This is a genomic window from Terriglobales bacterium, from assembly GCA_035561515.1.
GTDB lineage: Bacteria > Acidobacteriota > Terriglobia > Terriglobales > Acidobacteriaceae > DATMXP01.
Genome location: DATMXP010000060.1, coordinates 1 through 43,421 on the forward strand (window position 1 = coordinate 1; position 43,421 = coordinate 43,421).

33 protein-coding genes and 1 tRNA gene are annotated in these 43,421 nt (G+C 56.9%); 20 read left to right on the forward strand and 14 right to left on the reverse strand.

Annotation, left to right across the window (positions count from 1 at the left end; all coding sequences use genetic code 11):
* From VN577_24155 to VN577_24205, 11 genes are all read left to right on the forward strand, one after another.
* On the forward strand, positions 1-846 hold an 846-nt coding region (locus tag VN577_24155; GenBank protein HWR17944.1), incomplete at its 5' end, for a histone deacetylase.
* Between the two features lie 182 nt (positions 847-1,028).
* A complete protein-coding gene (locus VN577_24160) occupies positions 1,029-3,455 on the forward strand; it encodes an HD domain-containing phosphohydrolase (GenBank protein HWR17945.1) in 2,427 nt (808 codons plus the stop codon).
* A 9-nt stretch (positions 3,456-3,464) separates the two neighbouring features.
* On the forward strand, positions 3,465-4,328 hold the full coding sequence (locus VN577_24165; protein ID HWR17946.1) for an ABC transporter permease: 864 nt from the start codon (positions 3,465-3,467) through the stop codon (positions 4,326-4,328).
* Entirely contained in the window at positions 4,325-5,137 is an 813-nt protein-coding gene (locus VN577_24170; protein ID HWR17947.1) for an ABC transporter permease, read from the forward strand. The genes VN577_24165 and VN577_24170 overlap by 4 nt, the downstream gene beginning before the upstream one ends.
* Positions 5,134-6,765 (forward strand): ABC transporter substrate-binding protein, encoded by a 1,632-nt coding sequence (locus tag VN577_24175; GenBank protein ID HWR17948.1) that lies wholly within the window; start codon positions 5,134-5,136, stop codon positions 6,763-6,765. Before VN577_24170 ends, VN577_24175 begins: the two co-directional genes overlap by 4 nt.
* Positions 6,762-7,613, forward strand: a complete 852-nt coding sequence (locus VN577_24180; protein HWR17949.1) for an ABC transporter ATP-binding protein — start codon at positions 6,762-6,764, stop codon at positions 7,611-7,613. Before VN577_24175 ends, VN577_24180 begins: the two co-directional genes overlap by 4 nt.
* A 353-nt stretch (positions 7,614-7,966) precedes the next feature.
* Positions 7,967-8,926, forward strand: coding sequence for an alpha/beta fold hydrolase (locus VN577_24185; protein HWR17950.1), 960 nt, complete (start codon positions 7,967-7,969; stop codon positions 8,924-8,926).
* A gap of 23 nt (positions 8,927-8,949) precedes the next feature.
* Entirely contained in the window at positions 8,950-9,516 is a 567-nt protein-coding gene (locus tag VN577_24190) for a hypothetical protein (GenBank protein HWR17951.1), read from the forward strand.
* Positions 9,517-9,578: 62 nt separating this feature from the next.
* Positions 9,579-10,514 (forward strand): EamA family transporter, encoded by a 936-nt coding sequence (locus VN577_24195; protein HWR17952.1) that lies wholly within the window; start codon positions 9,579-9,581, stop codon positions 10,512-10,514.
* 53 nt (positions 10,515-10,567) lie between these two features.
* A tRNA-Arg gene (locus tag VN577_24200) sits at positions 10,568-10,644 on the forward strand.
* A gap of 148 nt (positions 10,645-10,792) precedes the next feature.
* A complete protein-coding gene (locus tag VN577_24205; GenBank protein ID HWR17953.1) occupies positions 10,793-11,527 on the forward strand; it encodes a PilZ domain-containing protein in 735 nt (244 codons plus the stop codon).
* 1 nt (position 11,528) lies between these two features.
* Here the strand turns inward: VN577_24205 and VN577_24210 are convergent, their stop codons facing one another.
* From VN577_24210 to VN577_24225, 4 genes are all read right to left on the reverse strand, one after another.
* Positions 11,529-13,001, reverse strand: a complete 1,473-nt coding sequence (locus VN577_24210; GenBank protein ID HWR17954.1) for a hypothetical protein — start codon at positions 12,999-13,001, stop codon at positions 11,529-11,531.
* A 136-nt stretch (positions 13,002-13,137) separates the two neighbouring features.
* A complete protein-coding gene (locus VN577_24215; protein ID HWR17955.1) occupies positions 13,138-13,422 on the reverse strand; it encodes a PilZ domain-containing protein in 285 nt (94 codons plus the stop codon).
* Between the two features lies 1 nt (position 13,423).
* A complete protein-coding gene (locus VN577_24220; GenBank protein ID HWR17956.1) occupies positions 13,424-14,605 on the reverse strand; it encodes an acyl-CoA dehydrogenase in 1,182 nt (393 codons plus the stop codon).
* Positions 14,606-14,672: 67 nt separating this feature from the next.
* Positions 14,673-19,106, reverse strand: a complete 4,434-nt coding sequence (locus VN577_24225; GenBank protein ID HWR17957.1) for a DEAD/DEAH box helicase — start codon at positions 19,104-19,106, stop codon at positions 14,673-14,675.
* 125 nt (positions 19,107-19,231) lie between these two features.
* Here VN577_24225 and VN577_24230 point away from each other — a divergent pair, with 125 nt between their 5' ends.
* The 3 genes from VN577_24230 (at position 19,232) to VN577_24240 (ending at position 21,820) form a co-directional block, all read left to right on the forward strand.
* A complete protein-coding gene (locus VN577_24230; GenBank protein HWR17958.1) occupies positions 19,232-19,567 on the forward strand; it encodes a hypothetical protein in 336 nt (111 codons plus the stop codon).
* A gap of 64 nt (positions 19,568-19,631) precedes the next feature.
* A complete protein-coding gene (locus VN577_24235; GenBank protein HWR17959.1) occupies positions 19,632-20,273 on the forward strand; it encodes an HAD hydrolase family protein in 642 nt (213 codons plus the stop codon).
* Positions 20,274-20,521: 248 nt separating this feature from the next.
* A complete protein-coding gene (locus VN577_24240; GenBank protein HWR17960.1) occupies positions 20,522-21,820 on the forward strand; it encodes a porin in 1,299 nt (432 codons plus the stop codon).
* Between the two features lie 82 nt (positions 21,821-21,902).
* On the opposite strand, the gene bglX is transcribed toward VN577_24240, so the two are convergent.
* Complete coding sequence (gene bglX / locus VN577_24245) at positions 21,903-24,188, reverse strand: beta-glucosidase BglX (protein ID HWR17961.1); 2,286 nt, start codon at positions 24,186-24,188, stop codon at positions 21,903-21,905.
* A 142-nt stretch (positions 24,189-24,330) separates the two neighbouring features.
* Between bglX and VN577_24250 the strand changes: the two genes are divergently transcribed.
* The gene (locus VN577_24250; protein ID HWR17962.1) at positions 24,331-25,509 is read left to right on the forward strand and encodes an MFS transporter; all 1,179 of its coding nucleotides are present in this window, start codon (positions 24,331-24,333) and stop codon (positions 25,507-25,509) included.
* Here the strand turns inward: VN577_24250 and VN577_24255 are convergent.
* Positions 25,486-26,565, reverse strand: coding sequence for a LacI family DNA-binding transcriptional regulator (locus VN577_24255; protein HWR17963.1), 1,080 nt, complete (start codon positions 26,563-26,565; stop codon positions 25,486-25,488). The two genes, VN577_24250 and VN577_24255, sit on opposite strands and share 24 nt — an antisense overlap.
* A gap of 249 nt (positions 26,566-26,814) precedes the next feature.
* Between VN577_24255 and VN577_24260 the strand changes: the two genes are divergently transcribed.
* Together VN577_24260 and VN577_24265 are read left to right on the forward strand one after the other, a co-directional pair.
* Positions 26,815-27,660, forward strand: a complete 846-nt coding sequence (locus tag VN577_24260; protein HWR17964.1) for a glycoside hydrolase family 16 protein — start codon at positions 26,815-26,817, stop codon at positions 27,658-27,660.
* 185 nt (positions 27,661-27,845) lie between these two features.
* Positions 27,846-31,352: a TonB-dependent receptor gene (locus VN577_24265; GenBank protein HWR17965.1), complete on the forward strand. Its 3,507-nt coding sequence runs from the start codon at positions 27,846-27,848 to the stop codon at positions 31,350-31,352.
* Between the two features lie 49 nt (positions 31,353-31,401).
* Here the strand turns inward: VN577_24265 and VN577_24270 are convergent, their stop codons facing one another.
* The 7 genes from VN577_24270 to cobA are packed head-to-tail and all read right to left on the reverse strand — an operon-like array spanning position 31,402 to position 38,628.
* The gene (locus tag VN577_24270; GenBank protein ID HWR17966.1) at positions 31,402-32,163 is read right to left on the reverse strand and encodes a sulfite exporter TauE/SafE family protein; all 762 of its coding nucleotides are present in this window, start codon (positions 32,161-32,163) and stop codon (positions 31,402-31,404) included.
* Positions 32,163-32,849, reverse strand: coding sequence for a phosphoadenylyl-sulfate reductase (locus VN577_24275; GenBank protein HWR17967.1), 687 nt, complete (start codon positions 32,847-32,849; stop codon positions 32,163-32,165). The genes VN577_24270 and VN577_24275 overlap by 1 nt, the downstream gene beginning before the upstream one ends.
* 2 nt (positions 32,850-32,851) lie before the next feature.
* Positions 32,852-33,487, reverse strand: a complete 636-nt coding sequence (locus VN577_24280; protein ID HWR17968.1) for a bifunctional precorrin-2 dehydrogenase/sirohydrochlorin ferrochelatase — start codon at positions 33,485-33,487, stop codon at positions 32,852-32,854.
* Positions 33,484-35,169, reverse strand: a complete 1,686-nt coding sequence (locus tag VN577_24285; protein HWR17969.1) for an NADPH-dependent assimilatory sulfite reductase hemoprotein subunit — start codon at positions 35,167-35,169, stop codon at positions 33,484-33,486. Before VN577_24285 ends, VN577_24280 begins: the two co-directional genes overlap by 4 nt.
* On the reverse strand, positions 35,169-36,917 hold the full coding sequence (gene cysN, locus VN577_24290) for a sulfate adenylyltransferase subunit CysN (GenBank protein ID HWR17970.1): 1,749 nt from the start codon (positions 36,915-36,917) through the stop codon (positions 35,169-35,171). The genes VN577_24285 and cysN overlap by 1 nt, the downstream gene beginning before the upstream one ends.
* Positions 36,917-37,852, reverse strand: a complete 936-nt coding sequence (gene cysD / locus VN577_24295) for a sulfate adenylyltransferase subunit CysD (protein ID HWR17971.1) — start codon at positions 37,850-37,852, stop codon at positions 36,917-36,919. The genes cysN and cysD overlap by 1 nt, the downstream gene beginning before the upstream one ends.
* Positions 37,849-38,628: a uroporphyrinogen-III C-methyltransferase gene (cobA, locus tag VN577_24300; GenBank protein HWR17972.1), complete on the reverse strand. Its 780-nt coding sequence runs from the start codon at positions 38,626-38,628 to the stop codon at positions 37,849-37,851. Before cobA ends, cysD begins: the two co-directional genes overlap by 4 nt.
* Positions 38,629-39,016: 388 nt before the next feature.
* On the opposite strand from cobA, the gene VN577_24305 reads away from it, so the two are divergent.
* Positions 39,017-39,697 carry an SDR family NAD(P)-dependent oxidoreductase gene (locus VN577_24305; protein HWR17973.1) on the forward strand — a complete coding sequence of 227 codons (681 nt, stop codon included), beginning with the start codon at positions 39,017-39,019 and terminating at the stop codon, positions 39,695-39,697.
* A gap of 132 nt (positions 39,698-39,829) precedes the next feature.
* Positions 39,830-40,687 carry a hypothetical protein gene (locus VN577_24310; GenBank protein HWR17974.1) on the forward strand — a complete coding sequence of 286 codons (858 nt, stop codon included), beginning with the start codon at positions 39,830-39,832 and terminating at the stop codon, positions 40,685-40,687.
* Positions 40,688-40,697: 10 nt separating this feature from the next.
* On the opposite strand, the gene VN577_24315 is transcribed toward VN577_24310, so the two are convergent.
* Entirely contained in the window at positions 40,698-41,444 is a 747-nt protein-coding gene (locus VN577_24315) for a hypothetical protein (protein HWR17975.1), read from the reverse strand.
* Between the two features lie 1,096 nt (positions 41,445-42,540).
* On the opposite strand from VN577_24315, the gene VN577_24320 reads away from it, so the two are divergent.
* On the forward strand, positions 42,541-42,936 hold the full coding sequence (locus tag VN577_24320) for a hypothetical protein (protein HWR17976.1): 396 nt from the start codon (positions 42,541-42,543) through the stop codon (positions 42,934-42,936).
* The last annotated feature ends 485 nt before the right edge of the window (positions 42,937-43,421 follow it).

Consider the following 43,421-nt stretch of genomic DNA (forward strand, 5'->3'; position numbering starts at 1 on the left):
CTTCTGGTGCATACGAGCGAATACGTTTATCGGCTTCAGTACGGAATGTTGTCGGCCGCCGAGGAACTCCAGATGGAGATTCCGTATTCGGAAGAGCTGGTAGACGCGTTCTGGCTATCCGCCGGGGGATCGATCTTGGCGGCGCAACGGGCGCTCGAAGATGGAGTGTGCGTGAACGTGGGCGGCGGGTTCCACCACGCTTTTCCGAATCATGGCGAAGGCTTCTGCATGATTCATGATGTTGCCGTCGCGATCCGGCGGATGCAGAAGGACGGCCGCATCAAACGCGCTATGGTGGTGGACTGCGATGTACATCAGGGAAATGGTACGGCGGCGATCTTCGGCAACAAGCAACAGGTTCACCGCCAGTTGCCTTCGTGGGGAGCACCAGTCGAGCCCACACAGAGCAAGGTGAACGAGGGAGAAACAGATGTCTTTACCATCTCGCTTCACCAGGCGAATAACTATCCGCCGATCAAGCCGCCTTCATCGATCGACGTGAATCTTCCCGACCATACGACAGACGATCAGTATCTCGGCTGGCTGGATAACGCACTTTCAAGCGCATTGAGGCAGTTCACCCCGGACCTGCTCTGTTATGTAGCGGGCGCCGATCCTTATAAAGAGGACCAACTCGGTGGACTGGACCTGACCATTGACGGGCTCAAGCGGCGGGACGACCTCGTGTTTCAGATGGCTATGGCACGAGAAATTCCCGTCATGGTCACGTTTGCCGGCGGTTACGCTTACAACGTAGAGGACACCATCACCATCCACTGCAACACCATCAAGGCTGCCTGCGACGCCGTTCGTGCTGAGAATGCGGGCAAATTTCAGTCCAAGTAGAATGCGACATTTTGTCTCACTCTGAAATGGCTGACTGCGCCAGACTGTCTTATTCCGAGCTAATCGCAAATTTCAACTAGCATGCAAATTTGTAACCCTTTTAAGGTCAACAACTTACATTTTCTCCTTTAGCTCTCGTCTGGCAGTGGGCGTGCCTATAGAGAGTGTCAGGAGCTCAGTGTATGTCTGCGAAGGCCAAGATTTACTTGGCTGCCGTGTATCTGGCAGGCGTCATTACAGCCGCCATGGCGGTATCGCAGTGGTCTGTTTCGGATCCGATCCGATTCGTCTCCTACCTTCTTATTGCTTTGCTTGCCTCGAGCCTGAAAGTCAGTCTCCCCGGGATCAACGGATCGATGTCCGTGAACTTCTTCTTCATTATCCTGGGTGTAATGGAACTGAGCCTTCCGGAGACCCTGATCATCGGCTGCGGAGCCACGCTGGTGCAGAGCCACTGGAAGGTGCATACCCGTCCGAAACTGGTACAGATCACTTTCAACCTGGCGAATATGTCGACCGCCATCGTGCTGGCGAGCACGGTGTTTAACGTGGTAGGCCAGTTCACGGGTCGCAACATGCCGTTGATGCTCGTGGCTGCTGCTTGCACTTACTTCGTTACCAATACCCTGCCAGTGGCCATCATCATCGCCTTCACCGAACAGAAAGCGTTCCGGAAGATTTGGGCCGAATGCTACTTCTGGTCTTTCCCGTATTACCTGGTTGGCGCTGCAATCGCCGGTTGTGTGAGCTACATCAACCGCTACGTTGGCTGGCAGACGTCGTTGCTGGCGTTACCGGTGATCTACTGGATCTACCGTTCTTATCGCCTTTATCTTGGGCGTCTCGAAGATGAGAAGCGCCATGTGGAGAACATGGCAGCGCTTCACCTGCGCACGATCGAAGCTCTGGCGCTCGCGATCGAAGCAAAAGACCACACCACGCACGACCACCTGCAGCGCGTACGTGTTTATGCGCTGGAAGTAGCGAAAGAACTGAACCTGAATCAGAAGGAAGTGGAAGCGCTCAGGGCTGCTTCGCTGCTGCATGATATCGGCAAGCTTGCGATCCCGGAACACATCATCAATAAGCCGGGCAAGCTGACACCGGAAGAATTCGAAAAGATGAAGATCCACCCGTTGGTCGGGGCGGAGATCCTGGAGCGGGTCAACTTCCCATATCCGGTCGTTCCCATCGTGCGAGCCCATCACGAGAAATATGACGGTTCGGGTTATCCATTTGGGCTAAAAGGGGAAGAGATTCCGATTGGCGCTCGCATTCTGGCTGCCGTGGATTGCCTCGACGCGCTTGCTTCCGACCGCCAATACCGGCGCGCCGTGCCGCTGCAGGAAGCCATGCAACAGGTAGCAAGGCAGGCGGGGAAGGCTTTTGATCCGCGCGTTGTCGATGTCCTGCAACGACGTTATGTCGAGCTTGAACATCTGGCGCAACAAAAAGTCGAGGTGGTTGAGAAGAAGATCCTCTCGACGGACGTGAAGATCGACAAGGGTGCCGCACCGGATGCTGGATTCGAGCAGACCAGGCAGGAAAACGCAGCGCCGGATGGAAGCTTCCTTACATCCATTGCCGCCGCGCGGCAGGAAGCGCAGACGCTCTTCGAACTCAGTCACGAACTCGGCAACTCGCTGAGCCTCGACGAGACGCTGTCGGTGCTATCCATACGTTTGCGCAAGTTGGTTCCGTTTGACTCGTTCGCGATCTACGTTTTGCGCGACGGGAAGCTGATCCCCGAACACGTGAGCGGCGACAATTTCCGCCTGTTCTCGTCGTTGGAGATTCCACTGGGACAAGGCTTATCCGGTTGGGTTGCGGCGAACCGCAAGCCGATCGTGAACGGTGATCCTTCGGTAGAGCCCGGATACCTGAACGATTCAACAAAGTTCAGTACGCTGCGCTCGGCGATTTCGGTTCCACTCGAAGGCGTCATTGGCGTGCTGGGCGTGCTTTCGCTCTACAAGGCCGAACCGGATGCATTCACGCAAGACCACCTCCGCATATTGCTGGCGATCAGCTCGAAGGTTGCGTTGTCGATTGAGAATGCGTTGAAGTACCAGCAGGCCGAAAGCTCAGCGACCACCGATTACCTCACCGGTCTTCCGAACGCACGTTCGTTGTTCCTGCATCTGGACCAGGAACTCGCACGCTGCCGCCGCACGAATGCGTCCGTGGCCGTGATGGTTTGCGACCTGGACGGCTTCAAGCAGATTAACGACAGGTTCGGTCACATTGAGGGCAACAAGGTCCTGAGAATCTTCGCAAACAAACTCCGGTCGGTTTGCCGTGAGTACGACTACGTGGCACGTATGGGCGGCGACGAGTTCATCATTATCGCTCCGGGTTTGACCCGCGAAGCCGCTGACGAAAAGGCGCTCATCCTCAACGAACTCGCCGTGGATTCAGGTCGCGAAGTATGCAAGCTCGACATCCTCTCGGTCAGCGTGGGAACCGCTTTCTTCAGCGAAGACGGCATGGATGCCGAACAGTTGCTCGCCGAAGCCGATCGCCGCATGTACATCGTGAAGCAAATTCATCACGAGAAGATGGAAACCGCACCTGAAGCCGGCACACGCTTCAGTTCGCTGATCAACTAGGGGCTCGGATTGGCACGGATCGCATTGCGTCATTTCGTCCGCATTCTCGTCACGGTTGTGATCGGGGGGATTTTTGCGGCGACACTGGTCCGCTATGCACCGGGATTCGAGTCGGATGAGCAAGCGCTCGATTCGCGCCTGTCAAACGAAAGCGTTCAGGCCCTGCGCAATGCACGAGCAGGCGAGCGGGACGTGTTCGCTTTCTACAAATCGTTTCTTGTCTCGGCGGCACATGGGGATTTCGGAACCTCACGCACGCTGAACCGACCAGTACGAGAACTGGTCTCCGAACGGCTTCCGGTGACAATGAGGTTGATTGGAACCGGACTCCTGCTGGGGTGGGCTCTGGCGCTGCTGTTCGCCGTCTCCGCCGTGATGGTTCGTTTTGCGCCATATGATGTGCTGACGACCGCGGTCTCCGGACTGATTCTCTGCGTGCCATCGGCCGTGCTGGGATTGATCTTCGTATTTGCGAATGCGCCGGCTTCGCTGGCCATCGGTCTGATCGTCTTCTCCCACGTGTTCCGCTACTGGCGCAACCTGCTCGACAAGAGCTACATGATGCCGCACATCGTGATGGCCCGGGCGAAGGGATTGTCTCCCGCTCGCATCCTGGTTTTTCACGTACTGCCGGTGAGTGCGGGACAGTTGTTGGCGGTCTGCGGTATTTCGGTGAGCATCGCGCTCGGTGCTGCCATTCCGGTGGAAGCTCTATGCGGAGTACCCGGAATCGGCCAATTAGCATGGCAGGCCGCTTTGGGAAGGGATCTGTCACTCCTGGTGACGCTGACATTTATCGTCACGATCGTGACTCTGCTGGCGAACACGGCGTCGGAGATTTTCGGCCAGGCGTTCAGGGTGCAGGAAGCATGAAACGCGTCCGGCAAATTTCGTGCGTGCTGTTGCTGCTGATCGTGGGAGCGAGCTTTGCAGCCGAGCTGCTGGCCTCAGCGAATTACGCTACTCAGTTCCGCGATGAGCTTCCGAACGCGGCGCCATCGCGACAGCACCTGCTCGGCACCGATGACCTCGGCCGTGACAGGTTCTCACGCGTCCTCTTTGGAACACGCGTGTCGCTGCTACTAGCTCCGGCGGCAGCGCTTCTTTCCACCTTGCTGGCGGCAGTCGTAGGGGCCCTTGCCGGGTATATCGGCGGACGCTGGGAAAAGCTCGCGATGGCGTCGGCTGACCTATTCCTCTCGCTACCGTGGCTGTTCCTTCTCCTCATGGTCAGGGCGATGCTGCCGCTGAACGTGTCGCCGTTCACGTCGGTGATGGTGACGTTTCTGTTGCTTGGACTCCTGGGATGGGCGGCATCTGCGCGGGTGCTTTGTGCGGGTGCGCGGTCGATCCGCAATTCCGATTTCGTATTGTTAGCGCGGGCCTCTGGTATCGGACGCCTTCGCGTGTTGTTCCGTCACGTGTTGCCGAACCTGAAGCCTGTGCTGCTGGCGCAGTTCTGGATCTCGATTCCGGTGTTCATCCTGAGCGAGGCGAATCTTGGCATCCTTGGACTTGGCGTGGCTGAGCCGCTGCCCTCCTGGGGAAGCCTGCTTCGTGAACTCGAGAATTTTGCGAATTTCGGCGGAGAGTACTGGCGGCTCGTTCCCCTGGTACTCCTGGTTATTACGGTTACGAGTTTTCAATTGGTGCTTTCCCGTACCGATGAGGTGTCAGCATGAAGCGCGCCCTTCGTCTGCTGAGCTGTGCGGCACTTGTGTTCGTCCTGGTGCTCTCGGCATTCGCCCAGGGCGGCGAACTTCGCTTTTGTATCAAGTCCGATCCGAAGACCTTCAATCCCGTCGCTGTGGCGGATGATGCTTCCGAAACAGTTCGCTACCTCACCGGGGGCGTACTGGTGCGGGTGAACCGGCAGACGCAGCAACTGGAGCCGGAACTGGCTACCTCGTGGAAGATCACCAACGCAGGGAAAACCATCACCTTCACACTGCGCCCGAATCAATATTTCTCCGATGGCACTCCGTTCACCGCGGAAGACGTTGCATTCACGGTGAAACAGCTAACCAATCCCAATCTGCACTCGCCTACCGGAGACGCGTTTCGATCGGGAACGGGAGACGTAACGAGCAAGATTCTGTCCGGCAACAAGATCAGCATTACCTTCCCGGGGGCGATTGCGGGTCTGGATAGGCTGTTTGACCAGGTTGCGATCATGTCTGCGAGGTCGCCGAAGAAAGAGAGAGCGGTGCTCGGCCCGTTTTTCCTCGCCGATCACAAGCCCGGCTCGTATCTCTATTTCCGCAAGAACAACAATTACTGGAAGAAAGATGCGCAAGGGCGCAAGTTGCCGCTGCTTGATGCCGTCAGGCTCGACATCCAACCGAACCGCGAGATCGAGGTCATGCGCTTCCGTCGCGGTGAAATTGATCTGATCAACAGCCTCGATTCCGATTTCTATGCAAAGCTTCAACAAGGTTCCGAGGCGCAGGTCCGCGACGCCGGTGCATCGCTCGATTCCGAGCAACTTTGGTTCAACCAGGTGCCGGGAGCTCCCATCGCCGATTACAAGAAAGCATGGTTCAAGTCGCAAAACTTCCGGCGGGCTGTAGCGCTTTCCATCAACCGTGCAGACCTGGTGCGAATCGTCTTTGGTGGACACGCGCAAGCTGCAATCGGTCCGACTTCGCCCGCAAACAAATTCTGGTTCAACACCAAACTCAAGGCGCTTCCTTACGACACGCAACTTGCGCTCAACCTGTTGAAGCAGGATGGATTCCAGTTACAGGGCGGCACGCTGAAAGATGCGCAAGGACGGACCGTGGAGTTCTCCATCGTTACGAACTCCAGCAGCAAGCCGCGCGAGCGCATGGCGACGATGATTCAACAGGACCTGTCCAGGATCGGCATCAAGGTGAACGTCGTGACGCTGGATTTTCCCTCAATGATCGAACGCATCACCGCGAAGTTCAATTATGAGGCGGCGATCCTCGGATTCATCAACACCGAGATGGATCCAAATTCGCAGATGACGGTGTGGCTGAGCAGCGGCGAGAATCACGCGTGGAATCCGAATCAAAAGTCGCCTGCGACCGCGTGGGAAGCCGAGATGGACAAGTTGATGCAGGCGCAGACGCAATCACCGGATCCGAAGAAGCGCAAAGCTGCTTGGGACCGGGTACAGGAGATCGTTTACGAGCAGCAACCGATGATCTACCTGGTGAACAAGAATGCGCTTTCGGCCGTGTCGTCGAATCTCGTGAATGCCGCGCCGGTGGTACTTCGTCCGCAGACGTATTGGAATATCGATCGGCTCTACCTGAAATCCGACGCTGACAGGAGCGGCAAATGAGCACTCCTCGCGATGTTCCTTTACTGTCGGTCTCGCTTAGCGTCGGCTATCGGAACAAACCGGCTGTGTTGAAATCCGCCTTCCTTGAAATGCGTCAGGGCGAAGTGCTCGGATTAATCGGCCAGAGCGGATCAGGGAAGAGCACGCTGGCGCTCTCCATTCTGCGGCTGCTGGAAATGAAGGGCGGACATGTGAGCGGGAGTGTCTTCTTCCAGGGGAGTGATCTACTCAAGCTGAAAGAATCGCAAATGCGCAAGCTGCGCGGCAGCGATATCGGCTTAGTGCTGCAAAGCCCGTTGTCATCGCTGAACCCGGCGCTTCGGATTGGCAGCCAATTGATGGAAGCTTGGAAGGCGCATGCCTCCGGCCCGCGCGAAGAAGGTCTAAACCGGATCAAGGATGTGTTCGCGAGCGTGAGCCTGCCGTCCGAAGAGGAGTTCCTGAGACGCTATCCCTCGCAGTTGAGCGTAGGGCAGGCGCAGCGAGTGCTAATCGCGATGGCGGTGCTTCATCGTCCGGCGCTGTTGATCGCCGATGAGCCAACGAGTGCCCTTGATGTCATTACCCAAGCTGAGATTCTCCAGCTGTTTCGCCAGCTCAACCGTGAACTCGGCACCGGCATTCTTTATATCTCACATGATTTGCTTTCAGTCGCATCTGTCTGCGACCGCATCGCCATTCTGAATTCGGGAGAGATCGTGGAATGCGGTGCCACTGGGCAGATCTTCAATCGTCCGGCGCATCCTTACACGCGCAAGCTGATTGACGCATTGCCCGAAAAACCGGCAATTCCGGACGAGCGCCGGTACCGCGCCATGCTCAGGCCGCAGGCAATTACGATTCAATAGTCTGGATTATTTCTTTTCGCAGGCACCCGGCCCGCCGCGAAGCCCTCAAGTTGAGCCTGCGGAGCCGCAGTTGTTGCGCGAAGACCACTGCTCGCCACGCCATCCGCGTCCAACACTCGCGCCCACGGAATAGGTGGAGAACATCTCTTCCAGGTCGCCGCTACCGCAGTTGGGGCAACTCGCCCTCTGGCTCCCCATTACGAGTGCCTCAAACGGGCGTTTACACTTCTTACAGGTGTATTCGAAAATTGGCATAGAAGCGTTGTACGTAGACATTTTAGATGGAACCCGAGGCCCCAATCAAAACCGCGCACACAGCCATGAGTGACGGCCAACCTTGTCCTGATACTTTTGTGCCGCGGCGTTTCCTTTCCGGGGGACACCTCCAGACCCTCGTCAGCCATATTCTGCCCCGGAAGAACGGCTTAAGTGCGCCAGAGGAGCGACTTTTCCAAGTCGACACCGATGTCCAGGTGCTCTGCCATTGCCATTGGCAGCCTGATCGGGCACAGCGGACCACGATCATCATCGTCCACGGTCTCGAGGGATCAAGCGAGTCTCAATACGTCGTCGGCACCAGCAACAAGGCCTGGGACCTCGGCATGAACGTGGTGCGCATGAACATGCGCAATTGCGGCGGCAGCGAGAAACTTACGCCCACTCTCTACAACTGCAGCATGTCGGGCGACGTCGGCGCCATCGTACGAACTCTCATCGAAGGTGACGGACTGCAGTCAATCGCGCTCGCCGGATTTTCCATGGGCGGCAACCTTGTCTTGAAGTTGGCGGGCGAGTGGCACACTGACGCTCCTCGTCAACTTGCGGCTGTGACTGCGGTGTCGCCGATCATCGACCTGAGCCCCTCTTCAGCGGCTCTACACGACTGGCAGAACCGTCTTTACGAGTACCGGTTCCTCCGCGATCTGCACGATAGCGTCAGCCGGAAAGCGAAACTGTACCCGGACCGCTACAAGACGTATCCGGTGTTCTCGATCCGTTCGCTGCGTGAGTTTGACGACAAGATCACCGCTCCGCACGGCGGTTTCAAGGATGCCGAAGATTACTACCACCGCGCGGGTTCAGCGCAAGTGGTACATCGCATAGCGGTTCCTACGTTGATCATCCATTCTCTCGATGACCCGTTTATCCGGCTGACTCATGAGACGCGCAGCAAGATACTTGCGAACCCACACATTCGGTACTTGGAGACGCGACACGGTGGTCATTGCGCTTTCCTTGCCCAAGCCGACGGATACGATGGACGTTGGGCGGAGAGAACACTGCTTGAATTCGTTCGTGAATTTGCGGCGTAGAACCGATACCATGACTTCATCGCATGCAAGCAGAAATCTCCGTTGAACTTGGCGCTGACGATCCCACATTGGCTGTTCCGTGGTCCCATCCCGAATCGCAGTACAGCTACATCGATCTCCGACGATTTCCCGAACAGCTCGAATCTGTCGCGGAAGCTCGAGAGTTTTCGGAGCTGAAGGAGTTTTTGCAGGCGTTGAACGCGAGTAATTCCGCGCTACAAACCGCAAAATGTGACGCGTGGTTCAGTGAGGAAATCACCGAGGAGGAAGCGATCTTCGGTGCCTCATGCAAATTCGGCTCTTACGTCGACGCATTCTTCCAGGTTCTCACGCCACGGTATTCGTTTCCGCTGCATGAAGCATTCGGAAGCCGGCTCGTGGAGCTGCTGAAACGAGCTCCAGAGATTCAAGCGTCCTTCGAAGGAATCATCCGCCGGGGACATTTCGAGAACGGCGGCGACGTCAAGGAGGGTTTCTATTACACCCTCTACGTATTTGGATACGGCGACGAGCAGGTGGAAGCACGGCAATCCTGGGGCATCGCGTTACGGCTGCTATCGAATGCGTTACTGCAGATTTCCTCGATCTAAAGAAATTCTATCGTGATGCGAATGTGTAACATCGAATGGAGCTCAGGGAGAGGATCACAAGAGTGACAGCTACCCAAAGCCAAACACCTTCGCGCGTTATGGTATTGCTGGCGTTCATCGCCATCTACGTAATCTGGGGTTCCACTTATCTTGCGATCCGTTACGCTGTGGAAACCATTCCGCCGCTAATGACTGCCGCGGCACGTCATCTCACTGCCGGAAGCATTCTGTTCGTTTGGGCGTGGAGTCGCGGCTTTCGCCCGACACGTACCCATTGGATTGCTGCCGTGAAGATCGGGGCTCTCTACTTCCTGGTTGGCCACGGGCTACTGCACTGGGCAGAGCAACACGTGGCTTCCGGACTCGCGGCGCTGCTGATTGCGACTGAGCCGATGATCATCGCGGCGCTGGCTGTTATGGCCGGGCAGGAGCGCCTGACGTTTCCGACGGTGATGGGCATGCTTCTGGGCCTGCTTGGTGTGGGAGTATTGATGGGCGGTGGCGCTTTACATGGATCGGCGGAACTCGCCGGCATCGTCGCCGTGCTGCTCAGTGCCGTGGCGTGGTCGGTTGGCGTTCATTTCTCACGCCGGGTTGCTTTGCCGGAAGACTCGCTGGCTGCATCGGCCATGACGTTGCTCTGCGGATCCGCTCTGCTATGGGTAGTTGCGTCCCTTACCGGCGAGTTCACAGACGTTCACACAAGCCAGGTCAGCATGCGATCAGTTCTTGGTCTTCTATACCTGATCTTCTTCGGAACTATCATCGCGTTTACCTCTTACACATGGTTGCTGTCGCACACGTCGGCGACTGTCGTTTCCACACACACCTATGTCAACCCGGTGGTGGCGGTTCTGCTCGGATGGGCGCTGGCAGGCGAGCCGTTAAATGCGCGAGTGATCATCGCAGGGACCGTGATTCTCGGCTCTGTCGTATTGATCCGAAGAGGCACCCGGGCGCGACAAGTGTCAGAGGAACTGGCGGCTTGTGAACAGTGATTCCTGGCTGCCGGCGAGCCAGTCGTCTGGTGTATTCTTGATGGAGACCGCAAGGGCCCGTAGCTCAATTGGATAGAGCATCAGCCTTCTAAGCTGAGGGTTGCTGGTTCGATCCCAGCCGGGCCTACCATCTCTTAAGTTTGACCTTTCGTGACTGCTTCCTGGTTACCTTCAACTCATCATCATCCCGCTGCGATAAGTAACTCGCTTGACACTACAAAGACTCTGGAAGATAGTCTGCATAGGGCAGTATCCCCCGCTGCCATTCGCGTACTCCTATGGCGAAACGTACTGAACCTCGTCTTTCGAAAAAAGCTGAAATTCGCGTATTCGGAATGGATTCGAAAGGTCACCCGATCAACTTGCCGGCAAAGACCGTGGACATCAGCATGCACGGAGCTCGGATCTCCGGGGTGAACTGCTGGGACTATCCCGGCGAAACCGTGGGCATTCGCTGTGGGACGGAAAAAGCTCGTTACCGCATCGTGTGGGTTGGTTTACCCGGAACGCCGCTGGAGGGACAGATCGGAGTAACGTGCGTCGATACGGGCAAGTACATCTGGGATGTGACGCCTCCGACAGCGGAACCACAGCCGTCCGAAACGCCGCTACCAGTCCCGCTGAGAAGCGTGGGCAACAAGATAGGGCTGGCGCCAGCTGCCACGCACTACGATGATCATCGCCGGAAGGCCGAGAGGTTCGTGGTAAATGGCGGCGCAAACGTCCGGGAAGTAGGTAAGAACATACCGCAGTGGACCACCATTCACGACCTGAGCTCCGGTGGATGCTATGTAGAAACCACGGCGCCGCTTCCGGAGCAAACGCGTGTGGATGTCACCATCCAGGTAGGCGACATAAAGATCGATTTGCGAGGCATCGTCACGGTGAAGCATCCGCTGGTTGGGATGGGGATCCGATTTACCGAAATGTCGCCGTTGAACCGCGACCGCTTGCGCCATCTGATCGGTAGCTTGGAGCACGCCGAGGGACACGCAGCGGGAACCGGCTTCTAACTTATTTCGTCGCGGCGATTTCTTCCAACGCCTTCGCAATCACCAGGCACTGAGCGCGCAACCTCTGCAACGTGCTATTCATGCCATTCACTTTTTCGACCAGGCCTCGTGCTTCCGCCACATGCAGTATGGCGGCGCACTCTTCCTGCATGCGGTTCGCATATTGCAGCAGGTACGCAAGCGCGTCGGCGTGTGGCTTCCAGAGATACGCTGAATGCTGCCGTTGCCTGAACTCCTCCAGCTCCAGTAGCATGCGCGCGTAAACGGCCACGGAGTTGGCGATAGCCTGCGCGTAATCTCCGCGAAAACTTTTTTCTCCACGAAACTCGGCGCGGAACGCTTCCACCTCAGTCGTCGAAAGCGGCAGGTTCCCATTGCGCATCGGATAAACGTTAGCGGCTTTGGCATCGGCGGCCAGCACGAAATTGCGAATGGACTCGACCATGCTGCGTAGCTTGCCTTCCTCCACTGTTCGGTCCAGGCTGCGGCCGATATCGGCGGCTGAGCCTCCGCCGACTGTTTGACGCGGAGCGGTTGCGGCCTGCGTGGCGGGATGCGGACGCTGCGCCAGTGGGCTTGCGGCGGCAGCACCGGCGCTTCCAGCAGTGCCGATCCGGCGGCTATCCACGGCTTTCTTGAACTTCGAAACTTTTCGCAATTGTTCCTGGGCGCGACCGTATTCTTTTTCGAGGATTTCCTCTTCCTGAACTTCCGACAACTGTTTCACCGTAACGTCGCCTTCCACCCGTGCCATGATGCTTCCGCCGGCCTGCTGCACGGAACTGGCGAACTGCTTGATACTTCGCGTGGCTTCCCGGAACAATTCATCAAAATGATTGCCGATAAACACGTTGTATTCGGCCATGGTCGCCAGAACTCGAGGATGGTAAAAAGACGCGCCAAAGCGAAGCTTGATATCCCGTACCCGCTGCATAACGCCGGAGTCCATCAACTTGTCGAAATGACGAATGTCTTCCACTTCCTGCCGGATAAACGGAAACTCGCGGACTAGTTGCCGATGTTGGTCGGGTAACGGCGGCACCCCTTGAAGTCCCAGGATGGTGTAGATCTCCTGTTCAAACGGCGAGGGCGATTCTTCCGACCACTCATCGGCCGAGCGCAGCGGGAGCTTGAGATTCCGAAAGAGGAACGTGATCGTGAAGTCGGCCTTATCGCGGTCGCTCTCGTCGCTGGAGTGCTTCTGGTAGAAATAGCGGAGGAGGGCTTCGGCGCTTTCCTTGCGGGTACCGTCTTTCAAACCGTCGCGGATCATGACCGGTGCAATCGCCATATCCAGCAAAGCTAGCCATCGGCTGAGCTGGTCCACGGATTGGATGATCTTGTCCTTGCCGCCGACGGCGCCCTGAATGTCGTAAGGCACCGGAACGTCAAAGCCTAGTTTTTCCTGCAAAAGCGAAACATAGAAGCCATGCACGGCCGCCATATCAAGCAATTGCTGCAATGGATTGTCCATTACGGGGTCTCCTGGACGTTAAAGCGAGCAAATCGGAGGGATATCGACTTGCGAAGTTTATTCCAGCGTAAACACAGGTCGCAAGCGCAAATGGCAAAGGGCAGGCGGATGCCTGCCCTTTAGTGGATCAAACGCACTAATTAAGGAACTGAACACCCAACAGATCGCCGTCGCAGACACGTACTTCGACATTCAACACTTGCTGCACGTGGCCGGACTCCACAACTTTAATCTCGATTCGGGTGCCCGGCTGAAACCGCGCACGCAAAGTTGTCTCCGCCAACCGGATCTGCATCCCGCCGGCGGCTACTTTCTCAACGCGCCCGATGTCCACGCCGCTCTCATCAACGGCTCTGACGTTCTCATTCGTATCGAATCTTTCGAACCTGCGACGTCCCCGATCTGGATTCGTCTCGCTCATGTTATTTGCCGCCCATCACCAGCTTGGCGATAGTGGAAAGCTGCATGTTTGACGTCCCTTCGTAAATCTTGCCGATTTTCGAGTCGCGGAAGTACTTCTCGACAGGGTAATCCTTAGTGAAGCCGTATCCGCCATAGATCTCGAGCGACAGCGACGTGACCCGCTCCGCTACCTGCGACGCGAACAGCTTGGTCATGGCAGCTTCTTTCACGAAATTCATCCCCGCGTCTTTCATGCGGGCCGCGTTGTAAACCATCATGCGCGCGGCTTCGATCTCGGTCGCCATCTGGGCGATCTGGAACTGAATTCCCTGGAAGTTCGAGATTGCCTGTCCGAACTGCTTGCGTTCCTGCGCGTACTTCACAGCATATTCCCATGCGCCGCGCGCAACGCCGAGCATCTGCGCACCGATGCCGATGCGACCTTCGTTCAAGGTTTCGATTGCGATCTTGTATCCTTTACCAACTTCGCCTAGGACGTTCTCCTTCGGAACTTTGCAGTCTTCCAGGATCAGTTCGCAGGTGCTGGAAGCGCGAATGCCAAGCTTGTCTTCTTTTTTGCCGACCGTGAAGCCAGGGAAGTCCTTCTCGACGATGAACGCCGTGATTCCCTTGTAGCCGGCACCCGCGTCAATCGTGGCGAATAGCACGAAGACACCGGCTTCCTTGCCGTTGGTGATCCAGAGCTTGCGTCCGTTCAGAATGTACTCGTTGCCCTTCAGTTCGGCCTTCGTGGTGAGCGCGAATGCGTCCGACCCCGATCCCGCTTCGCTCAGGGCATAAGCTCCGACGGTGTCCGCCGCCAACTTGGCGAGGTATTTCTTCTTCTGGGCTTCCGTACCCCAGCGAATGAACGCGTTGTTTACCAGCGTGTTCTGAACATCGACAACGACGCCTGCCGATGCATCGACGCGCGAAAGTTCCTCTACGGCGAGAATCGCTTCGAAGAAGGTTCCACCGCCTCCGCCGTACTGCTCCGGTGTCTCAATCGCCATGATTCCGAGTTGGAAGAACTGGTCGATCAGGCTGTGCTCGAACACGCCCTTCTCGTCCATTTCTTTCACGTGCGGACGGATTGTTTCCTCCGCGAATTGGCGGATGTTGTCACGAAATAGTTGTTCGTCTTCGGTAAGCGAAACGAGTGGTTTGGGCGCGTCGATTTTTGCTGTCATGGATTCGGGCATCTGCGTACCTCTTAGATAAAAGCTGGGGGCAAACCGGAAATTGTAGCAGAGGTAACCGAACGAGCGTTCAGTCGCCCGTCGCAGCCATCGGCGTAACAGCTTCTTCGCCGGAGACGAAAACACCGTCCTTGAAACGGACAAAACGGCCGGAAATCGCGGGCACTCTCTCACCAGGTACCACGATCCCGACCAGGTTCAGTGGGTCGGCCGCCGAAATCGTCACGACCTCTCCCGTGGGCTGCGACTTGCGCATCGCCCGTAGCGACTCCACAGCGATCGGAAGCGCGAATTGTTCTCCCAGGAATCCGGCAACAAAGCGGCCGCCGCGAATTTCGCCCCGATCTTCGAGCCTTCGGAATGCGATGCATAACTCGCGCCACTTCGGCACCATCGTTTCCCGGGCGAGCAACTCGCGGAAGACCACCCCGTAGCGGCGCAGCAACATCCAGCAGGTTGTTTCAATGGCCTTGGCGCGGTCAGCGAGTTCCACCGGATACATCACGGTCCAGCGGCCGGCGGGGCGCGAGCGTTTGCCATTACGACGGGCTGGATCAATCAACGACCGTAGGTTGTCGAACCCGTCGGCGGTCACCAGTCCGGCGGCAACCAACTCCCACAGTCCAGTTTCGACGTCGTGCTTGGGCAGGCCAGTAGCTCGAACCACATCGGCGAAGAACGATGCTCCTCGCTGACGCAGGAAGTCGAATACCTCGCGGGCGGCTTCGCCCAATCCGGTGAAAACATCTTCCGACGCATCGTTGAGCGAGCCGATCCCGAGATGCGGATTCATCGCCATCCAGTCGCAACTATCCCGCAGGAAGAAAGTAATCGGTGCCACGCTGGTCGGCACCACTCTTCTGGCCCGCTGACCGTTTCCGTTCGCTTCCACCGTCGCAGGATGCGGAGATAAGCGCCCCCAGCCCACCGTGCCGGTGAGGCAGAGTTCATCCAGTTGATCGGAATCGTAGCCACGAAGCCTGGCGGGCAGGATGTAGCGCTCCCAGGCATTCGAGGGCATCTCAAATCCTTGCAGCTGCTGGACGATGTCTTGTAGGCCCCGATCGCCTGCAGTCTGCGAACCCGGCTCCACGTGCTGCCATCGCAGCAGCCAGCGCATGAATTGTGCGGGAGTGACCGGCTCGATTTCTTTCCTAAGACGCCCGATCGTCAGGCGATGAACTCGTGCCAGCAATCGGCGTTCGCACCACTCGATGGAGTTCCCCAGTCGAACGTCATCGAGCGAAGAGTTGCCATCCGCAGGCCGCGCAATCGAGTACCACCCGCGCAGCACCGTCCCACTCGCTTCCAGCCGTAACAATGCCTGCAGCACTTCGTCTTGCTGCAATCGAAGTAGAGAAGCTAGGTGCGACGCTCGCACCGGACCGATGTGCTGCATCCATCCTTGCACTACCGCATGAACAGCATCAGAGTGTCCGGGCGCCTCTTTCTCGACGGCTTCACCAGTGAATGCAGCCCACGGGTAAGCCGCTTTGAAAGTCTGCGTCCGCTCAGACGACACCCAGAAACGTTCTTCGCCGACAGTTGCCGTTACGGCGCGACCGCTGTTTTGCAGGCGTTCGAACATCGCTTGCCAACGGGATGTGATCGCCAACTCTCCTCCGTCTGGCGAATTCATCGTCGACTGCTCCGGCAAAGCGATCAGCGTATAAAGAGCATCGGCGAGTTCGTCCTCGTCCCGCACATCGGGCCATGCTTCCTGCCGAACTTCCTCGATGGCGGCCTGATCGAGGGCGCCAACTTCCTCCAGCACTGATTGCGGCAGTGTCTGTCTGAGGGAAACGGCACGAGCACGACGCTCCTCGAGAGGCGCATCATCCAGATAGGCATATGGATTCGCATTCAGGATCTCGTGCGAAAACTGCGACGGCACCGGAGTATCGACGGCGATGGTTCGAACCGAGCCGGCGCGGATGCCCTCCAGCAAACGCCTGAGTCCTTCCACGTCCATCGCCTCGTGCATTACGTCTTTCATTACTTCTTTGACCAGGGGATGGTCGGGGACTTGTATTTCCCCTTCGATATTTTCGAAGCACGCTGCGACATCAGGAAATACCGATGCCAACAGGTCGTCGCTGCGCATGCGCTGAATCTGCGGCGGAACTTTCTTCCCGCCCTGATATCGCAGAAGCGCCAATGAGCGGTTCGCATCCCAGCGCCACCGCGTCTGGAAGATGGGGGAACCCGTCAAAACTGCCTGCTGCAACACTTCGAACACCGACTCCGGTTGCAGGAAGCTGAAAACATCGGCCAGCGGAAAACTATGCTGCTCTGCGAGCGAGATGTTGAGACCGTTGTCGGTCGCGGCAGCCTGAAGCTCGAAATTGAAACTACGACAGAAGCGCTTACGCAGTGCCAATCCCCAAGCTTTGTTGATGCGCGCACCGAATGGGGCATGGATCACCAACTGCATGCCACCGGCTTCGTCGAAGAATCGCTCCGCGATGACCGTGTCCTGCGTCGGGACCGCGCCGAGTACAGCGCGTCCGTTCACGATATGTGCGATCACCTGCGCCGCACCGGGCAAATCGAGCCCGCATTCCTTTTTGAGCCAATCGATTGTGCTCGCGAGTGGTTCCTGATCGAGGCTGCCCGCAAGCAGGGAAGTGAGCTCCGCCGGCCCGGTTGCTTCCATCAGTTCACTGACACGTTGACGAAGTTCGCCGACGTGAACGGATAGTTCGATCGTGCGGGCCGGCGCTTCTCCGCGCCAGAAGGGAATATTCGGCGGTTGGCCATGCGCGTCTTCCACGAGAATTCTTCCTGAACGGGATTCCACGCGCTGGATTCGCCATGACGTATTACCCAGTAGGAAGATGTCTCCCGCAAGGCTTTCGACCGCGAAGTCCTCGTCCACGGTTCCGACTGTCACGCCTTCCGGCATCGACACGACGTTGAAAAGCGCCGTTTCCGGAATCGCGCCGCCACTGGTAATGGCGGTCATTCGTGCTCCGCGTCGTGCACGTAGACGCCGATTCACCCGGTCCCAATGCAAGTACGCGCCGTAACGCCCTCGTTTCGATGCAATCCCTTCCGCGAGCATCGCTAGAACTTCTTCAAACAGGCCGCGTGTCAGATCACGGAAGCAATAGGCACGCTTCACCAGCTCAAAGAGTTCGTCCTCGCCCAGGCCACTTTCAAGCGCCGGCAACAAGAGAGCGTCGGAGTCGTTTGCTATATGAGGGTGTGAATTCGCCGCCACCTCGGCAACGATCTGCTGCGCAAGAATGTCGAGCGGAGCCTGCGGGATGATCACGCGGTCCAATTCGCCGTGTTGGATGGCGCGCACCAGTGCGGCGCATTCCACAAGATCGTCACGCGTCGCCGGGAAGAACCTGCCCTTCGGTATCGCGCCACGCCAGTGTCCGGCGCGCCCGACTCTCTGAAGCGCGACCGCGATGGCACGTGGCGATTCCAACTGGCACACCAGATCGACGAAGCCGACGTCGATACCCAACTGCAGCGACGCCGTCGCCACAAGCAACTTGATCTCTCCTGCCTTCAGCTTGCGTTCTGCGTCCAACCGCAGCTTTCGGGCCATGGAACCATGGTGCGCCGCAACCTTGTCTTCGCCGAGGCGCTCTCCCAGATGCAAGGCCACGCGCTCCGCCAATCGTCGCGTGTTCACGAACACCAAAGTTGATCGATGCTGGTTCGCCAGTTCCGCCAGGCGATCATAGGTTTCGTCCCACTGCTCATTCGTGGCAATGGGCCCCATTTCACTTCGGGGAACTTCGATCGCCAAATCCATCTGTCTACGATGGCCCACGTCAACCACTGCCGGGGCGGGCCGTTCGGATCCTGTCAGGAAGTGCGCAATTTCTTCGAGGGGTTTCTGCGTAGCCGAAAGCCCAATTCTTACGGGCGGCTGCTCAGTGACCTCTTCCAGCCGTTCCAGCGAAAGCAGCAAATGTGATCCGCGCTTGTCACCGGCGACCGCATGGATTTCGTCCACAATTACGGTCTTCACGTGCGCCAGGTTCTTCCGGCTTTTTTCGGCCGTCAGCAGGATGTAGAGCGACTCCGGCGTCGTTACTAGAATGTGCGGCGGACGCCTCAGCATCCGCTGGCGCTCAAGAGCAAGCGTGTCACCAGTGCGCACAGCGGTACGAATCTCCGGCATCAGGTAACCGCGTTCTGAAGCCAACTGCATGATCTCGGCCACCGGGCCTTCGAGGTTTTTCTGGATGTCGTTGCCAAGCGCTTTTAGTGGGGAGACGTAGAGGACTTCCGTGCAGTCCCGAAGATCGCCGGCGAGGGCTTTCCGGACGAGTCCGTCAATGCAGGCAAGGAACGCCGCGAGCGTTTTGCCAGATCCGGTTGGGGCGGCAATCAGCGTGGTGCGTCCGGCCAGGATGTGCGGCCACCCTTGCTCCTGCGGTTCAGTCGGAGAACCGAACTTTTGCAGGAACCACTCTTCGACCACAGGATGCGCCCACCCCAGGGCACCCCTCCCCGAGGCAATCGGTACGGCGGAAAGCATTGCGGTATTGTAGGCGTTTTCGGGAGCTTTCGCCAGATGTTCGCCTCGCGAAGAATCCGGCTGCTCCGAAAGGTCTAGCCCGACCGGGCACTTGGCCTGTTGGCCCTCTGCTTTAAAATCGGGCCATGGCCCTCCCCTCCCTCAAAGATGTGATCCGATGTCCGCAATGTGCCAGCGCCGATATCGTTTACTCCTGCGAACCTAAGTGCTGCTTCAACCACGTCTGCGCTGAATGCCGCAGTACTTTCGAACTGAACACCGTCAAAACCGGGAAGAGCGACGAAATCTGGGTTGATACGCCACAGCCGAACTCCGGGGAAGCCACTACCAACTGCGCCTCATGCGAAAGTCTTCACCTCGGTGTTCTGAAGAGTGATCAGGACGAGACGCTGCTCGTCTGCGGGAATTGTCAGGCGGTTTCGAAGCTGGTTATTGAGGAGTTTGTCCCCGGAGTTTTCTGAGTTCGCGTTGCGCAGTATCAAACCTTACATTTGCTCGCTCTCAGCGGACCGATAGAATCGATGCATGTCCAAGGAACGTGCGCAAAAAATCAAGCTGATCCTGTTTGACGTGGACGGCGTCATGACCGACGGCACCATCTTCCTGTTTCCCGCGACCGGTGGGCGCGATCTCAGCATCAACGAGCACCAGGAACAGATGTCAGACAAGGGCGGATACGCTATTCACAGCCAGAACGTAATGGAAGCGAAGGGCTTCAACGCGCATGACGGCACTGGAATTTCCTTGGCGAAGCTCGGCGGCCTGAAACTCGGCATCATCACCAAACGTATTTCCGAGACGGTCGCGTTGCGTGCGCGCGATCTGAGACTCGACATCGTGCACCAAGGCATTGCTGACAAGGGAAAGTGCTTCCGCGATATTCTCGAGATGGAAGGGCTTGCTGCCGATCAAGTCGCGTACGTCGGCGACGACATCATTGACCTGCCCATCATGCGCCGTTGCGGACTCGCCATCGCCGTTCGCAATGCGCGTGAAGAAGTGAAGGACGAATCCCACTTCATCACCGATCACGAGGGCGGACATGGCGCCTGCCGGGATGCAATTGAGTACATCCTTCGTGCGCAGGGAACGCTGGATCGTTGCATTGAGCAGTACATTCACGACCGCTCGCCACACACTCCCGACAAGGCAGCGTCGAAAAGATAGAGCGGATATCGCCCTGCAGTTTGGCTGAACACAAACGAGGAGGCTCGGTAATCCATAGCAGGGTAGCCGGGCTTCCATCAGCTTTCTCGATTCTCTCCATCAGCTTTTTCCACGAAAGAATCAATTTCTATCTTCCGGACAAAAACATTGAATTGGACGCTCCTCCGGATGCGTCCTAATCTCGCCCGCACTGGCGTCGAGGTAATTTCTCTTGGCTCCGAAGACTTTAATCTGACGAGAGTGCACGCATGGCGATGTTCAACTTTCAAATTTTGAGCGGAGCAGTAACGCTCGTGATGTTTTGTTCGTTGGGGATGCAGGCGCAAACGGTAGTGCCGGTTAGCGACGGTGCAATGGAGGAGCGCATCCGTCGTCTAGAGTCGGAACTGGCTGATCTTCGTGCTCAAGTTCGCGCGAGCCGCAGTACAACCGCGGCAGCCACTCCCCTCGCACAGCAGAATCTGGTCGCACACGACGAGAAGAAGGAAGAGAAGTCCACGATAGGCAGCCTCCTTGGGCCAACTTCTGTCAGCGGATTTGTTGATCTCTATTACCAACAGAACTTCAATAATCCCGCGAACCGCTCAAGTGGGATGCGCTCGTTCGATACTTCTTCCAACCAGTTTGGTCTCAACCTGGTTGAACTTATCGTCGACAAAACGCCCGATCCTTCGAACAGTCGCACCGGATATCGGATCGCGCTTGGCTATGGCCAGGCGATGAACGCTATCTACTCTGCGGAACCGACAAAAGACATAGGCGTCGATCAATATCTGAAGGAAGCCTACTTCTCCTATCTTGCTCCCGTGGGGAAAGGCATGCAATTCGACTTCGGGAAATACGTTACGCCGCACGGAGCCGAAGTGATCGAAACCAAGGACAACTGGAACTACTCGCGCGGACTGCTCTTTTCCTACGCGATCCCGTACTTCCATTTTGGCATGCGTACGAAGTACGCCTTCAATGACAAATACGCCCTGACGGGATTCATCACGAACGGCTGGAACAACACCATCGACAACAACAGCGGCAAAACTTATGGCGCGACGTTCTCGTGGACGCCCAGCAAGCGCTTCAGCCTGTCCCAGTCGGTGATGGCCGGCCCCGAGGGAACCGACAACAACTCCGACTGGCGCCAGATGTACGACACGGTTATGACTGTCTCCCCAACGGAAAAGCTAACGCTGATGTTCAACTACGACTACGGACGTGGCGACAGAATGGAAGGCTTCGCGAATCCTGTGTACTGGACGGGTGTATCGGCCTATGCGAAGTATGCGTTCGATTCCAAATACAGCATTGCGACTCGCTACGAGTACTACAACGATCATTATGGCTTCACAACAGGAACCGCCGGCCACGTCCAGGGAGTAACAGGCACATTCCAGCGTGTGATCGCCAATCACCTTCTCACGCGACTGGAATTCCGCCGCGACATCGCCAACCACCCGATCTTCACCAAAGGATTGAGCACTCCGGTAAGTTCGCAGAACACCCTTACGGCTGGCATGGTCTTCCTGTTTGATAGTCGCGAAGGAACAAAATAGGCGGCGAGATGAGGGGGGAGGGCTTCGCCGCCTGTCAGAAGGGCGGTCGTCGATGCGAATCAACGACCGCCAATCGCATGTGTTAGTTGATTGTGAATTCCACCGGGGTCCCCTGGTCAGAACTTCCAGCAACCCACACTTTTACTTTTGCGGGCTCGACCACGTTCTTCATGTCCAGGTTCCAGAACGCGAGCTCGGATTGTCCGAGAGTGAATTCCACCTGTTTCGACTCTCCCGGAGAGAGTGCGAGCTTTTGGAATCCCTTCAGCTCACGAACCGGACGTACCACGCTGGTTCCGGTCTGTGCGATGTAGAGCTGCACCGTTTCTTCACCGGCTACGGTTCCACTGTTCTTTACCTCTGCACGAACCGTCAGCTTCTTTGTGCCATTCAGGTCAGCCGCGCTGAACGACGTCGACGACAACGAAACCGGAGAGTAGGTGAATGTTGTGTACGACAGTCCGAAGCCGAATGGGTATAGCGGCGAGTTTCTCTGGTCGATGTAACGCGACTTGAACTTCGGCGTTTCAGCATTCGGTGCTACTGAGTCGTCCACGGTTCCCAACGGGCGTCCGGTGTTCAGGTGGTTGTAGTACATCGGGACCTGTCCAACCGCGCGGGGGAAGCTGACCGTCAACTTGCCGGAAGGATTGTTCTCCCCGTAAAGAGTGCGGGTGATGGCCGGTCCGGCCTGGACACCCGGATGCCATGTCTCAAGAATTGCGGCTACGTTCTCGGCGGCCCAGTTCAGTATGACGGGGCGTCCGCTGAAGACCAGCAGCACAACCGGCTTGCCGGTTCCGGCGACTGCCTTCAACAGCTCGAGCTGGCGTCCCGGAAGCGTGATTTCCGTGCGGGAAGCAGCTTCGCCCGTCATTTCGTTCGACGCTTCGCCGAGCGCGACTACTGCCACGTCAGCCTGTTTTGTAGCTTCCACCGCGGCCTGGATTGCCTCTGTATCTTGCGGGCTCTCCAGAATCCCCGTGCCTTTGGAGAAAATCACCTTCGGTCCGAGCTTTTCTTCGAGCGACGTCTTCAGAGTGACGGCATCTTTGCTCTCGCCTTGTGCCCGCCAGCTACCGAGCATGTCGTGAGCGTTGTCGGCAAAGGGACCAATCAACGCTACCTTCTGCTGTGCCTTCAATGGCAGGACGCCATTGTTCTTCAACAGCACGAAAGATTTCTCGGCGACGGTTCGGGCCAAATCCGTGTGCTCCTTCGCCAACGGAGCTCCAACCACGGGCGGCTTCGTCGTGTACGGGTTCTCGAACAGGCCAAGCGCAAACTTGATGCGCAGTATGCGCCGCACGGCTTCGTCGATTACCGAGGCGGGTACTTTCCCGGCCTTCACCTGCTCAGCCAGCGTGGAGAAATAGAGGTTCGCTTCCATGTCCATATCTACGCCGGCAAGAATCGCCTTGCGTGCTGCGGTCGCGCCGTCGTTGGCAAGCCCGTGAGGGATCAGTTCTCCGATCGAAGTCCAATCGCTTACGACGAACCCTCTGAATTTCCATTCTTTCCGCAACACCTGGTCAAGGGTGAACGGGTTGGCGCTCGCGGGCACTTCATTGAGAGAGTTGAAGGCGCTCATGAAGGTCGCTGCACCTTCCTGCTGTGCAGCGTGAAAAGGAGGCAGATAAACCTGCCGGAGCAAGCGCTCGGGAATCTCCGTAGTGTTGTAGTCGCGTCCACCCTCTGCCGCGCCGTATCCCACGTAGTGCTTGGCGCACGCAGCGATCGACGTCGGATCCGCGAGCGATGTTCCCTGATAGCCGCGCACATACGCACGGGCAATGGCCGATCCGAGGAACGGATCTTCGCCGCCGCCTTCCACGATCCTGCCCCAGCGCGCGTCGCGCGCAATGTCCACCATGGGCGAGAACGTCCATCGAATTCCGTCAGAACTGGCTTCGATGGCGGCAACGCGAGCCGCTTTCTCAATCAACGACATATCCCATGTCGACGACATGCCAAGCGGCGTAGGGAAGGTAGTCCGATATCCGTGAATCACGTCCAAGCCGAAGATGATCGGAATCTTCAGGCGCGACTTCTCCACGGCAATCTTCTGAAGTTCATTCACCCGCGGACCCGTAACGTTGAAGAGTGAGCCAATCTGGCCCTTTTGCAGCATATCTTCGTAGTTGGTACGGCCGGTGCCGGGCCCGGTGGGCGAGCCGGCGGAGTACTGGTTCAACTGCCCGATTTTCTCTTCAAGCGTCATCTGCTTCAGAAGGGAATTGATGCGGGATTCAATCTTGGGATCGTTTGACCACGACTGCGAGAAGGCGACTGCCGTCAGCAGAGTGATGATCAGAAGGAGTTGGCAGCATCGGCGTACGTTGCCGTGGAATCGTGAGAAATTATGCATAAGTCACACCTTTGACGGGCCGTGATAGTGCGGCCCCGGTTCAACCCACTCGGCCGGATTTAGAACGCGCCGGGTGCGGTGTCGTTTATCATGCAGCTTTGTATCGTTTGCAGCTTGTGCGGTTTATGAATCGAGCGTCTGCGTGAAACTTCGACTCGCCCTGATTCACCTCGGGTTCGCACTTACCGGAGTCGTTACAACCATGCTCGGGCCCATCCTTCCGCTGCTTGCCTCGCAGTGGACCTTGAATGATGCCCAGGCTGGCCGTTTCTTCACGGCCCAATTTGTTGCCGCCGTTACCGGATCGTTGCTCGCGGCAAAAGTCCTGGCGCGCTGGGGGACCAGTTGGACCGTCAGCATTGGAATGTTTCTAGTCGCAGCCGGCGTCGGTGCAACCGGAAGCAGCACATTGTGGACTAGCGTCACCGGAATTGGTTTGTACGGACTAGGGCTTGGTTTTGCCCTGCCGGCGACGAATCTGCTAGTAGCCGAACTTGTTCCCGAACGTCGCGTTGCCGCCCTTAATCTGCTGAACTTCTCCTGGACGGTGGGAGCACTGGCGGGCCCGATGTTGATTGCCCAGGCACAGCGCACCATCGGCTGGCGGACGTTTCTCTTCCTGCTTGCAGCGTCATTTGTTGTGACATCGGTTGCGGGACATGCGCGACTGCTAGCGTCCAACGCCGCAGAGCCACCGCAGCGCCAGGGCAAACTGCACCGTGACGATCGGGTTCTCTTCGCTCTGCTTACATCGTTGTTCCTGATCCTGTATGTGGGCGTCGAGAACGCTTTTTCAGGTTGGCTTTCAGCTTTTGCCATCCGCTTTCACCAAACCTCTCCGAAGATGACGGCTCTCATGCAATCGAGCTTCTGGTGCGCCATCCTGGTCGGAAGGCTTGTTGCACCGCTACTGGTCTCGCGCGTGCTGAAGCCCGTCGGAATCGTTACCGCAGGGATCATAAGCGCTGCGCTTGGAATCACCGCTACGCTTCTGTCGAGCAATGTCGCTGTCATGTTCGCCGGAGTCCTGGTATGCGGCCTCGGGCTCTCGGCCATATTTCCAACTGTGGTGGCGATCTTCGCGGAATCGTATGGATCTGGAGGAGCCGGCAGCATCGTGCTTGGCATGTGCGGCGTCGGTGGGGCGACCGTGCCCTGGCTCGTCGGAGTCGTGGGGGCATACGCGCACAATTTGCGCGTTGGTTTCATCGTCCCTCTGCTCTGCCTCACCGCCGCATTGATCACGTTCTGGCGCATCCACAACATGACGATTTCTTCGGCTGAAGCAACTACAGCTTCAGCGGCCCACTTTCGCAGTTGATTCCCGAACGATTAGTTCGGGCTGAACCCTGACGCTTTTCTGTTCTTCTTCCGGATTGTTGATTCGCTTCAGCAGCGTGACTGCCGCAAGTTCTCCCATTCGCCGCATCGGTTGCCGTACCGTGGTCAGGCGTGGGTTCTGGAAAGACGCAGCCTGTATATCATCGAAGCCGATGATCGAAACATCTTGCGGGACTCGAAGTCCGTGGTCCTGGAATGCGCGCATCGCCCCAATCGCCGACATATCGTTGAAGGCCAGCAGCGCAGTGAATGGCTCGTTGCGTTCCAGCAATTTCTTTCCGTGCACGTACCCCTCGTCCGGCGTGGACGGCTCCTCGCCACCTCCGCGATGGCTGCCCTGCAACTGGATCGTCAACTCCGGAAGAACCGGTACGCCCAGTTTCTGCGCTGTCTTGCAGATTCCTTCCCATCGATACTCGGTATCCGCGCTGCCGGCGTGCCCTTTGAAGAATGCGATCCGCTTGTGGCCCAACGCGGCCAAGTGCTCCATCGCGAGTCTTACGGCCTTTCTGTTGTCGATCGCGATATTTGTCACCCCCGGCACGTTGCGTTCACCTGAGACAGCGACTACCGGTACCGGAAGGGAAGCGTTCAGGGGGGTATTCACGCAAATCAAACCTTCTACGCCACGCTCAATCAACAGGTGCGCGTACTCCTCCACCAGGTCCGCTTTTCCGCGATGGCTCACCACGAAGTACAGGTATCCCTCTAAAAGCAGGCGATCTTCAATGCCGCGCATGATGGACGCCGCATAGCCTTCGCTGATCTCCGGCAGGATCATCGCCACCATGAAGCTGCGCTTCTGGCGCAAGGATCGCGCGAAATAGTTCGGACGGTAGTTTAACTCCTGTGCAACCTTGAGGATCCTGTCTTTGGTTTCCTGGGAGATGGCTTTGGCTGCCGGTGCGTCGTTGACCACCACCGAAACGGTCGTCGTGGAGAGCCCCAGTTGTTTCGCAATGGACTTGAGACTGACCCTTTGGTTGGGCCCCGTCGAGGCTTCGTCCCGCTTTGTCGTGGTGGCCGTAGTGCTCATAGCTTATCGACTGCGCCTCCGGTGAATCCACCGGAGAACGTGCCGTGGCACCCCTACGTAATCAAGGAAGTAAATTTCCTGTTGACAACCAGCCAACATTAGCACAGACTTCCTGCGGCTACAGAAACGTTTCTGTAAGCAACAGAAACGATTCTGTCATAAGTAAACAAAAGAAGCCAACGGTTTTTAATCCTCAGACACGATCCGTGATCGGCGAACTCAAAGGCATCACGGGGCCACAGCAAACATATGAAGAAATTCATTCTGATTGCATTCATGGCTGTGTTGTGTGTGTCGTGCGGCGGATCGCCTGCTGCTGCGGCACCACCTTCTTCTTCTAAAACAACTAGCGGTACATGGGTCCTAACCTGGAGCGATGAATTTAATGGAACTGACGGTTCCGCACCCGATCCGGCCAAGTGGGTGATGGAAACCGGCGGCGGGGGTTGGGGTAACAACGAACTCGAGTACTACACCGCAAGAACACAAAACGCACGGCAGGAAAAAGGGAACCTCGTGATCGAGGCTCTCAAGGAAACCTATACGGGTACGGACAATGTGACCCGTGAATACACTTCAGCGCGCCTGAAAACACAGGGCCTGTTCAACCAGACTTACGGCCGCTTCGAGGCGCGGATCAAAATCCCCTATGGACAGGGAATATGGCCCGCGTTCTGGATGCTCGGCAACGATATCGGCACCGCGGGTTGGCCGACTTGCGGCGAGATCGACATTATGGAAAACGTCGGTTTCGAACCGAATAAGGTGCATGGAACCCTCCACGGCCCGGGATATTCCGGTGCGAATCCGCTACCCAGCGTCTACACGCTTTCCAGTGGGCGTTTCGCGGATGACTTCCACGTTTACGCCGTCGAATGGGAGGCCAACGCCATTCGTTTCTACGTGGACGATGTCCTCTATGAAACTCGCACGCCGGCTGACGTTCCGGCAGGTTCGAAATGGGTATTTGACCACCCGTTTTTCGTCCTTCTGAACGTTGCTGTCGGCGGCAATTGGCCGGGAAGTCCGGATGCAACCACCGTGTTCCCGCAGAAGATGTTGGTTGATTACGTTCGAGTGTACTCGCGCAAGTAATGAGAGTGACGTACATCACTTTTGTTTGGGAATGTAAGTGTCACAATCGAGTGAAATCCTGCTACAGAAGGACTATTTCGCTCGCAACGCAAAAGTTTTGAATTGTCCCGGCTGTTCCCGGCGCTGAAAGCATTTGGTACTAACCGGTCCGCTTTCGCAAAAGTCCAGCGGGATTTAGGAGCCTTATGAAAGTGAAGTTATTTGTTTTCGCCCTGGTGCTAGTGCTCATCTCCGGGACGATGCTGGCTCAGTCCGATCGTGCTTCCATCACCGGCACGGTAAAGGACTCATCCGGTGCGGTCATCCCCGGTGTGCAGGTCACTGTCACCAATGTTAAAACCAACACAGCTTCCGCGGTTGAGACGAACAGCCTTGGAACCTATTCCGTCCTGAATCTGCCGATCGGCACGTATACCCTTTCCGCGTCGAAAGCAGGCTTCTCCAAGTTCGAGCGGACCGGGATTACCCTCGCGATCAGCCAGATCGCAGAGATCAACGTGCAGATGAACGTCGGCGCAGCCACCGAGACCGTCACGGTATCCGAGGACGCCCCGCTGCTCAATACTCAAACCGCAGCCATCAGCACCAACCTCACCAACGCTGCAGTCAATGAACTTCCGCTGAACGTGCAAGGCGGCAGAAATCTCTCCAATTTTATGTTCGCCTATGTTCCCGGAGTCGAGGGCAGTGACTACGACTCGCATATCGGCGGCAGCTTGAGCAAGACCAAGGAAGTCATGATCGACGGTACTTCCGCCGTCGCCCAGATCGGTGGCTACATCAGTGAATCCAGCCCGCCGATGGAAGCAGTGGAAGAGTTCCAGGTCAGCACCACCGGCCTGCGCGCCGATGAAGGCCGCAGCGGCGGCGGCGTGTTCCGCTACAACATGAAGTCCGGAACCAATAGCTGGCACGGCAGCGGCATCTACTTCATGCACAATGAAGCTCTGAATGCCACGGCGTGGGACAAGAACTACAACAAGTCACTCTGCGTTTCCAACGCCGGCAGCGACAGCGCCGAAGCTTCAAGCTGCGCCCGCCGCTTCAGCAAGCCTGACGACCGCCTCTACAACTACGGCGCCAACGTTAACGGCCCGATCGTGAAGGACAAGCTGTTCTTCTCCGCGTCCTGGGAGCGTTACACGTTTGCAAACTACGGAATCGGCGGCCTCGGCTCGACCGTTCCCACCACCGCGTTTTTGAATGGCGACTTCAGCGCTCTCCTGGACACCAACACCGTCCTGGGTACGGATGCCGCCGGCCAGACCATCTACAAGGGTGCGATCTTCGACCCCGCGAACCCGAACCATGTCTTCCCGGGGAACATCATCCCGACCGCGCGGTTCAGTGGCGTTTCCAGGAAGATTGTTGACCTTTACAAGCAGTATTATCAGCCGCTCTCGGCAAGCCTTACCAACAACAACGCCATGCCGCTCACCAATCCGGCGACCTGGTATCAGAGCAACCAGTACAGCATCAAGATCGACTACAACCTCAACGACAAGCACCGCGTGTACGGTTCGTTCATCTACGCGTACATCCCACGTCTGCTTTCCGATCAGGGCGGTATCTGGTCGGCTGGCTCGCAGGACGGTGGCCCCATGGCCAACGCCTACGACCACAACACGAAGTCGCCTTCGGTTCGCTTGAGCGACTCCTGGACGATCTCGAACACGATGATCAACGTGTTCGGCGTTACGTTCAACCGCTTCCACAACCCGAGCAGTGCGCGTTCTCAGGAAGGCAACTGGTCCTCGACGCTTGGCCTCGGCAACTTCGGTGCAGGGAACTTCCCGATCATCAAGTTCCAGGGCGTTAACGGTGATCAGCATCGCAGCGTGGCCGGCAAGTTCATTGACGAAAGCCAGCTTGGCAGCCAGTTCAATGACTTCTACACCGCCAACACGCTGATCTTCAGCGATAACCTCTTCTGGGTCCGTGGCCGTCACACCTTCAAGTTCGGTGGCGACCTGCGCATCATGCAGTTCAATACGCACGGTGATTACGGAGTTCCGACGTTTATCTTCGATCCTGCTCAGACCGCCGGCACCTACGGTGGCGATGCTGGATTCGGATTCGCCAGCTTCCTGCTGGGCGCCGCGAACCAGGCTTCGGTCAGCGAAGTGAACCAGACCTACGGACGCAGAAAGTCGCTCTCGCTCTATGCGATGGACGACATCAAAGTGACGCCGAACTTCACGTTGAACGTTGACCTCCGCTGGGACTTCAACGGTCGTTATCACGAGAAATTCGGACGCTGGTCGAACTTCAACCCCACGCTAATGAACCCCGTTACCGGCCGCCCGGGAGCGCTTGAGTTTGCCAAAGACGGCAGCGATTCCTTCGAGCGCAACCAGTACTACCGCAACTTCTCGGGTCACATCGGTGGTGCATACCAGATCACTCCGAAGACCGTTGCTCGCGCATCGTTCGGCGTGTTCTACGTTCCTCTCAACCTGAACACCTGGGGCGCAATCCCCTACGGCTTCAACCCCGGATTCGTTAACAACAACGAATACAAAACGCCGTTCAACTGGGATGGCGGCTATCCCGGACAAGCAGTGGACATCGGCAAGGACCCGAACTTCACGAAGTGGGGCATGGTTTCCATCGATCCCCGCAGCCTGATGCTCGGCAACGTGCAGGCCTGGTCCGTGGGCGTTCAGCAGGAAGTTAGCCGCGACCTCATTCTCGAAGCTAACTTCATCCAGAACCACGGTTACCATCTGGAAAGCGGCTATCTGGCCGGCAACCAGCCGAACCTGGCGAACTACACCGCCAACGTCGGCAACCTCTGGAACTGGGAACCGGTTCCGGGCGCACCCGGCGGCTGGGGTTCCGGTTGGATGAACCTCACTCCGTTCCCGGCCGTTGCTTCCACTTGGGGTCCGTTGTTCTACGTTGGATCGCCCCTCGGCAACAGCGATTACCAGTCACTGCAGTTCAGCGTAAAGAAGCGCAATTCGCACGGTCTCTCCATGCAGGCGAGCTACAGCTTGTCCTCGGCGCATGGAAATACCGATAACGCCTTCCAGGAACTCTGGTGGACCGGTCCGCTTCAGGACGTTTACAACCTCCAGGAAGAACGGAAGACCATCGCTTCCTTCGACCAGACCCACATCGTGAAGGGTTACGTCACCTATGAGCTGCCTTTCGGAAAGGGTAAAGCCTTCCTGTCTGACGCAGGCTCCGGACTGAACGCCCTGATCGGCGGATGGAACGCGGCTTTCGGCTTCCACTACAGCAGTGGCACGCCAATGCGCATCACCGCCAACACGTGGTATCCGGGAATCAACAACGTTTACTCGAACATCAACACGAACTGCAACATCAACCAGAGCTACAGCGGTGAGGTTGGCGGCACGTACTTCAACACGGCGTGCTTCTCCAATCCGGCCTACGGTGCTTTCGGAAACGCGCCGGGATACCTCTCCCAGCTGCGTAACCCTGGTGTTGCGACTGAGGACCTTGGCCTTAACAAGAGCATCCGGTTCGGCGACAGATATCTTTTGACCCTGCGCTACCAGATGTTCAACGTCTTCAATCGCCGCAGCTGGGGCGGCCCGAACACCGGAATCGGCACTGCGGAATTCGGCAAGGTCGGTACTCCGGATGGTCAGGGTCACTACTACGCGGTCGGTGGAAACCCCGGGCCTCGGGTTGGTCAGTTCGGCCTGCGGTTTAGCTTCTAGTTTCTCTTACTGCAAGCACTTCAGGGCAGCCGAAAGGCTGCCCTGCTTTTTATGTCCAGAGCGCTCCCCAGCCGCGGCTGCATAGCTGCCACCCCAGCCAGACCAGCCACACGGACATGGCAAACCGCAGTTTCTGGCGAGGAATAAATCCTCCCAGGTACGCGCCTGCCAACGCTCCTACCGCTCCGCCCGCAATCAACTTGATCACCACCGGCGCCACGAAACTTCCGTGCGCGAAATGCCAGCCGCCGCCTATTAACGCCAGAACGAAACCGAACATCAGGTCCGTTCCCACAATTTCCGCCGTCGTGAGCTTGCTGAAATGAAACAGCGCCAACGTTCCCAGGGCGCCTGCTCCTGCCGACGAGAATCCGACCTCCGCTCCGATCAGCCCTGCTGCAACTGACAGCTTTTTCGGCGAATTCTCCTTTGTCGGCTGACCCGACTTTTCCCGAAAGTAACGCCAGATCGTCAGTGCGGCAGAGAAGATTACGATCCCGCCCACCACCGTCACCACGATGGCGCCGCTGCGCCCCGTCTGTAGACGCGCGAGCAGAGTGGATCCCGCAATCACACCGGGAACGCCTCCCAGCAGCAGGTACCACAGGACGCGAAAGTCCACTTGCTTCCGTGACAGATAAACCGGAACCGCGAGTGTCTTCACCGCGGCCACGAAGATCAGCGACGTTCCCACCGCTTCCGCCGCCGGCATCCCCAGAAACAGGATGAGCACCGGAGCTGTGATAACCCCGCCTCCCACTCCGGTCAGACCGATACTAACCGCAATCAGGAATCCAATAACCAGTTCCACTACTTCGCCTCGTCAAACGTGTGTATGCCGCATTCCAACTTCTGGCCGCCCCATCTTCCGGAGCGGGGATTTCCAGGATCGAGTGGAACGGTGGTACACGGCTGACAGCCGATGCTCGAATAGCCATCGTCATACAGAGGCAGATAGGGAATCTTTCGCTCTTCAAGGCGACGCCACGTCGACTTCCAGTCCCATGCCGCCAGCGCATTAACTTTCGTGATATGTCGCCCGCTGGGCAATGTCGGATACTCGACAAAAGGCAAGTTGGCGCGTGATGGCGACTGCTCCCGGCGAAGCCCTGTAAACCAGATGTCGAAGGGTTCCAGTCCGCGAAGCAGCGGTTCCACCTTTCGGATCTTGCAGCAGTAATCCGGCGCCACTTCGTACAGCCTTCCGTGCTTCGCCTCCTGTTCCGCAACCGAGAGATCAGCCTTCAGGTTGATCAGATTCAACCCAAGCTCCTCCGTCATGCGATCGCGATAGGCGTATGTCTCGCGGAAGTGATAACCGGTATCCAGAAACAGAACCGCCACATCGGGTCGGTGCTGGCGCACAAGGTCCAGCACCACCATGTCTTCTGCCTGGAAGCTGCACGTCACACACGCACGCTGGGTGGATTCGGCCAGGAACGATGCGACAAGCTGCTCAGCGGTGAACTTCGTGTAATCGACGGATGTTGCTGTCATGGCTAATTCCTCCCGTTTATTCCAGCGTTGATGATTTCGGTCAGTACTTCTCGCGCGCCCTGTTCGTCACCGTTTCGCAACCGTTCGCGGGCTTGGGAATCCACCAGCCGATACCAGACTCTCTTTCGTTCATCGAAGGCAGGAAATTGCTCCGCTATTCGTCGGCGCATTCCTCCCACGATCTCCAGCAATCGTCCGTACTCCGGCCCAACAAACTCTGCGATCTGATCGCGAACCCTCGACGCTAGCGCTGGACTCTTTCCATTCGACGAAACCGCGATCAGCAGATCGCCTTGCTGGTGGATCGCCGGATACGTGAAGTTGCAGTGCTGTGGATCATCCACCGCGTTGAAAAGCACGCCGCGCTCTTCAGCCTCAAGCCAGATTGCGTGGTTCTTCTCGTGACCCAGCGTTGCGATTACGAGAAAGAAACCAGAAAGATCGCCGTGCTGATAGTCGCGTGCGACGTGTGCGGCCTGCGATCGATCCAGCCACTCCGGCGCCTCGCTCGATATCAGCGTCACCTCAGCGCTGGCCCGCAGTAGTCCCTCGAACTTCTGTTGCGCGCCAAAGCCGGTTCCGATTACGAGGCAGCGTTTTCCTTCCAGGTCCAACATCACGGGGAATGAAAAGCTCATGCTTCCACCTCAACCTGTTCTGGCCGGACGGAGTCGGAAGGAAAGTCTCCGAAGTTCGTTCGTTCGCAGAACTCCCCGAATCGTTCGTTGTGCAACCGGTTATCGCGATAGTTACGGAGCACAGGCCGCAGCACCTCTGCGATCTGCGTTCGTTTGACTTTGTCGAACAGCACCTTTCCCAGCCGCGTACCCAGGTGTGAACCACCGGCGTAGATCGTGTACAGGTCCACGCTCTGGCCCACGATCCCGATCTCGGCGGTGTACGGACGCGCGCATCCGTTCGCGCATCCGGTTATGCGCATCGAGACTTCCTGCTGATCCAGTCCAACGGCATCGAGTTCCGCCTGAATCTGCGCGGAGATCTGCGGCAGCACCCGCTCAGCCTCGGTTACGGCGAGACCGCACAGCGGCAGCGCGGGGCACGCCAGCGAATCGCGCAACACCGGAGGCAGTTCCACCGCCTGTACGATCCCGAAGGTCCGCAAAGCTTCCGCAATCGCGCCTCGCTGGCCATCCGTGATGTCCGTCAACAAGATGTTCTGCTGCGACGTGAATCTCACGTTAACCCGGAAGGTCCCGACAATATGGCGCAATCCGCTGCGAATCCGCGATGTCCCTTCGTCTCGAATGCGACCGCTCACAACAGGAAGTCCAACGAACCAGTTACCCTTGTCATCCTTGTGCCAGCCAAAGTGATCTTTGCCGCTCGCCCATTCCAAATCCTGAGCAGGTTCCAGCTTCCGTCCCAGCCGCGCTTCTACTTCTGCTCGAAACGCGTCCAGTCCCATGCCTTCGACCACGTACTTCAGCCTTGCCAGCCTGCGGTTACTCCGGTTCCCAAGGTCGCGATGAACTTTTACGATCGTCTCCACCACATCGCCAACCTCCTCCGGGGTCACAAAGCACAATGCATCCGCCAGCCTTGGATGGCTCGCCTTCACGCCGGGGGACATTCCCAGTCCGCCGCCTACCAGCACGACAAAGCCTTGCAGTCCGTTCGCGCCGTACTTCGCGACCAGGCCCACGTCGTTGCTGTAAATGTCGGTGCAGTTGTCGCCCTCAGGCGTGATACCGATCTTGAACTTCCGGGGCAGGTACGTTTCCCCGTAAAGCGGCTCCGTTTCTTTCTCCTCTGCTGTAGCTGCCTTCTCGCCGTCGATCCAGATTTCGTAATACGCCCTCGTGCTCGGCTTTAGCCGCTTTGCCAGTGTGCGTGCATGCAATTGCAACTCCGCGTTGTTGTGCGTCGGGGCGGGGCAGCACGTCACGTTGCGGACAACGTCACCGCACGCCGCCAGCGTCGACAACAACGCTTTGTTGAGAGTTCGTACCAGCGTGGGGAGATTGGTTTTTCGTACGCGGTGGAACTGGATATCCTGCCGGCTCGTGATACGCAGGCCACCGTCACCGACTTCGTCGGCCAGTGAATCCAGTATCAGGTACTGTTCGGCTGACACTACACCGCCGGGTATGCCGACGCGTACCATCGACCCGGGCACAACTGGCAGTCCGGCCTTCTTCGCATCACGGTCGGTCTGCTCGTACATTCCGTGAAACTTCAGCAGCCCAATCGCACCTTTCGTGAACCCCGGAACTTCCAGCGCGAGTTCCTGCGCGATCGTGCCGCGAAGGTGCTGGCTGTTCTCCTTGAGGACTTCGGCTCCCGACCTTGTTTCCGCCATCAGATTCCTTCTCCGTTCAGCAGGCTGGTTCGTCTTGTCAGTCCACGAAATTCGAGCGTCTCCCGAACCTGTTTCGCGGCCAGTTCGTCATCCGCATTCAGCTCCTCAGGTGAAAACTCGAGGAAGCGGTCTCCCGGAACGAGCACGCGTGCCAGTTCCCGCTGCTCCCAGTCGAATGCCTCGGTTGAAACGATCGCAATCACTCCGGCGTTATTCAGTACCTTCGCCAACTCCGGAAGGCTTTGGCTCGCCGTGTTCTCAGCCAGAACATGTACGTGGTATCCAAGCTCGAACAGCTGACGTTCAATCAGGTACGCCAGTTCTGCACGGCCAGTCAGCCAGATCGTCGCCGGATAATACCCCGCACGTGCGTACCGCTCCGCCGGAGTCAGTCTTCCAGTTCGTTCTTGCAGAGCCGGTCCCGATTTCTGTTTCTGCGCCCCATCGCCCTTGGCCTCGTCAATCATTCCGGCCGCCACCGTTGCGTTTGTAAGCGGATCGATAAGGATGAAACTGCCGGTCCGCCGATTCTCCTTGTAGGAATCGAAGAACAGCGGACGATTCGTCTGGATGGTTACCGCGCCGATATCGTTCATGCGCAACTCGGAGTCGGCGATGTGCGCCAGCGTGCCGATGTCCACCTTGTGTCGGGCGGCAGTCACCGTTGCTGTCACCTGTTGCGTCGTGTGCTTGATCACGTAAGGCTTATGCAGACGCATAGGTTCTTCATGCATCCACACCAGCCTGGCTTCAAACTGCCTCGCAACGTGGGGCAACTGCAGCGGCGAAACCAGCATGTCTCCGCGGCTGATATCAATTTCATCTTCCAGCGAGACCGTAACGGACATGCCTTTGGAAGCCGTCGGGACATCGCCGTCAAAACTCGGCATTGCCTTCACTCGGGTGGTGCGGCCCGACGGAAGTACCATGACGCTGTCGCCCGCGCGGAGCGTCCCCGAAAGCACCTGGCCCGCATATCCGCGAAACTTCAAATCCGGTCTCAGTACGTATTGCACAGGAAAGCGCAGGGCCCGCTCGTTATCGCTCGCCGAAACCGGAACTGTTTCCAGTACTTCGAGCAAGCTCTGTTGGCCGTACCACGATGTCCGCAAGCTTCGCGCGACGACGTTGTCCCCATCGACCGCACTGATCGGAATGAACCGAGCGGAACCAATTCCCAATTGGTTCAAGTAACGTGCAAATTCCTCTTGAATGCGCAGGAAGATGTCTTCGCGAAAGTCAACAAGGTCCATCTTGTTGACGGCGACCACCACATGCGGAATGCCGAGCAGGGAAGCGATGTAGGCATGACGCCGCGACTGCGGCAGCACGCCGTTTCGTGCATCGAGCAGAATGATCGCGAGGTCCGCGGTCGAAGCTCCGGTGGCCATGTTGCGCGTGTACTGCTCATGTCCTGGAGTGTCGGCGATGATGAACTTCCGCCGGGCCGTTGCAAAATAACGGTAGGCTACATCGATCGTGATCCCTTGCTCGCGCTCCGCCCTCAGTCCATCCGTCAGCAGCGAAAAATCAATTGGCCCGGAAGATCGGTTGATCGCTGACTTCTTCACCGCCGCCAGTTGGTCTTCGTAGACGCCGCGGCAGTCGTAGAGGAGCCGCCCAATGAGCGTCGACTTGCCATCGTCCACGCTTCCCGCGGTGCTGAAACGCAGCAGTTCTTTCTCTTCGTCCTGCTTCAGGAATGCTTCAATTCCTATCGAAGGTGTGACCAGTTCGTGTGTCGCCATCAGAAATATCCCTCGCGTTTCTTCAGTTCCATCGATCCTTCCTGGTCGTGATCGATCACGCGGTTCTCGCGCTCAGACCGGCGAAACGAGATCAGCTCTTCGATGATCTTTGGCACCGTATCGGCGTCGGAGCGAATTGCGCCCGTGCACGGCGTGCACCCGAGCGAGCGCATCCGGCACATCACCTTCTGGGGCCGCTCGCCCGCTTTCAGCGGAGGGTTGTGCTCGATGGGAATCAGGCTGTCGCCACGCACCACCATCTCGCGCTCTTTGGCGAAGTACAGGGGGACAATCGGAATATTCTCCAGGTGGATGTATTGCCAGACGTCCAACTCCGTCCAATTCGACAGCGGAAACACGCGAATGCTCTCGCCCTTATCCACGCGCGAGTTAAATAGGTTCCACAACTCGGGACGCTGGTTCTTCGGGTCCCACTGTCCGTGCACGTCGCGGAACGAGTAGATGCGTTCCTTTGCACGCGATTTCTCTTCGTCCCGCCGAGCTCCGCCGAATGCCGCATCGAACCCGCCCTCTTCCAATGCGTCCAGCAACGCCCGCGTCTTGAGCAATCCGCAGCACTTTTGTGTGCCGAGTACATACGGGCTCGCGCCATCGCGAATCGCGTCGCGATTCGTGTGAACAATCAGCCGTGCGCCGATCGACTTCGGATACCAGTCCCGAAACTCGATCATTTCGGCAAATTTGTAGGTCGTGTCTATATGCAGCAGAGGGAAGGGGATCTTGCCGGGATAGAAGGCCTTCTGTGCTAGCCTCAACATCACCGATGAATCTTTGCCGATCGAATACAGCATCACCGGATTGGCAAACTCGGCTGCTACTTCGCGCAGAATGTGAATGCTTTCCGCTTCGAGCACTTGCAGGTGAGTCAACCGTGTGGGCTGAAAATCGTGACTAACGAAACCTGCGGCACTCATCGCAAATCTCCCGACGACGCGGCAAGTACCGCAGTCTCCTGCAACTGAGCTACCTGCGGAATCAATTGGTCTCGCAAGGCCACCACCCAGCCGATGACGAAAACCGCGGGCGCCTCGACCTCTACCTCGCCTCTTGCGACTTCTTCCAATGTTGCCGTCAGTACTCGTTCGCGGTGGGTTGTTGCTCGTTCAATGAAGGCAACTGGTTCGAACGCGGGCCGTCCGGCATCGATGAGCGCCGACGCAATCGATGCGCGTTCGCCCACCCCCATCAGCACCACCAGCGTGTCGATCGCGGCATATCGCGACCACTCCGTCGGTTCCTCACCTTTCCTGTGGCCCGTAACCACGGTGAAGGCCCTCGAGAGATTCCGATGCGTCAGCGGAATGCCGCACGACGTCGCTGCAGCAATTGACGACGACAGGCCTGGCACCATCTCCACCTCAATGCCGTGTTGCGTCAGAAACAGCCATTCGTCTCCGCCACGGCCAAACACGCACGGATCGCCGCTCTTCAGCCGCACAACCAATTTGCCTTCCGTGCTGTGCAGCAGCATCTGTTCAAAAATCCATTGCTGCACTTCTTCCTGTTCGCCCGGACCTTTTCCGCAAGGGATCAGCTTCGCCTCGGGATGCGCAAGCGCCCGAATCTCCGGGCTGACCAGCCGGTCATAGAGCAGCACGTCCGCTTGCTGAAGCAACTTGAGGGCGCGCAACGTCAGCAATTCCGGATCGCCAGGCCCGGCGCCTACCAGGTACACCTTCCCAAAACCCATAGAGCAAATCCCCACATCTCGTCAGAAAATGAAAAAACCCACGATTGGGATCGTGGGTTGGTCGGAATCAATCGGGAGCTATGTTGAGATTTCTATCCCGAGTCCGCCGGCACCCACACACGGCAACAACACATACACATGCACATGTGCTTGGTGCAGGTGTCGGCCTTGTGGGTCGCGGACAACATAACGAGGTTCGTTTATAACGCCGGGCCTCCGCAGTGACAAACGCAAAATTTCAATTCAAGGCATCAGCGATTTTCATGCACCCATGGCGGGGTTTCGGACATCAAGGTCGAAGCTCGCCATTTGTGCGTCGCCTGGGTTTTTACTCGTCTCATTCATCTTGCCATCCTGCGGCATAGAATTGTTTGCGTGAGGAACCCCAATGCAAGGAAAGGTCGTACTCATCACCGGCGCCAACGGCGGTCTGGGAACTGACGTCACGCAGGCCTTCTTGTCGGAAGGAGCTACCGTTGTCGGAACATCAAGGAGCATTCGCCAGACGGACTTCTCGGGCCAAAACTTCACCGCGATTCCTGCGGACATTACCCAACCCGCTGCCGCCCGCGAACTGATCGCGAAAATCGTGGAACGCTTCAAGCATATCGACGTCCTCGTCCATGTGATGGGTGGGTTTGCCGCAGGCAAGATACACGACACCGACGATGAAACCTGGAAGAGAATGCAGGACCTGAACGTTAACTCGGGTTTCTATATAGCGCGAGAAGTGGTTCGAGCCATGCGTGCGACCGGAGGGGGACGCATCATAGCCATAGGCAGCCTCGCCGCCACCGAGCCGCACGCCGGCATCGGAGCGTACGTCGTCTCCAAAACCGCGCTGACTGTACTCTTCCGTACCATTGCTCTCGAAAACGCCGACGCAGGAATCACCTCAAACATCGTCCTGCCGGACACCATGGATACACCCGCCAACCGCGCCGCCATGCCGAAAGCCGATCCTTCCAAGTGGGTGAAACCCGCCGATGTGGCGAAGATCGTACTGACCCTCGCAGGCGACGCTGGCGCCCAGATTAACGGCGCGGTAATACCGGTGTTTGGTTCTTAAGTCTAAGGGGTGTACTGGCGGAGAGAGAGGGATTCGAATCCGCCTGTGAACGTAAAACCAAGTACTTACAGAGCACGGACGGCAACGAAACTCCATGAAAAGCAGTGGTAGTTCGTCTTAATGGATTGCAAATTGATTGCAAGCACCGTCGTTACCAGCTTTGTTACCACAGTTGATTCGCAATCTATTCGTTGGAATGGTGAATGGGTCAGGCTTACGATAGCAGCCATGATGCAAGACGAAGTGCGGAATTGGTTGGAGAAACAGGGATATCCTCTTGAAATGAGGGCTGCTTCGCTCTTCAAACAAGCTGGCTTTGAGGTTAGACAATCTTGGTACTACCCAGACGCCGAAACGGGAAAATCTAGGGAGCTTGACATTCTGGTTCGCGACCCGGACTTCATCGGTATTGTTGACATCGAGTTTGCAATCGAGTGCAAAGCAATCAAGAAGCCGTGGCTGGTTTTGTCCACGAGCGAAACAGTCTCATACAACCGGGCCTTTTCATTCGCGATAACTTCGGAAGCGGCAAGACGCTTTGTTTGTTCGCCTGAAAGGATACACTGGTTTCTCGACAATCTGGCGTGGTTTAGTAAAGATGACCTGACTGGATATTCTCTGCGGCAAAGTTTTTCCGACGGTCAAGAGGACATCCCTTACGCGACAGGGATGAGTGTCTTGAAAGCCGCTCATTGTCGCCTAGAGAAAGCCCCGCGTCCAAAGTGTCCCAAGTTTCAGTTCATCTTTCCCGTTATCGTGATAGATAGTCCTCTACTTCGATGCTGGCTTGGCGGGAATGGGCAGCTAGAGATGCAGGAAGTCTCTGAGGGTGAATACCTCTTCGACCCGGCGAATTCTAATATCAGGGGAACAGCAATTCGTGTGGTGACGCTGAGCGGCTTGCCCAAGTTTGTGAAGACCGCCAAATTCGTTGCAGAGCAGGTCAGAGCCTATCTGAAACCCGAGGTAGACCGCTTCATGAAATTATGAGGGATACCAATTATTTGCATTTTCCCGTTCGAGCACACCAAGAATTCACACTGTCGATGTCGAACATAGCTGCGTGTTCACCGCTTAGTTCTCGGAAGGCAAAGAAGGCTAAAGCGACACGGTTTAAGTCCGGTGAGTTGTTAATTATGCGAACAACATCGCGGATCGTCTCAGGCACTGGCTCGCTTTCGTCAGCGTCTCTGAAGTTTGAGGTCTGCAAAGCCTTTAGCGCAGGCTCGTTGCCGTTTTTGACAAACTGTCCCCAAGAGCTTTCGTAATGCTGTGTAGTGCTAGAAAGAGTGGTGTCTGCAAACCGCAGAACGGCCGGGTCGTGTGTCTGCTTGCGGATTGCACGAATCTCGTCGAATCCTGAGCGGTATCCGATACGCATTCGCGTGTCGCTCTCCGAGATTTGGCCTACAAACAAGACTAACTCCTGAAGTGGCTTGAGCCGCTGACCCAGTTGTTCTTGAATGAGTTTGTCAGTGACACTCCCCACTTTGTGTCTCGCGGCCTCCAGAATCATCGCATTGATGTTATTTTCATCAAAGGCATCCTTGACGCTTCTTGCAGCCTCGTCCTTCGCGATGCGTTCCGCCTCGCTCTTAGCGTCGGCACGGACATCTCTCAGGTTGGAATAGAACAAATAGCCCGCAGCCCCGAGGAGAAGAGTCATGAACGCCGCAGTTAGCGTAACCAGATATTTGAAATACGAGCTTATGCGGTCGTACTCAAGGTGTGCTGCTTCATCACTCATGACGTGGCCTCTAGATGTAATTGCTTCTTAATGCAGAGCATTCTACCAGTGGATTTAACCTTGGGGTCATGATTGTGGAGAGGCTTTCCGCTTTTGGAACATCTCCTATTGTCTGGTTAATCGCTAGGATTCGATTTAAGGCGCCGCCATTTCCGAGGCCCCTAACCACGTCGTTGGGGTATAGTAGTTCGGCATTAGCTAGCATTTGAGCGATTGCGAGACAGTCAGATACCTTGGAATGGAGGTCTACAGCGCGATGGCTATTTCAACTTGCCCGAAGTGTCCCAGCACGGCGTTTGAGACCAAAGAAGCAAGCCCGAACAACTCGAATTTCCGTCTAATGTTCGTCCAATGTGCAGCTTGTGGTGCTGTTGTCGGAGTAATGGACTTCTACAATATAGGCGGAATGCTGCAAACGCTGGCAAAGAAACTCGGCGTCGGCTCTATCTCTTAGTGCCGAAACTTTTTAGTGCGGGTGGTGTTTGCATATGTACAAACTTTCATAACTATTCCATCGGGAGCATCGGCTCCCGATTCGTTGTTTGCACACTCTGCAAACGTTCCAAAAACAACAGGCAATTGCCCCAAACTCCTGAGGCGACTCAGGGCACGCGGGTTGAGGTTGCGACCAGAGCACGCAGAACAGGTAACCGCTGTTCGCTGCCATCTCTGGGGCGGACTGGCCACGTAACATCGGAACGAAGTAGCCCCGATGCGAGGCGCTGAAACATGCGAACAAGTCTCCGCTGGAAACCTTCCCACAGGCGTGCATAACCGACCCAGCACTCTGCGGAGTGTCAAACGGACTGTGGGAGAACCGCGCCAGTTAGTGCCGCATACGTATACCGCAAGCGAGCATCTGAGACCGTTGCAGGGTTGGTCTCAGTGTATCCACACCGTTCCCGCAAGTGAGAGACAAGAGACAACACTGAGAGAACATTGTGAGGGCATCAGATGGCGCTTGCTCAATATCGTTACAGGAGCACTAGAGACAGGGTACGATTGTGCCGTTATGAGCAGATTCTCCCTTCCACTAAGTCGCCTCGTTCACGAAAACCTGTCCGTTATCATGTGTTTCGCCTATTCAAGGAAGCCGTTGGAAGAGATGGTTGGCAAGAAATTTGTCGGTCAATGGAGATACCTGAACGAAGCATTGTTCGGAATCTCCGCTGACTGGGCAGAGAAAGCATGTTTCGAACTGGCACTATTCCTGCGTATGTTGGATGACGAAGAAGATGTCTCGGCGTATCACGCTCAGAACGAATGCAATATCCCGAACTGCGGACGCCTCATTCTGAAAAATGGTTCTGAGAAAAAGCTGCCGTTTCGGGAGGTCGCCAATAAGGTGCTCCATTCCTCATCTCTGGAGTGGGACTTTTCCGACACAACAGACCCTAAACTCCTCTGCAATACCAGAGATGATGAGAAATGGCTCAGAGCGGAAGTGAGTGTAGTGAGTCTTGCTGCCGTGTGTGGACAATTCATGAGCTAGATGCAGTTGTCACAGCAATGGTCGAATGGGTGAGGTTGACACCCTGGACTTAGCTGGCAAGTCATTTGGTGATGCTGGAAGAATTGCCGAACTCGTGTCACCGCGTCGGTAATCGGAGTGGTAGCGGTCGAATTCGCGGCTATGTTCGCAACGATAACTGTCAAATTAGCTCAAGTTGGCTAATTTAAGGTGTTTAGAGAGTGCAGAAACCCCCAGTGTTTATGCGCTTTCCAGCCCCTCTGAGGCGTTTGTATAACTTCGGAGGGCAGACAGTCCGAACGGACTCCGAAGCCGTACTAAACGCTTCTGTTCGCTCGTCACCGCCACAGGATATCGAGGTCGAGACCCTAAATTCGGACGTTTTTAGCATCTCGAATTTGTATAGTTTTATAAACGACTACGGATTAGAAAATAGTTGCAACTGCTCTGTATTCAATAAGTTGCCATTGTAATGGCAAGCACTTTATGAAATAGAGGACTTGACA

Bases quoted from the DNA above. Each gene is read 5' to 3' on its own strand.
- VN577_24160 (HWR17945.1), top strand. From the start codon at position 1,029: ATGTCTGCGAAGGCCAAGATTTACTTGGCTGCCGTGTATCTGGCAGGC.
- VN577_24170 (HWR17947.1), top strand. From the start codon at position 4,325: ATGAAACGCGTCCGGCAAATTTCGTGCGTGCTGTTGCTGCTGATCGTG.
- VN577_24175 (HWR17948.1), top strand. From the start codon at position 5,134: ATGAAGCGCGCCCTTCGTCTGCTGAGCTGTGCGGCACTTGTGTTCGTC.
- VN577_24180 (HWR17949.1), top strand. From the start codon at position 6,762: ATGAGCACTCCTCGCGATGTTCCTTTACTGTCGGTCTCGCTTAGCGTC.
- VN577_24190 (HWR17951.1), top strand. From the start codon at position 8,950: ATGCAAGCAGAAATCTCCGTTGAACTTGGCGCTGACGATCCCACATTG.
- VN577_24205 (HWR17953.1), top strand. From the start codon at position 10,793: ATGGCGAAACGTACTGAACCTCGTCTTTCGAAAAAAGCTGAAATTCGC.
- VN577_24210 (HWR17954.1), bottom strand. From the start codon at position 13,001: ATGGACAATCCATTGCAGCAATTGCTTGATATGGCGGCCGTGCATGGC.
- VN577_24215 (HWR17955.1), bottom strand. From the start codon at position 13,422: ATGAGCGAGACGAATCCAGATCGGGGACGTCGCAGGTTCGAAAGATTC.
- VN577_24220 (HWR17956.1), bottom strand. From the start codon at position 14,605: ATGCCCGAATCCATGACAGCAAAAATCGACGCGCCCAAACCACTCGTT.
- VN577_24225 (HWR17957.1), bottom strand. From the start codon at position 19,106: ATGCTTTCCGCCGTACCGATTGCCTCGGGGAGGGGTGCCCTGGGGTGG.
- VN577_24230 (HWR17958.1), top strand. From the start codon at position 19,232: ATGGCCCTCCCCTCCCTCAAAGATGTGATCCGATGTCCGCAATGTGCC.
- VN577_24235 (HWR17959.1), top strand. From the start codon at position 19,632: ATGTCCAAGGAACGTGCGCAAAAAATCAAGCTGATCCTGTTTGACGTG.
- VN577_24240 (HWR17960.1), top strand. From the start codon at position 20,522: ATGGCGATGTTCAACTTTCAAATTTTGAGCGGAGCAGTAACGCTCGTG.
- bglX (HWR17961.1), bottom strand. From the start codon at position 24,188: ATGCATAATTTCTCACGATTCCACGGCAACGTACGCCGATGCTGCCAA.
- VN577_24255 (HWR17963.1), bottom strand. From the start codon at position 26,565: ATGAGCACTACGGCCACCACGACAAAGCGGGACGAAGCCTCGACGGGG.
- VN577_24260 (HWR17964.1), top strand. From the start codon at position 26,815: ATGAAGAAATTCATTCTGATTGCATTCATGGCTGTGTTGTGTGTGTCG.
- VN577_24265 (HWR17965.1), top strand. From the start codon at position 27,846: ATGAAAGTGAAGTTATTTGTTTTCGCCCTGGTGCTAGTGCTCATCTCC.
- VN577_24275 (HWR17967.1), bottom strand. From the start codon at position 32,849: ATGACAGCAACATCCGTCGATTACACGAAGTTCACCGCTGAGCAGCTT.
- VN577_24280 (HWR17968.1), bottom strand. From the start codon at position 33,487: ATGAGCTTTTCATTCCCCGTGATGTTGGACCTGGAAGGAAAACGCTGC.
- VN577_24285 (HWR17969.1), bottom strand. From the start codon at position 35,169: ATGGCGGAAACAAGGTCGGGAGCCGAAGTCCTCAAGGAGAACAGCCAG.
- cysN (HWR17970.1), bottom strand. From the start codon at position 36,917: ATGGCGACACACGAACTGGTCACACCTTCGATAGGAATTGAAGCATTC.
- cysD (HWR17971.1), bottom strand. From the start codon at position 37,852: ATGAGTGCCGCAGGTTTCGTTAGTCACGATTTTCAGCCCACACGGTTG.
- cobA (HWR17972.1), bottom strand. From the start codon at position 38,628: ATGGGTTTTGGGAAGGTGTACCTGGTAGGCGCCGGGCCTGGCGATCCG.
- VN577_24305 (HWR17973.1), top strand. From the start codon at position 39,017: ATGCAAGGAAAGGTCGTACTCATCACCGGCGCCAACGGCGGTCTGGGA.
- VN577_24315 (HWR17975.1), bottom strand. From the start codon at position 41,444: ATGAGTGATGAAGCAGCACACCTTGAGTACGACCGCATAAGCTCGTAT.